This window comes from Verrucomicrobium sp. BvORR034 (genome assembly GCF_000739635.1).
Classification (GTDB): domain Bacteria; phylum Verrucomicrobiota; class Verrucomicrobiia; order Verrucomicrobiales; family Verrucomicrobiaceae; genus Verrucomicrobium.
The window spans coordinates 1-46,251 of record NZ_BATQ01000131.1 but is presented as its reverse complement, the minus strand read 5'-3'; the positions used below and the strand labels follow the sequence as shown (position 1 = coordinate 46,251).

Below are 46,251 nucleotides of genomic sequence, written 5' to 3'. Positions count from 1 at the left end.
CGACTCTGTCCTCGGGGCCCAGGTGCCTTCAGCGACAAGGCTTGGGAACAGATCGGACGTCGAGGTTCCCCAGCAGGCACCGAGCCCATTAGACAAGTGGAGAAGAACCGCGTGCCCAGGGGATACTGTGGTGGTGAGATTGGGGGAAACATCAAACGCCTTGCCACACCCGGCCAAGACCTCAAAGAGACACAAAAAAGCCGACCCTCTCGCGAAGGCCGGCTTTCAGACTCAATCACCTTTCAGCGAGCATCAGGCGCCGCGACCGCAGCAAGCCTTGTACTTCTTCCCACTGCCGCAGGGGCAGAGGTCATTGCGACCTACTTTGGGAATGTCGCGCTTGAGCGGGATGGTGATCTTGGGGCCTTCGTCTTCCTGCTCGGAGGACTCGGGGGCGGCCGATTGGCGTGGGGCGTTCTCTGGCCCGATCTGACGGGCGTTGTTGAGCATGCTGTTGCGCAGATGCTCCATGAACGCCTGGAGACGCTGGTGGCTGCTGAAGAGGTTGGAGACGACCTTGTTGTAGATGTTGGTCATCAGCTCCTCGAACATGATGTACGCCTCGGACTTGTATTCCACGAGGGGGTCCTTCTGGCCGTAGGAGCGCAGGCGGACGCCTTCACGAAGGCCGTCAATGGCGTACAAGTGGTTCTGCCACTGCTCATCGATCGCTTCCAACAAGATGATGCGCTCGCTCTCTTGCAAGAGCTGAGGCAACACGCCGGTGGTCTTGAGGTCGTAGGCGCGGCGGACGCGTTCGATGACAAACTGGACGATTTCGTCGAAGCTCTTCGTCTCCAGCGCGGATTCCTTTTCAGTAAGGCCCAGCGGGAAGGAGGTGTTGAGCCAGTTGAGCAGGGCCTGATAGTTCGGCTGGGTGTCGCTGCTGGCGTCCTTGGGGATGAACTCCTCAAGGCGGGTGGGGATGACCTTGTCCAGCACTTCATCCAGGAGCAGGCGGGGATCCGGGCTCTCCAGAACTTCGTTGCGGTAGGTGTACACCACCTCGCGCTGCTGGTTCATGACATCGTCATATTCCAGCACGTGTTTGCGGGACAGGTAGTTGCGCTGTTCCACACGCTTCTGGGCGGTTTCGACGGAGCGGTTCAGCCAGGGGTGTTCCAGCTCCTGGCCTTCCTCCATGCCGAAGCGTTCCATGATCTTCGTCATGCGCTCGGCCGCACCGAAGTTGCGCATGAGATCGTCTTCGAAGCTGATGAAGAACTTGCTGTTCCCTGGGTCACCCTGACGGGCGCAACGACCGCGAAGCTGGCGGTCCACGCGACGGCTTTCATGGCGCTCTGTGCCAAGCACGAAGAGTCCACCGAGCTCGGCCACGCCTTCGCCCAGTTTGATGTCCGTACCACGACCGGCCATGTTGGTGGACACGGTGACGGAACCCTTCTGACCGGCGCGGGCCACGATCTCCGCTTCCTGGCGGTGATACTTGGCGTTGAGCACGGAGTGGGGGATCTTTTGCAGCTTGAGCAGACGGGAGAGGGTCTCGGAAGACTCCACGCTCGCCGTACCGATCAGCAGAGGCTGCCCTGTGGCGTGGGTCTCGACGATGAGTTTGAGCACCGACTGGTACTTCTCACGACGCGTCTTGAAGATGCTGTCGTTGTGATCCTTCCGCTTGATGACGCGGTTGGTCGGGATGCTGAGCACGTCCAGACGATAGATGTCGTGGAACTCAGCGGCATCCGTTTCAGCGGTACCGGTCATGCCGCCCAGCTTTTGGTAGAGGCGGAAGTAGTTCTGAATGGTGATGGTCGCCAGCGTCTGGGTCTCGTGGTCGATGTGGACGCTTTCCTTGGCTTCCACGGCCTGGTGCAAACCATCGCTCCAGCGGCGGCCGGGCATCTTGCGGCCCGTCTGCTCATCCACGATGATGACCTTGTTTTCCTCGACGACATACTCCTTGTCCTTCTCGTAGAGGCAGTAGGCGCGCAGGAGCTGGTTGATGTTGTGAATGCGCTGGCCCTGGGTGTCCAACTTGGCCTGCATTTCTTCCTTCCTGGCCAGACGCTGGGCATCATTCAGCGCGGCGTCGGCATCGATGTCTGCATAGGCAGAGGCGATGTCGGGCAGCACGAACGCATCAGGTTCGTCTGGGTTCAGGAAGGTGCGGCCCATTTCGCTGAGATCCGCATCATGCGTCTTCTCATCGATGGTGTAGTAAAGTTCTTCCTTGAGTTCGAAGAGGGCGGTCTTCTGTGTGTCCTGGTAGAAGCTCAGTTCGGCCTTCTCCATGGCACGACGCTTGTCTGCGTCTTCCTGGGCGCGAAGCAACCCGCGGTTCTTGGGCTGACCCAGGCGGACCTGGAAGAGCTTGCGGCCGGCCTGCTCGTTTTCCTTCTTCTCGAAGTGCTCGTTGGCCTCCTGGATGAGGCGGTTGCACAGCGTGTTCTGGCGGCGTACGAGCTGCTCCACGAGCGGCTTGTAGCGATCGAACTGGTGCGTGCTGGTGGCCACCGGGCCACTGATGATCAGCGGCGTACGAGCTTCATCGATGAGGACGGAGTCCACTTCGTCAATGATGGCGAAGTAGTGACCGCGCTGCACCTGATGGTCCTTGCTCCGGGCCATGCCGTTGTCGCGCAGGTAGTCGAAGCCGAATTCACTGTTGGTCCCGTAGGTGATGTCGGCCACATACTGGTCGCGACGCACATCGGGAGCCTGGTCGTTCTGAATGCAACCCACCGTCAGTCCCAGGAACTTGTAGAGGGTGCCCATCCACTCGGAGTCACGACGGGCGAGGTAGTCGTTTACGGTGATGACGTGCACACCGCGGCCGGTCAGGGCGTTGAGGAAGACGGGCAGGGTGCCCACGAGCGTTTTCCCTTCACCCGTGGCCATTTCCGCGATCATACCGCGATGCAGGGCGACGCCGCCGATCAGCTGAACGTCGAAGTGCACCATTTCCCACCGCAGGGGCTGGTCACACACGAGCACTTCGCGACCGCACAGACGGCGGGCGGCATTCTTCACCACGGCGTACACTTCGGGAAGGATCTCCTCGAGGATGCTGGCTTCGATCTGGCCAAATCTGGGGGCGATTGCGGTGTAGGCTTCGCGGGCTCTGGTGATGCGATCTTTGCGGGCTTCCAGCGGCTCCTTGGCCCAGGCATCTTCGTTCACCAGGTTCACGTCCAGGCTGGAGAAGTGCGGCTTCAAACGGTTGAAGCGGTCCGCAACCATGCGGAGGCAGTGATCCACCTCCTCCTCACCTGCCACGCGCAGCCAGACGCCAGCAAGGAACTGGGGTTCATGGAAGGCACGGAAACGTTCCTGCCAGCCCGCAGTTTTTTCGCGGAGCACGTCTTCAGGTTCATTCTGAAGTTTGGCTTCAATCTGGTTGATCTGATGCACCAGAGGCCAGAGCCGCTTCACGGCGCGCTGGTTCTTTGAGCCTATAATTTTTCGAACGATCCAATCAAACATGGCAAGGGGAGGGAAAAGGGACGGTAGGATGGCTGAGGATTGACTTTGCGCAAGGTAAGTGTTGAGCAGGCCCCCGCAGGCAATCCTGAGGGGGCCCGGGTGGTGCGCTAGATCAATTTCTCGATTAAGGGATGGGCAAAATGCAGAGGCTGCGCAAAGGCAGGATCTGCCGGAAAACTGCGCCGTCCGTCACCCAGTCTAGGGTGAAGGTCAGGGAAGAGTACATTGTCTTCCCCAAGGGAGGGGCAGGGCTCCCAGGGTGCGTAGGAGGCTCAGGCCTCGATCCCGTCTGGTGCCCGGAGGCACCCCCTCATGAATTCCCAATTGTCGGTGAACCGGTATTGCTGATGGTCTGGGTACTGGGCCCGTCGCGAAGCCAGCTCCGTTTTCGCCTGCCGTTGAAGGTCTATCTGGGTGGCGAAAGGGGCCGCTGCAGGGTCGAAAGGCAGCGGCCGGTGGGTGACTTGGTCAGACTCGGACAGGGCAGGAACCGCACTCTGCCACGGCAGCGCCACTTGGACGGCGGCACGGGGGCGTTCCTGATTGCCGGTCAGAATGGCGACGAGCGCAGGCGGGGTCACCCTCAGGGGGGACGCAGGGCTGGAGGGATCCAGCGGAGTGCGCTTTTGTCTGTGAGGCTCACCGGTAGAGGGCCTGACAGACGTGGAGCGAAGTGGCAGCTTGATGGCCACCACGCCAGCCTGATCCTCCCCACCGTCACGCGCCACGCGTGGCTCGGCTGGAGACAGTCCCACCAAGCCCGCTCCCAGAAACAGGAAGGCACAGGTGGAAAGTCGGCTGGAGGTCATGGCAGAAAGAAAGGGAAAGGACACAAAGGTCGCAACGGGAGGTACGCGGCTCCCAAGGCAAAGGGAGCGGTGACCCGGCTGAAAACCGAGATGTCTGGAACGCGCAACTTCTCACAGTCTGGCCGCAGGTAAAGCAATTGCGTCTGGGCGCAGTGTAAAAGCCAGGAAGAGGGGCTGCCACGGCATCATCGTGACGGAATGGTTTCAATCACGGTCATGGCCAGCCACGGCCCTGTTTCAGGATTCCAGAACGCGGACCAGTACCAGCTGGAAACGTCGGTGTGGCACTGCGACTGCGATGAGTTGGTGATGCGTTCCCTCACTCGGTAGGACTGCCCCCGGTGTCGGGCTTCGTAGCAGCCCCACACCCGGCCATCGATGTCCTGCCAGGCGAGTTGCGACCGTATTTCATAGCCGGAGGCGCGCAGGCAGTCCGCGCTGCTGTGCAGGAGACGGGTGGCCTGGGTGACGTGACGGAGTATCACCTCGGCCTCGCCACAATGAAACCGGCCGACCTGACCCGGAAAGGACTGGGCGAATCGGGACTCGCGCTCCGATAGCGGTACGGAATGGAGGGGAACTCCGTCCCATGTGGCAGGCCAGACGAATGTGTTCGATTGGGAGCGCTCAGAGGGAAGGAAGTGCCACAGCAGGCCAAGTGCGACAAGGAAGGGTGCCGTTGCGGCCATCCAGGTGAAGCTGCGATGTGTAGGGGGCACCCGGTTTGCGCCGCTTGCCTGCCCGGCGACCAGATACACCCCTGCCAACACCAGCGCCTGACAGGCAAGGCCCACCCCTTCATGGGCCAAATGAGGCCAATGGGCGCGACCAGACTCCGGGAAGTACAATACGGTGGCTCGCAAACCATTGCCTGCGGTGACAAGGAAGGTGGCGATTCCGAGCAGGGTCAGCGTTCCTGGCAGGTGAAGGCGTCGGAGACTCGCTAGGGTGGCCCCGACAAACCAAGTGGTCCAAAGCATGCGCACGCCAGAGCAGGGTGGGTCTACCCCCACGATGCGGTCGCCATCCATCAAAAGCGTGCCCGCCCGAGTGACGGTGAGGCCGATGGTAGAAAGCGTTACGCGCGCCATCTCTGCGGCCGCCAGACGCATGGGACTGCCCGCATAAAAGTCAAGCGAGGCCATGAGCGGCAGTGAGAGGAGCAGAAGAGCAGCCAGGCCCGACTTTCCCTCACGGAGCTGCATGGATGAAAGGAGCACCGCCAGCACACCCGCAGTCATGACCATGGGGTAGGCGGAGTTGTCGGCCCAAGTCCAGGCGAGCAGCAAGCCGCTGCCCCGGATCAAAAGCGTGGGCCTCCACTCGATTTCCTGGCGTCGTGTCCAGACCAGTCCGGTGAAGACGAGAAGAGCCAAAAGTCCAAGCGGTTCATCAGACTGGTCCGAGATCCGATGGAAGTACCATCGACAGGATGGGAAGGCCGCCAGGAGAAAGAGACCCCAGCCCGCCAAGGGCCAGAGTCGAACTGGCAGCGGCAGGGCATCCCGGGTGACCAGATCCGTGGGGGACGCAGGATTCACCGGGGGCGTTGGCGGTTCATGAGCAGACTGGCGGCGGCCAGCAGGATCAAACCTGTCACCCCGGGTTCTGGTACGGCTCCTGGCGTGGCGCCCTTGGAGGATGAACTCACGACCACCACAGGCTGGCCCGCGCCTGTAGGCGGGTTGGAGGTCTGAGCCTGGGCGAGGACTTCTTTAGGAGACTCATCGACGCCAACGAAGGAGGTGTAAGGCGTCAGCAAGGCGTAGCCCACCCCCAGGTCGGTGACTGTCTTGATGGTCTTCACATCGGGCGTGATCTGGAGCTCGTAGTTGAGAGTCCGAACCCGGTCCTTGGCCCATAGGGGGCGCAGGGCAGGATTCGACAGCCCTTTGGCAGACTCCTGGGCGACATTGAAGCTGGCCTCATAGGGCGAGCCACCGGTTTTTCCGCGAACGATGATGCGTCCCTGTGGCTGGCCACGCCATTTGCCAATCAGTTCGATGGGACGGTCCGCGAACACATCCGGGATACTGGCAGGTTCGGCATCATAGGCATCAAAGCCCTCGTAGGCCACTTGTACATCCGTGAGCACCGGCCGGCTGATGTATTCCCTGAACCGTTCCGCAGCGGCTGTCGCATCCTTTTCCGAGAGCACGACGAAGGGATCTCCCTGGCCGGCATGGGCAAGACCTTCTATGAGCCAGCGGTTCACGGCGGTGCCAATCCCGAAGGTGAAGACGTTGGCATTCTGCAGTTCCTTCCTCACGAGGCGGAACGCTTCCTTTTCAATGGTCACATACCCGTCAGTGAGGATGACGATGCTTCGCGACACGCCTTCCTCTTGGGGCATGGCCAGGGCTCGCTTGAGGGCGGGCAGCAGTTCAGTGCCGCCATTGCCACGATGCCCAGAGAGGTCTTTCGTGGCGAGTTGAATGTTCTCAGGAGTCGCAGCCAGCGGCTTGGGCGAAAGCACGGCACTGTCGGATGCGAAATGCAGGATGTTAAACGTGTCTCCTTGATTCAAACCTTTGAGCAGGTCGGTCATCAGCCGTTTGGAAGTCTCTATTGGGAAGCCATTCATTGAACCGCTTACATCCAGGACGAAGAGATAGTCCCGGGGAGGGATCTGCCCGGCTTCTATCTTGGCGGGAGGCTGCACGTTGAGGAGAAAGAAGTTCTCCGCGTCAGGTCCGGCTCCGGCCGGAGCCTGATGCAACAGAAGCCCGGTGGCCACCTCGCGGCCGGAGAGCTGGTAGCGCAGGACAAAGTCGCGATTGGCGTGGTCCGCCGATGGGGAGAGCGTGAAGGAGGCGCTGCTCTTGCCGCTGAACTGCATCAGTCCCTGATGGCTTGGGGAGGCGATGGACTGCAGGGGCATGCCAGCCTGAAGTTCCAGATTCATGGCAAAGGTCGCCGCGCCGGCCGTGCCCGTGGCCACGTAGGGGTTCTCCGCCCACGCTTCGCCGCTGTCATTTCCTGAACCGCTTTGGTAGCGGGGACCTACGACCGTAGGGAAGACGAACTCGTAAACGCGGTTCGAGGGAAGCAGCTTCTCACTGTAGTGGAGGGAGACTTTCACCACCTCTCCAGGCAGGATGTTGGCCACGCTCATCTCAAACACGTTTGGCCGGTGCTCCTCCAGCAGGGAGGCGGATTTGTTCTGGCTTTTGGCCTTTTCGTAGGTGGCCTTGGCCTGGGCTTTCTCTTGAATGACGGACTTGATGACGCGTTGGCCCAGACGCATCTCCACCCCGTGTACCGCTGCTCGGGTGGAGGCTGGAAAGACATACTTGGCCTCAATGGAGGCGTCGCCGGTGTTCTGGTAAACCTGCTCCACCGTGACATCCGCGATCACTCCAGAGATCTTGGCCTGGATCTGGGTGGATCTCAGGGGCAGCACGTCTGTCTGCCTGGAGTTCGTGCTGCTGACTTGAAAGGTTGGTGCAAGCGTCTTGTCCGGCGGGCCGTCGCCGTAGGGGTGAGCTTGGGTGATGGCCAGTGCCATGGGGGTGGCACAGAGTGCCAGCAGGGCGGCTGCGAGCGGGATGAATCGCTTGTTCATAGGGGAGGGAAGGTTCCGGGTTTGCGTTCCCGAATCCTGCCCGCCCTAGATGAAGGCTTTGTGAACCGCTGGTGAAACCGGCGTGAATTGCCTGTGAAACCCACTGGCGAAAAATGCCGTCACGGGCCCAGCCTAATGACTCCGCTGGAGGGATTTCACCAGGAAGTCCCAGATATCGGCATAGCCGCTGGTCTCCTGGCCGGGATACTTCACATGGCAGGTCGCTCCTGCCTGTGTCGCGAGCTTCTGGAAGCCCAGAGCCCAGGCGGGAGAATGGACCTTGTAGTCCATCTCGGTCACGGTTGCCGGTTGGGTGAGGTCCCAGTTGTTTTCAAAGTACATGGGGGCGGCGCCCGAATGTAGCAGGTGTTCTGGAGACCACTGGCGGATCACTGGCAGAAGTTCCTCGCGGCGTTTGAGGGACTCCTCAAACCCGATGCCAAAGGCCGGGGCTCCCCACATCACTCCCGGGACCCACTCCTGCATGCGTACGGGATCGATGGAAGGCTGGCTGCGGTAGGCCGCCACGCAGGTGACCCGGCTGGACTGTCGCTCGACAGGATCGACCGAATCTGGCCGAGCCCGGTCAGCGGAGCAGCCTGCATACAGGGCAGGCAGGGCACCCTGAGAGCCGCCACCCACCGCGATGCGCGTGGGATCTAGGCCCCACTTTGAAGCTTGGGCCCGCACAAACTGCACCGCACGGCAGGCATCCTCCATGGGGTAGGCAACGGGCGGGTTGGTTTTGTCTTCAACACCATCAGTGAGTGTCCGTGACTCCACTGCCACCACGGCGATTTGGTGGGGGAGGAAACGATTGAGATCGGGTGGGTTCTTGAGCGGTTTCCAGAGCCCGCCGTACCACAGCAGAACCGGAAAGGGGGCGCCAGATGGGTTCGAGGAAGGAAGATACACATCCAGCAACTGGTGTGGATGAGGGCCATATGAGACGTCCGCATGAGAGGGGGCGGGTTTCGATGTCTTGGCGGGTGTCGGGCTGGCAGGGCTGCTGGCGACTCGATTGAGAAACTCCACCATTACCTTTGTCCGAGCCTCATCATAGAACTCCCGTCCGCCGTGCTTGCCGCCTGCCACAGGGACGAACTCCACGCTGAGTCCTGCTTTCTGGTAGGCGCGTTGAAATTCTTCGGACTGGGCAAAGGGCATCTGCGGATCAGCGTCCCCATGAATCAGCAAGAGAGGAGTATCCTGGGAGTCGAGCTGGGCGACCGGGCTCGCCAACCGCGCGAGGTCGGGTTGTCCGCCCAGCAGAAGCTCGAGAGCAGGCACCCGGACCTTCAATCCATGAGGGGTGCTTTGGGAGAGAATGGTCTGCAGGTTCGACGCCCCAAAGTGGCTGATGATGCCCTGCACATCGCTTGATGCAGACTGGGCAGAGCCCACGGTGCCTTCAAGGGCTTTGTTCCCGTTGGTCACCCCGACAATGGCGGCGAGATGCCCGCCAGCGGAGCCTCCTGCGATCACGATCTTGGAGGTGTCACTGAGACCCAGCTCTTTTCCTTTTGCACGAAGGAAACGAATCGCCGCCTTGATGTCATGGGCCTGAGCGGGGAATGGGGCGACGGTGGAAAGGCGGTAGTCCACACTGGCGACTGGGAATCCCTGCGCCACAAGGTTGCCCAGCGGCATGTCCGAGCGGGAGCCAGATCGCCAGCCACCGCCGTGCACGTACACGATGAGAGGGGACTTTGCTTTTCCTTCGGGCAGGTAGAGATCGAGTTGGAGGGGCTGTTCCCCCACCTTGGCGAACTCGATGCCTTCTTTGAGCACGGGTTCCGCATGCAAGGACCCCGTGGGGTTGATGAGCCCAGTGACCAGTGAGAGTAGCAGGGCAGTGCGATGCCAGAAGGAGGGAGGAGTCATGAGAGGAGCCGTTCGGGTTCTCTATACGTGCCGGGACGGACTCCTCTTTGATCGGGCTTTCCTTGGCGAGGGGGAGGCTATCTCGCAAGGCTCCGGTACTGCAGCACTGCGAAGGCTCCGACAATGGCAGCCTGACCCAGGATAAATGCGATGCCAAGAGTTGTGGGTTGAAACCACCGTGTGGCGACGAGCACGAGGCTGTCCACTGTCCACAGCAGGTTGATACCCACGATGGCCCAGGCCAGCCCCTGCGAGAAACGAGGGTGAAGCGACATCCAGGCGACGACGGCGGTGAAGGGGATCAAGATGTAGCTGACCCAGCGGAGCAGCCCGGTTGGGAGACCCAGCAGGGGCGAGAGCATATCAGCAAAGAAGAGCAAGCCCAGCGCCATACCTCCCGTGGCGATGGCATCGAGGAGGAAGATGGCTGGGGCTTTCTGGTTGGCGGCAGGGTGGGGGATCGTGTTCATCGATTTATAGGTTGGATTTGATCCCGGTGTGGCCGGGAGTCGCATTCGTTGGCGACAGGGGGATTCTATTGCGGCCACGCCCCTTCACGATTACCTGCGAGGTAATAAGATGAGCGTTTCCGCACTTTCTTCTGCGCCACCTTTCATGGCGTCGGGTGGCTCCTTCGGGGCCATGCTGCGTGGCTGGCGTGAGCATCGCCGCTACCGACAGATGGAACTGGCGCTGGAGGTGGAGATTTCCGCCCGACACCTGAGCTTCATCGAAAACGACCGCTCCCGTGCCAGTCGGGAGATGATCCTGCGGCTGGCAGAGTTTCTGGACATTCCGTTCCGGGAGCGGAACGATCTGCTAATAGCGGCAGGCCATGCGCCTGAGTATGGCACGCGTTCTTTGACGGATTCCTCACTCAGTGAGGTGCGGCGGGCGGTAGGGCTCATGCTCTCCAGCCTGGAGCCCTGTCCCGCCCTGGCGGTGGACCGGAGATGGAATCTCGTGGAAGCGAACCGCCCTGCCAAGGCGCTGCTGGCTGGAGTGCCTGCGGAACTTCTGCGAGGGGATGTAAACGTCCTGAGGGTGAGTCTGCATCCCCGAGGGCTGGCCTCGCAGATCCTGAACCTCTCTGAGTGGCATGCCTATGTCTTGGGCCGGCTGCGCCGTGATATCGCCATGACGGGTGACCGCGAGCTTCAGAAGCTGCTGACAGAGCTGGAATCCTACGTCTCTCCCAACTCCAAGGCCCGTGCCCCGAGCGAGCGAAAACGGAGTGGTGAATCCAATGGGGAACTGCCTGTGCTCGTGCCATTCCGTCTCCGGACCCCGGTGGGGGATTTGTCATTCGTCAGTACCACCACCGTCTTCGGCTCCGCTTTGGATGTGACGGTGTCTGAGATGGCCATCGAGTCCTTCCTGCCGGCGGACGATGCCACGGCTGAGGCTCTCAAGCACTTGATGCCTCCAGACTCCTGAGGGGCGCTCTTCTGGGAAATCTCCGCAGAGGAAGCTGGAGTTTTGGCCCGGATCGGGCTAGAGCAGGCATCATCTCATGCTTCAAATCAGCCAGTTCCGCCTGCCCATCGATCACACTGACGACGACCTGAAAAAGTCTGTCTGCAAGGCGTTGGAGACGCGTCCTGACCGGCTGGGCAGGATCAAGATCAAGCAGCGGGCGGTGGATGCCCGAAAGAAGAATGAGGTCCTGTTCTGCTACACACTGCTCGTCGAGGTACCGGAGGAAGAGCGCGTTCTCCGGCGGGTGGGCAAGCCGGGGCGCATTGAGAAGGCCCCGGACGAACGCTATTTGGAACTGGATCGACTGACGTCCGAGGCCGCCAGCGACACGGCTCCCAAGCCCAAGATCGTGGTGGTGGGCACGGGCCCATGCGGACTCTTCTGTGGCTTGCTGCTCGCACGACAGGGGTACAAGCCCATCTTGCTGGAGAGGGGCAAGGCGGCGGGACCCCGCGCAAGAGATGTGACCGGCTTCTGGCGGCGTGGGTGGGCGTTCGATCCCAACTCGAATGTGCAGTTCGGGGAGGGGGGCGCAGGCACCTTTTCCGATGGCAAGCTCTACACGCAGATCCGCGACCGGGAGAACCGCATCCCCTGGATCTTGAAGGAACTCGCCAAGGCGGGAGCTCCTGAGGACATCCTGGTGAAGAGCCGGCCACACGTCGGCACTGACCGTTTGATCAAGGTGGTGCGTACCATTCGCGAGGAGATCATCAGTCTGGGAGGTGACGTCCGATTTGAAACCCGGGTGACGGATGTGGTGCTGGAAAACGGGGTGATGCGCGCCGTCAAAACCGACTCAGGCGAGATCATCGAGGCGGAGCGGTTTGTCTTTGCCGTGGGGCACAGCTCCCGCGACACCTTTGAGGCGCTTCACAAGAGCGGGATCCCCTTTGAAGCCAAACCCTTCTCTGTGGGGGTGCGTATTGAGCATCCCCAGGATCTTTTGGACCATTCCCAGTTTGGGAAGTCGGCTGGGGACCCCAAGTTGGGTGCTGCGGCTTACAAATTTGTGGCGCATGCGCCGACCGGGCGGGCGGCCTACAGCTTCTGCATGTGTCCCGGTGGGCTGGTGGTAGCTGCCAACTCAGAGCCCGACATGGTGGTGACCAACGGGATGAGCAGCTACGCCCGTGCAGAGTCCAATGCCAATTCAGGGTTCATGGTGGATGTCCGACCAGAGGATTTCGCGGCCAAGAATGTGCTGGGTGGGATCGACTTTCAGCGGAGCCTGGAGCGTCGGGCCTTCGAAGTCGGGGGACGGAACTACCATGCTCCGGCCCAATTGCTCGGTGACTTCATGCGTGGTAAAACCAGCACGGGTCCGGGGAAGGTCAAGCCATCCTATGAGCCGGGCGTGTTCTGGACGGATCTCCGGGAAGTGTTGCCGGACTTTGTGTGTGACACGCTGAAGGAAGCGGTGCCCATGATTGAAAAAGGGCTCAAGGGATTCACGCTGGATGACGCGGTGATGACGGGTGTGGAGACCCGCAGTTCCTCGCCGGTGAGGATTCCCCGTGATTCGGAGACCTGCGAGTGCGTGGGAGTGAAGCATTTTTATCCGGCGGGTGAAGGCGCGGGGTATGCAGGTGGGATCATCTCTGCGGCCGTGGATGGCATGCGCGTGGCGGAGAAGATCATTGCGGGGATACAGGGGTAGGTTTGGGGGCTCCAGGTTGTTTGTGTACGTCAAGTGCGCGAACCCATTGACCGCTTGGCCTGACCCTCGATTTGTGTTTGTGTTTCACGACGGCGACTGAGCCGACGGGGACCGTCGGACTACTCCCGAAGCGTCGACTTGAGGGAGGAGACAAAAAAGGCGTCTCGCGCATTCACGCGGGACGCCCAGAAGAGCATTGCTGAGGCGGCGGCTTAGGGAACCACTTCGCCGGAACCCGTGTAGATCCACTTCTCGACCTTGCCGCCGAAGACACGGGCTTGGGCCTGGGTGTCGAAGTCGCCGAACATCGTCTTGGTCGTGTAGTCCACGATGATGGTCCAGTATTCCTTCTCGTCGATCTTCTCGAGCGCGGCATCGCCCCACTTCTTGATGTTGGTGGGAGTGATTTCCGTCACCTGACCGGCCTTCATGCTGGCGAGGAGGATGTCGTAGGTGCCTTCGGCGTTCTTCGCGGGCTTGTCACCACGGGTGGCGACGGCAGGGCTGGAGGCGGCCGTGGCCTTGGCGTTGCTGGCGGAGTTCTGGGCGAAGAGGAACTGGCGCTTCAGCATGGCGGTGCGGTCCACCTTCCAGCGCTCGTACACATCCGTCAGCACGGCCTTGAGGTCCGTGTCATCCATGGACACCGTGGCGCGGGCCGGCGAGGTCGGGGTGGGGGCGACGGTGAGGTGTTCACCGTTCTGGCCGATGGCGGTGGCGATGCCGCCGGCGGTCATCTTGGAGCCGAACTTGTTGCCATTGATCTCCGCCATGAACTCGACGTTCTTCATCAGCTTGATGGGACGGGGGAAGGCTGACTTCGGAATTTCCGCCCAGTTTTTCACCACCTGTTCGATCGGCGGGAAGTCAGGGGCGAGGAAGCCGTCAGCGTCGGGCTTCTTCACTTCAGCGCCCAGGCCTGCCGTCATTGGGGGCGGGGTGGGCATGGGTTCTGGCTTGGGCGGCTCCGGTTTGGGCGGCTCAGGCTTGGGTTCAACCTTCATCGGCTTGGGTGGTTCCACCGCCACCAGTTCAGGTTGCTTGACCTCCACGGTCTGGGGTTTGGGCTTTTCCAGACCAAAGTAGTCCGCCACGGGCGGATAGGCATACTGGAAGCCGACAAAGCCGACGCCGAGGAGGAGGATTAGAATGCCAAGGGCTTTCATGGGTGGGTTAGATCAGCGCACTGAGCGGATGTTGGGGGAGGGAAAAGGTACGGCTTGCTGGGAGGTTTTCAATATTCAGCCGTTGAAAAAATAGCGGAGGATATGGTAGTACAACGGGGCGGAAAAGCAGAGGGAATCGATCCGGTCCATCATGCCGCCGTGTCCCTCGATCAAAGTTCCCCAGTCTTTGATGCCTCGTTCGCGCTTGATGGCAGACATCACCAGCCCGCCAAAGAAGGCGACGAGGCAGAGCAGGAGGGAGACTCCAAACGCCTGAAGCGGAGAGAAAGGAGTGAGGCGATGCATCAGTGCCCCCAGCAGGCTAGCAGAGAGCACTCCACCAATCAGACCTTCCAGGGTCTTTTTCGGGCTCAGTGCTGACACCGGGGTCTTCCCGAGCAGCTTGCCCCACACATACTGGAGCACATCGCTGCCCTGAATGACGGCCACGAGGAAGATGATGAGTCCGGCGCTGCCCATCTTGAGAGGGGGCAGGTTGTCCAGATTCTCAAGCATGGGGATGTGGCTGATGAAGTACACGCAGACCATGAGGCCCCATTGCGTGCGCGCGTTGCGCTCCAGAAACTCCGTCACGTCCGGCGTGAGCACCGTGACGATGGGGATCAGGATGAACGCATAAACAGGGATCATGATGGCGAACATCCCGTACCACTGGGTGGCGACCAGCCAATACTGGTAGGGAAGGATGACAAAGAAGGCGGCAAACAGGCCCCAGTGGTCACCCCTGCGCGTGGGGGTGGCGGTGATGAACTCCCGCAATGCCAGAAACGAGATCAAGGCGAAGATGATAGTGGAGCCCGCTCGATTGAAGGACAGCGCGGTGAAAAGCACAATCACCATGACCCACCAGCTGTTCACGCGGGATTTCAGGTTGGCCACAGTCGCTTTACCCCCCTCGCTTTTCACCCTGAGCCCCAGGAGGAAGCTGATGGCACTGGCCAGAAAGAGCACCCCGAACACCGCAATGAAGAGATTGCGGGTGACGTCAGAGCTGTAGTTGATGGAACTGAGGAGGGGCACGGGAAGAGGCTGGAAAGGCGCTGGGTTCGAAACGGATGGGACGGGAATTCGTTAGACGGGTCCTCAGGCGGGGCTGGGGCTGCCCCCGTGGGCATGGGGCATCAAACTCAGCACCGCTTCACGAGTGCGACGAAGGAACTCGGGTTTCTTTTCCCCCTCCTCCAAACGAAGGGGGGCTCCGAATACCACCGTGCTGATGAGTGGGATGGGAAGGAGGTGGCCCTTGGGAAGGATGCGGTTGAGATTCTGCAGGTAAACTGGGATCAGTTCCGCTTCCGGCACCTTGTTCGCCAAGTGATACAGGCCAGGTTTAAACTCGGTGATGTTCCCGTCCAGGCAGCGGGTGCCTTCTGGGAAGATGATGAGAGACTGTCCGGCCCGCAGGGCATCCGCCATCTGGGAGATCGGATTCTCCGTGCGGGAAATGGCCTCCCGGGCGATGAGGAGGGAGTTGAAGATGCCGCAGGCGATCCCGCGGGTCAGGCGGGTCCGCCCCCAGTAGTCACGGGCCGCCACCGGGCGGGTGCGCTCCCGGGCGGCGGATGGCAGGGCCGCCCAGAGGGTGGCAAAGTCCAGGTGACTCCCGTGATTGGCGAAGTAGATGCGCAGTTTTTCGCACTTGGGGTCACAGCCTGCCCACACGGCGTTGGCGCCGGTGATCAGCTTGGTCAGGAAGATTGAGGCGGGTCTCAACATGGGCATCACGGGTTCGTTGGAGTATTCTTGTAAAGATCCCGCGAAATAATACACAGCCTCCTCCAGCAGGTGAAAACACAGCCCACCACGATGATGGTCAAGGCGGCGGTCATGACGATGTCCGCCTTGCCGTCAGGTCGGATCCATAGCTCTGCGATGCTGCCCAGGCAGGCAACGGTGATCACGGCCATGCGGTGTTGCTTGGCCATGGGGCCGGCAAAGGACTGATTCCCAGTGAGCGTTCCGCCCAGCACCCGGATGTAGGCTGTCATCACGGCCAGGACGGCGGCCACCCAGCCTAGAGGCATGCCCCAGAGCTTGATGATCCAGTCGCTGCTGTAGCCTGCGGCCATGAGGATCAGGGGATCAGCAATGCGGTCGGGCACCTCGTTGTAGAGTCCTCCGACCACGCTCTTTTTGCCCCCTTCGATTGCCACCATGCCGTCCAGAAGATTGCAGAGCAGACGCATCTGGATCCCCACGGCGGCACCGATCCAGAGCAACGTGGCGGCAATGGGGCAGCAGGCCTCGCTGGCAGTCATCATGCAGACCACGCTGATGAGGGCGAAGACCACGCTGAGTACGGAGATGGCGTTGGGCGTGAGGCCCCACGCGTCCACTTTGACGGCCAGACGTTGCGCCCATGGTTTCTCACGGGACTTCAAATAGCGCCGTGCTCCCATGCCTCCAGGGGTCTCTTCTTGCATGGCGCACTGTTGGCGGATTCGCCCTCCATGCAATGCGATTTGTTGAAGGTGGCAACTGGCAGCCATTGGGCATGACTTCCTGCTTCTCAGATCGCCCTTCCTGCCTATGCTGCCGGGATGCCCCAGTCTCAGCCCCAGCGCCTTTTCCTCCTGGACAGCATGGCCCTGCTGTACCGCGCCCATTTTGCCTTGATTCGGAAGCCGATTTTCACCAGCGATGGCGTGAACACCTCGGCCTTGTTCGGCTATGCCAATGCGCTGTTGGATATCCTGCAGAACCAGAAGCCGACCCATCTAGGTGCCGCCTTCGACACCAGTGCGCCCACTCCGCGCCATACGATGTTTCCCGCTTACAAGGCCCAACGGGAGGAGATGCCGGAGGATCTGAGCGTGGCCATTCCTGCTGCCAAACGCCTGCTTAAGGCCATGCGGATTCCCGTGCTGGAGGTGGATGGCTGGGAGGCGGACGACATCATCGGCACTCTGGCGCACCATGCTGAAGCCCGGGGCGGCTTTGAGACTTACATGGTGACCCCTGACAAGGATTTTGGCCAGCTCGTGACGGAGAACACGCTGATCTACAAGCCAGGCCGCCAGGGTTCGGACACGGAAATCTTGGGGGTCAAAGAGGTCTGTGAACGCTGGGGCGTGAGCAACCCTGGGCAGGTAATTGACCTCCTGGGCCTCATGGGAGATGCCAGTGACAACATTCCGGGCATTGCCGGGGTGGGTGAGAAGACGGCGGCCAAGCTCATCCAGCAGTTTGGGAGCGTGGAGGCCATGCTGGACCGGGCGGATGAAATCGAGGGGAAGCTCAAGGACAAGGTCAAAGCGGGCGCAGAGATGGCCAGGATCTCCAAACAACTGGCGACGATCATGGTGGATGCGCCGCTGACGGTGCAACTGGATGATCTGGCCGTGCAGGGATTTGATGACGAAGCTCTGAAGGCAATCTTGGTGGAGCATGAGTTCAATGCGCTGGGCCGCCGCCTCTTCGGAGACGATTTCAAGGCGGGAAGGGGGCGTCAGCTGGGAGGTGGGGCTGCACCTGCCTCTGCGCCTGCACCTTCGGTGAAGAAGTCCAAAGGCGGAGACCTGCAGGGCGATCTGTTTGGTGCGGGCACGGAGACGATTCCGGTGGCTGCGGCAGGGGATGAAGGTTCAGCGGAGGCGATGGCTGATGCCGCCGCCGCGTCTCATCTGCCTGGGTTGAAGATCATCCATGACGTGCCGCATCGCTATGAGCTGGTAAAGACGGCGGAAGAACGGAAGGCATGGCTGGAGAAACTCGCAGGCGTGGAGGCCTTCTGTTTTGACACCGAGACGGATGGACTGGATCCGCTCTCCGCCCGCATGCTGGGCATTGCCTTCAGCATCGCTCCTCATGAAGGTTGTTATTTCCATATTCCCGAGGAGCGGGATGAACATCTGGCGGTGCTGAAGGAGGTGAAGGCTTTCCTGTCCACCTCGAAGGCCGAGAAGATCGGTCACAACTTGAAGTTCGACCTGCGGGTGTTTTTGGCCCATGGCATTGAGGTGGCCGGACCCTTCTTCGACACCATGCTGGCGCATGCGCTGGTGGAGCCGGATCAGCGTCATGGCATGGACTACCTGAGTGAGCGTTATCTGGGCTACAGCCCGGTGTCGATCACGACGCTCATCGGGGAGAAAAAGGGCGCGACGCCGCAGAAGAGCATGGCGGAGGTGCCGCTGGAGCCACTGGGCGAGTACGCTGCGGAAGATGCGGATGTGACGTTGCAGCTATCCCAGAAACTGCGTCCTGAGCTGGAGCGGCTGGGATTGATGAAGGTGTTCTATGAGATCGAGGCGCCCTTGCTGCCGGTGCTTGCCCATATGGAACATGAGGGGGTGAAGGTGGATGTGCCTACGCTGGAAGACTTCGGCAAGGAGTTGCTCAACCAGGCCAATGTGCTGAAGGGACGCATCCAGGGCTATGTGGATTGGCCGTTCAACCTGAACTCGCCCAAGCAGCTCGGGGAGGTGCTCTTTGACCACCTCAAGCTGATGGAGAAGCCCAAGAAGACAGCCACAGGGCAGTACCAGACCAACGAGCAGACCCTGCTAACCTTGCAAGGGCGGCATCCCATCATCGATGACATTCTGGCTTACCGGGAATGCACGAAGCTCAAGAGCACGTATGTAGACGCCCTTCCTGCGGCGGTGAATCCTCTGACGCACCGAGTGCATACGACCTTCCACCAGCTCATGGCGGCGACCGGACGCATGGCCTCGACGGATCCCAACCTGCAAAACATCCCCATCCGCACGGATCAGGGCCGGGAGATCCGCAAAGCTTTCGTGCCCGAGAAGGAAGGCTGGGTGCTCATGAGCGCCGACTACTCCCAGATCGAGCTGCGGGTGATGGCGGAACTGAGCTCTGATCCAGCCATGCTGGAGGCGTTCCAGGAGGGGCATGACATTCACCAGGCCACGGCGGCCAAGGTGTATGGGGTGGCGCTGGATGAGGTGCTGCCGGAGATGCGGCGCACGGCCAAGATGGTGAACTTCGGCATCATCTATGGCATCAGCGCTTTTGGCCTGAGTCAGCGGTTGGGGAATACGTCCCGGTCGGACGCGGCGCAGATCATTGAGAACTACTTCAAGCAGTATCCCGGCGTGAAGCGGTACATGGAGGACATTGTCACCCAGGCCCGCACGCAAGGGTATGTGGAGACGCTCACGGGTCGGCGGCGGTATCTCCGTGATATCAACTCTTCGAATATGACGGTCCGCAGCGCCACGGAGCGGGTGGCAATGAATGCCCCCATTCAGGGGACGGCAGCGGACATGATCAAGCTGGCGATGGTGAATGTGGCGCGTTCATTGAGAGAAGGCGGATTCAAGACCCGGATGCTCCTCCAGGTGCATGATGAACTCCTCTTTGAGGTGCCGTCAGACGAGGTGGAGAAGGTGAAGCCGTTGATTGAGCAGGGGATGAGAGATGCGCTGCCGCTCAAAGTGCCTGTCCTGGTCGAGGCTGGCACCGGCAAGACCTGGCTGGAGGCGCATTGAGGAGTCGGGGTTATGAGTTATGGGGTTGAGGCTTGAAGTTTGAGTTTTGAACTTTCAAGTTTTCAGCCCCTTTTTCACAACGCCTTCGACTGTAGTTTTCGTGAGGTGATGAATGCGTAGCCAAGAGCCAGGGCGGACCAGCCGAGCAAGAGAGTCAGCAGCGTCCAGAAATAGGGGACGGCATCAAGACCGGAGAGCTTGATGACGATCAAGAGCACGCTGATGCCCATGAGGATACGGCCGGCGAAACGATGCGTCCGGTTCCAGACTTCGGGAGACTCCAGGGTCCATGGGCAACGGATGCCGATGGTATAGTTGGGGCGCAGCTTGCCGAAGTAGTTTCCCAGAAACAAGAAAAGCAGGGGAATGCCATAGAAGATGGTGCCTTTGATGACCTCCAGGTTGCCCCATGAGGCGTAAACGATGCCCACGGTGCACGAACCCAGAAAGGTGCACACGGCCAGCATTGACTTGCGCAGCACATTGCGAACCTGGGCGCGGGTGTCCGGTTCGTACTTGGCCATCTTGGGATCAAAACGGAACCAGACTAGCGTGGCCACGGTGACCAGAATGGAGGTGATCGGCAGCAGGAGCACGCCCGGCAGGCGGTTCATGAAACCATCTGGACGGAAGTGGATGTTGAAATGAACGGGCACCCGGTCAGGGATCTGTGGCCAGACGACGGCGAGATACACGAGAGGAGCGGCGAGCACCACGATCTCGGGCCAGTGTTGGATCAGTTGCTTTTTCATGGGATTTGGGTGACTCGGCAGGTTTGGATGCCGTGAGACTTAGCAGCCAGCGGACGGCGTCTTCCACCACGCTCGTGGCCAGGGAATAGATGACGAATTGCCCCTGTTTTTCGGAGGTCACGAGGCCCGCCCGTTTCAGCAGATCCAGGTGATGGGAGACGGTGGGGCGCCCCAGCTTGAAATGCTCTGCGATGGCTCCGGCGGGCAGGTCACCACCCCGCAACAGATCCAAAATAGCCCGTCGGGTGTCGTCATTCAGCGCTTGGAAGAGAGTCGTCACAGGATTGATTCGATATTTCGACAATCATCGAAATGATTGGCGATGTCAAGGAGGCCAAAAATATTTTGTCCAACGGGCAAAATATTCTGCCTTTTGTTCAACAGCCCCATCCCTTCGCACGTTAAGGTCCCGAGATTTAAGTTCGTACATACATGGTAACAACCACTTTTGACGCCCATGCCCGGTGCAGCCGACCCATCGGTTCGCAGGGAAATTCACTCCAGGGCCCGGGCAGATACGCCGGTTGGTGGAAGGGGTTCTGTGCGGCAATCTTCCTGTTGGCCACGAGCTCGGAACTTCCGGCGGCGAACATCTACTGGGGTGGCACGAGCGACGGAAACTTCCAGACTTTGGGAAACTGGTACACGAATGTGACGCAGACCACGGCGGCGTCGGCCCTCCCCGGGGCATCAGACATCGCCACCTTCAATGCCCAAGGGACGGTGACGAATGCCATCAGCACGCTCGGGCAGTCGCTTGCCCTCCAGGGGATGCTCTTTAATAGCAACGCGTCAGGCAACATCACCCTCGGTACGTTGAATGAATTCGTCGTGACGTTGGGCACGGCAGGGATCTCCGTGCAAGCTGGCAGCGGGAGCCATGCGATCAATTCGGGAGTGACGGTGGGGAGCACTCAGTCATGGACGAACAATGCGGGGAGCAACAAGGTGCTGACGGTGGCGGGAAACGTGACATTGAGTGCCAACCTGACCCTTGCGGGTGACACGGGGATCAATGTGACGGGTCCGATCACCGCCACGACCAACCGGACTCTCACGATCTCCAACACCAGCGGCGCAGTCAATTTGGGGGCGGTGAGCACGACGAACACCCAGACCTTCACTGTGCAATCAGGAGCGGTGGCGACGGTGAATGGAGTGGTGTCGGGGGCGAACTATCACAAGGATGGAGTGGGAACCCTGACCTTCGCAGCAGCGAATACCTTTACCGGCAACTTGCGCATCCTCGATGGCAAGGTGGTGGTCAAAGCCTCAAACACCGCCAATCATCAGCTAATCTTTGGCAACGCCTCAGGTGGGGCGGGCTCAAATGGATTTGGCACCTTCGAACTCGACAACACGGTGGCGGATGTGAACTACCGCATCTCCACGCTCTATGTGCATCCCACCAGCGACGGAGCGGTGATTCAATCCACGGGCGGCGCCTTCGCCGCCAACCTCTTCCTCAACGCAACTCGCGACTTCATCGTCAATGAAACGGCGTCGGACATCGATCTGCTGGTCAAGGTGGGGATTGCCAACGGTGACGGCACGGCACGCAGCCTCAACAAGCGGTCGATCGGCACCATGGTGATGCAAGGGGTGAACAGCTACACCGGCACCACCTCGATCGCACGTGGCAAACTGGTGCTGGACTACAGCGTGAACAACGGCAACAGCCGGCTGGCGGATGCCGCGGTCGTATCCATGAGCGGAGGAAATTTGGAACTGCTCGCGAATGGATCAGCCTCCTCGGCTGAGACCGTCGGTTCATTGACACTCGGTTCAGGAACCAACGGAGTCAAGCTGGTGGAGAATGGCGCCTTTGGTGTCACGCTGACAATTGCAGCGGGCATCAGCCGGGCCGCACCCAGCTCGTCCAGCGGCTCTGGCGTGGTGAACTTTGAGCTGGGTAGCGCAAGTCTGAACAAAGTGGTGTCCGTGGGGGGCTTGGGGAATGACGCCCGTGGCATTCTCGGTGCGTGGGCAACGGTGGGAGGAGATCGCTGGGCGACGAAGAACGGCAGCAATGAAATCGTGGCCCACGCGGGCACGGTACAGAGCAATCAGTCGGCCTGGGCGGCCCTGGATCATGTGGTGGTGGACTCGGTGCTGACGGGCACATTGCGGACAGCGGAGGTGTCCTCATTGGTGTTCGACGCGCCAGTCGCCAACAACCTGGTCATCAACAATGCGGCGGCAGCGCTCATGTTGGGATCTGCCGGGGTGCTCGTGAGCGACGATGTGGGGGCCAATGCCACGACGATCTCGGGAGGCCAGCTGCTGGTACGCAATGCCACTCAAGGCGCCAACGCTGAGCTGGTGCTCACCAACTATTCTACAGGCACTCTTTCAGTGACCTCGCATATCGGCGCCAGCAACACCACGCAATCGGCCACGCTCAATCTGACGCTGGCTGGCACGGGCCTGATTGAGATTGCCGGAAACAACTACTACAACGGCATAACCAACATCCAGGGCAACGTGCGGGTGAGTGGGGGCAATGCCTTCAACGACTACGCCGCACTGGTGATGGCGGCCAGCGGGCAGATGACGACCCTCGGGGCCACGTTGAACCTTAATGGCTCCACGGAAATCGTGGGGTCACTCCAAGGCGGAGCGGCCACGGATGACACCTATGCCGAGTTGGGGCGAGGTGAACTGTCGTTGGGCACCGGGGGCACATTGATTGTGAACCAGTCCTCGAGCAACTCGTTTCACGCCCGCATCAGCGGCAGTGGCACACTGGTCAAACGGGGCAGCGGTACTTTGACGCTTTCCACAAATGGCAACCACACCATGACGGGAGAGCTGCGAGTATTGGGAGGATTGTTGGATCTCACAGGAGGCAATGAAGGATTCATCAACATCAATACCATCCGCCTCCGGGGTGGCCAGCTTCGGGTGGAGCAGAATCAAGCCGCTCAAGTCAACAAGCTAAATAACAGTGCGACGCTCGTTCTGGAAGGCACGTCGGGCGACGGCTACCGCATCACGGGCAACCAGAATGCCACCCGTACGGAGACGGTGAACATCCTTGAACTCCAAGGTGGGGCGAACACCTTTACTTTGAGCCATTCTCTGACGGCGAGCGCAACGAACAACGCAGTGCTGACGACCTTCGCGTTTGGCAGTACGGCGACGGGCAACTTTGTGCGCAACAACGGGGCCACGCTCCTGGTACGAGGTGCCAACTTGGGTGGCACCGCCAGTGCCACCACCACCGCCACACGGGTGACCTTCGGCAGCTACACCAAGCTGGACAGCTTCTTGATCGGGGATGTGAGCAACAGTGGTACGAAACGCAAGATTCTGCCGTTCATCATCTCTGACAGCTCGGCCACTGGCGCTGGAAACACCTTTGTCACCCGGGACACGAATGGCCTAAGAGCACTGGATGTTGGCACCGAATACGTGGTCTCCTATGCGGGAGCAGTGGCGGGCGACAACGTATCGCTCAACAGCGCCGTGGCGACAGCGGGCACGGCGACAGTCAACGCTTTGAGATTGGATGCTAGCGCCGCAGGCTTCAGTGTGACGGGGGCAGGTGGAGGCACCAACGTCCTGACCCTGACGAGCGGCGCACTGTTGTTCACGGCAGGTGCCACCGACAATGACGTCACGATCAGCGGGTACGATCAAATTCTGGCGGGCACTGCAGACGCCGTGGGGGATGAACTGGTCGTCTTCACCACCAGCACGCATGCGACAAACCCAGCAGGGGCGACGCTCACGATTGCTTCCCAGATTGCCAACCAGGGCACGGCGGCGACCGCAATCACCAAGGCCGGGAATGGCACCCTGGTGCTGAGCCACGCAAACAATACTTACTCGGGCCCCACCACCATCAACCAGGGAGTGCTGGAGTTTGGAGCGGCGGGCAGCCTTGGCAGTGGCGGCGTTGTCATGGCGGGAGGAACGCTGCGCTGGGGTTCGGGAAACAATGCTGACATCAGCAGCGGCCGTTCGGTGGAGCTGCTGGGGACTTCCGTCTTCCTCACTCCAGCCGGTGGAGGCAACATTCTGAATGTGGGCAATGTGTTCGACGTAGGGGCAAACAACGTCAGTTTGAGTGGGGCGATTGGAAACAACGGCTACGGAGGACTGACCAAGATTGGTGCTGGAACCCTTTCACTTTCTGTGGCACCCACTTATAAGGGCGCGACGGTGGTGGCCCAGGGTGCAATGAATTTCCAGACCATCGCTGCGAACACGACGGAGGCTCTGTACCTGGTGGCGAGCAGTGGCACGGTCTCCTCCATCGTTGAGAGCGGCCTGAATGTGCAGTCGCTGATTGTGGGCGGAGTGTACGGCACGGCTCAAGGCATGACGGGGCAGCTGACCGTGAACGGTGGCACAGTGAACATCGGCGATGGCAGCAGTGATGATTTCCTCCTCATCGGCTATCGTGACGCCTCTGCATTGGGAGGCGTCGACACAACGAGCAGCACCCGAGGGGATGCGAATTTTTCGGCCGCCAGCTCGGTGAACATCAATGTGAGCCGGATTCTGATTGGGGCCTACCAAGGGATTGTGCCCACTACCAACTCCTACACGGCTACTGGGGGCCTTGTGCTGTCCAACACAGCCAACACCATCACCGCGGGCACTTTCATCATCGGCTTCGCTCCCACTGCGGTGGTCAATACAAATACCGCCTCCGCGGTGAATTTGGGAACAGGCTCCACCACCATCAACGTGGATTCCTGGGTGATAGGGGGGGAGCGGTCCAAGGCCACGGTATGGATCGGTGGCGGTGGAAGCCTGACGGTGAGAGGACAGGCTGGTGGGGAAACCGGTGCCAATCTTTTCATTGGCGACAACGATATGGTGGCGACGGGAACACCTAACATCTCATCTTTGGATCTGACAGGCGCTTCATCCGTGGACATGAAGCTGAACCTCCTGGTGCTTGGGCGCATCGGCAGTGCCAACGGGGCCAACGGCTATGGGCAGGGCAGTCTGATCTTCGGCACAGGCATCATCGAAGCCACCAGCATTCGCATGGCGGATCACGACTACTCACAAGCTGGCACCGGGGCCACCACCCCGGCCAACACCAAAGGAACGATCACGCAAAGGGGTGCCTCCACGTTCAGGTTTGGGGAAATGAGCCAGGGTACTGGTGCCGCCACCTACAACTGGGAAGCGGGCACCATTGAGAACCTACAAGGGCGGGATCAACTCAACCAGAATGTCACCATCATGCTCAATGGAAGCGGGGCTGCCACCGATGTAGGGCTGCGTACATTCTCGGTAGGCGAGAACCAGCAATCCACGTTTGAAGCTGCGGCGGAATTTGCTGGAACCGGCTCGTTCACCAAGGCCGGTCTTGGAGAGCTCATTCTGAATGGAATCAACCTGAACTCAGGTAACCTGCGCATTGTCGCGGGTCGCGTTTCCCTGTGCTCCACTGCCACCATGGATGATGTGGCCTGGGTGAATCTGGATTCGGGTGCCGCGTTCGACGTGAAGAACCGAACTGCTTCGAGCTACACCACGGACGCTGTCATTTCAGGCACGGGCGTGATCGATGCCACAGGAGGTACTTTCACTGTCGGAACGGGAGTGGGGGGAACTTCCCGGGTGGGCGTGCTGCGACCTGGGGCCTCCACTGTGGCAAACAGTGCCGCCTCCGCGAGCACCGTCGGAGATGCCACCGGTACTCTCACGGTTCTAGGAGGCCTGAATCTGGCTGGCGACGCAAGCCGGGTGGATCGGGCCATTCTGCAGGTGGGAGGCACCACTCGCAACATCGCCTCTACGTTCAGTTCCTTTGCCACGGTTGGGGAATGGGTGGATTCCATTCCCACCGCTCATGCCAGCTTCTTGGAGGACAGCGGTGGCAACCACGATTTCATCGACGTGCAGGGGGCCTTAACCCTGAATGCCAATGGTGGGATCACGGTGCAGACCACCAACGGATATACGGGAGTCTTCGGGGATGTGTTCAACCTCATCGACTGGACGGGATTCGCCAACAATGGGTTCACGGTTCCGAACCGTTATGACGACGGGACGGTGGCAGGGTTGATGCTGGATCTTCCCACGCTGAGTGCGGGCCTGACTTGGGACACATCCTTGTTCCTGAATCACGGGACGCTGGTGGTGACGCCCGAGCCGTCTCGCATGTTGTTGTTGTTGGCAGGATTGAGCGCGGCGATTTTTCGGCGTCGGAGAATCTCACGGCTTTGAGCGCTACAGGTGTGTGGTTAGTGATCGCCAACTGGGAGTGTATAGCTCTTTACTCGCCACCCGCCTTTCGACCGGGTTGGCCGGAAATCGATCAAAACCGAATGCGAATGGGGCTGCCGTGATGCATCGCGACTGGCAAGCTAAAGCTCCTTGCCAGGAATGCCTTCAGGGTAGCTTGGACGGTTTGTAGAACTCCCTTGGAGTTCCAACCTCTCTGCCAGGAACCCGGGGTGGCGACCGCTTCGCGGTCTGACCCCGGGCTCTTTTGTATCACGCCGTTGGCATGGAGCTTCTGATCTCTGAATGACTCCGGGCCTACAGCCCTCAGTCAGGCGGCATATGGACGTCGCTTGCGTGGGAACTTCTTTTCCAAGATGGCTTTGCCCTAGAGGCCCAAGTCAAGGTTGGAGCAGCCGAAGAAGAACACCGCGACGCTGAGGAACATCCCTCCGAAGAAAAGGCCGAGAGAAAGCAGAACCGGGGATTTGGTTTCAGAATCCAGTTGCAGTGCCCTGGCCAGCACGACACTGGAAATGAGTGTCAGCAGGCAGCCAACGGGCAAGACTCCCAAGACGAGTCCTTGGTCTAGATCAAGCTTGTCGATGAGGGCCTGCGCGATCAATGGATAGGCCACGACTGCTCCAAACCAGACAGTGCAGCCCATGCCAGAGCTGGTAGAGGGGCGCGATTCGAGATCTGACATAACGGCGTGACGAGTTTACGTCATGGAGTGTCAGAGTGGCAATGGGCATGAGGAGGATTTTGCCGAAAGATCGTCCCTGCACCGAAGCGTTTCCCTTGGCCTGTCTTTCCGACCAATGGGGAGACAGTGAACTCACCTGATATTCCCAATACACACACATGAAGAAACTGCTTCCTGCCCTCTTTCTGGCCGCCCTCATGACGGCCCAAGCTGAAGATAAAAAACCGGCCGCCGCCGAAGGCAAACCTTGGAAACAGTGGTTCTCAGACGGCAAGCTGGACGGCTTCACGATTGTCAGTGGAACCGCGAGCTACAAGATCGAAGACGGCGTGCTGGTGGGAACGACGACGGAAGGAAGCCCCAACTCATTCCTCATGAGCCCCAGCTTCAAGGACTTCGAGCTGGAGTTCGAAGTGAAGGTGGACGACGCCCTCAACTCTGGTGTGCAGGTGCGCAGCCATCTGGCCAAGGAAGGTGATCCAGCTCCTGAAGGGGCCAAGAAGCCTCTCCCGGCTGGTCGACTCTATGGCCCGCAGTGTGAGATTGCCGTCAACGGCACCGCCGGTGACTTCTACGACGAAGCGCGCCGCGGCACCTGGTGGAGCGAACTGACCCAGACCAAGGACGCCGTGCGCACCGAGGCGGCCAAGGCCGCCTTCAAGAAGGGCGAGTGGAACCAGTATCGCATCGTGGTGAAGGGTGACCACTACCAGAGCTTCGTGAACGGCGTGAAGGCGGCCGACTTTAAGCAGGCCAATGATCCTGAGGGCCACATCGGCTTTCAGGTCCACGGCATCAAGAAGGGCACCGGGCCGTTCAGCGTGCGCTGGAAGAATGTGAAGATCAAAGAACTGTAGTCGGATCGCTGGATCTTTGGGGGATGAGGTTTCGCTGCAGGCAATTCTGCAATAGGCGAACAACCTCATCCCCTTTTTGCGTTTGAATCCCGATGAAGCGCGAGAACTACAATCGACGTCAGGTGATGGGGACACTCTTGGGTGCGACCACCGCTACCTTGATGACACCCGCTTTTGCGCAGGAGGCGGGTCCATCAGGTGAGATAGAGATCGTGGACACCCACACGCATTTCTATGACCCCACCCGGCCGGAAGGGGTGCCCTGGCCCCAACCGGGAACGTCGCTCTACCGCAAAGTGATGCCTTCCGACTGGAAGGCTCTGGCCAATCCTCTGGGCATTCACAAGACGGTGGTCGTTGAGGCCAGCAAGAGGGTGGAGGACAATCAGTGGATCCTCGAACTTGCGGAGCGGGAGAAATGCATCGTTGGGTTTGTGGGCAACCTGGACCCGGGAACGCCGGAGTTTGGGGACCAGTTGAAGCGGTTTGCGGCCAATCCGGTGTTCCGGGGCATTCGTGTGGGCGGGTCGAGGTTGATCAAAGGGGTGGAGGAGCCGGAGTTTCTCGCGGGCATCAAGCGTCTGGTGGATCGGGATCTCTCGCTGGATGTCAACGGTGGTCCTGACCTGCTGATGGCAGTGGACAAACTTGCGGTGAAGGTCCCCGAACTGCGGATCGTTGTGGATCATGTGGGTGGGGCCGGTGATGCCGCCAATCCCAGCAGCGCCTGGAAAGAAGGGATCAAGGCTTCGGCGCGACATCCCAAAGTGTGGTGCAAGGTAAGCGGCCTGGTGGAAGGTGCGAGTGGCGGGAAGGGGAGTGCCCCCAAGGATGCTGGCTACTACGCACCGGTGCTGGACATGGTCTGGCACGCCTTTGGCGAGGACCGGCTGGTGTTCGGCAGCAACTGGCCCGTCAGCGATCGCGGGGCGCCCTTTCACGTAGTGGTGGAATTGGTCCGGCAGTACATCGAGGGCAAGGGCAAGACGGCGGCGAGGAAGTACTTCTCTGACAACGGGAAGGCAGTTTACAAGTGGATTGACCGTTCCTGATCGCCCCCTCAAACGCAAAAAGGCCGCCAGCAGAGCTGACGGCCTTTTGGTCTCGGGGGTTAAAGCGGCTCAGGAAGTTATTTCTTGGTCCACTTCACCGCATTGATGAGGATCTGTTGATAGCCTGGCAGTTCGTGGGTGCGTCCATCGTGACCGATAGTGATGCCGACGATGCGGGCCTTGTCATTCTGGGTGACCCAGACGGCAGGGTGGGGCTTCTTGTACTTGTCGCTGGGGGAGGTTTCCGCCAGGACTTCGATCGGCAGCGTGCCTTCCGGCACGGCTTCCGCATTCATGTAGTAGAGTTCGTCCTCAACTTTGAAGCTAGCCGGTACGCCCGCCATGACGGGGTGATCCTTCTTGAGCGTGTTCACATCGTACGGGTGGATCTTGTCATGGCCTCGGGAGCCACCGCCCACGATCTTCGCGTTGACCTCTGGCCAACGGGGGAAACCATACCAGGTGCCCGGATGGAGCATGATCACGCCCTTGCCTGCCTCCACGTGGTCGAAGAGGGCCTTGCGCCAGGCGGGGGTGTCAAAGAACGTGCGGTTGGTGCTGCTGATCACGACATCCGCGTTCTTGATCTCTGCCGTGGCCTGGGGGCTGTTCTCCGTGTAGTTCACGGAGAAGCCTGCGGCCTTGAGGAACTGGCTGTCATACTCCTCGAACCACTTCCGGAAGTCGTGGGAGGATCCGCCCGCGACGATGAGGACTTTGATTTTGCCGTCCTCCCACTGGATGGGGAGGGGGGCTGGCATCTCGTCTTCGGGCTTCTTGGCAGGAGCAGGGGCTGGGGCGGCTGCGGCAGCAGGCTGGCGCGGGGCGGCATTCAGCTTGGCTCCAGCCTTGCCTTCGACATCGGCGGTGATGGCCACAATCACAGGGGTGACCCCGTTGTTGTAGCTTTCCAGCTCGACCTTCGAGATCACGGAGGCCTTGGAGATGTTCAGGCTGATCAGGCGAAGCTGGCCACGGGACACGACACCCTCCGCGAAAGCGGACTTGGGCACGTCGATTTCACGATTGTAGTCGGCGAATTCCACGCCGTTTTTCATTTCATGAACCTCCGTCTGGCCGTCTGCAAAGGTCACGGTCAGCTTCAGCACTGGCCGCTCATCTTTGATGGCGGGGAAGCCCCAGCCGGCGATGCCGCTCAAGAGGTGCAGCTTCTTGGCCGCCACTCCGACCGGTGCCGCGACCTTCTGGGGGAAGGTGTGGGCGAAGGTCTTGTCACCGCCGCCCTTAAGGGTGACGACGTTCATCCCGGAGGAGGACTTGGCGGGATCCATGATGTAGAAGGGGATGCCGTCCACGGTCACGTTGCCGAACTTGGAAAGGAACACCGTGTCGCCCGTGGCTTCTTCTTTGTTGAAGAGACCGCGACGGGTGTCGGCGGTGTAAGCCTTGGCCAGGTCCACAATGCGGAATTTGGCATCGCTGCCACCGCAGATGAAGGCGAGGAGGTCGCGCATGACTTCCGGTCCGAGCGCCTCAAAGCCTTCTGGCATGAGGGAGCGGCGGGTGTTTTCGCGGTTGGCGATGTTCGCCTTAGGGATCTCCACATCGCCTGTCTGGCTGCGCAAGGTGACGCTGGCGGCGTTTTCACTGGTGATCACGCCGACCAGGGTTTCGCCCTTGGTGGTGGTGATGTTCCACTGCCAGAAGCTGGGGTCCACCTCGCGGTTGGGGTCCACAATGTGCACGAGCAGTTCCGCAGGGCCATGAGCGCCCATGCCGGTGAGCGGTGGGCCGACGTCGCGTGTCCCCACATCACCCAACTTGTGGCAGATGGCGCAGGCGGCTGTGAACATCAGCTTGCCGTTGGCCACGTTGCCGGGCTTCAGCACCTCGGGGGTGAGAGCGGCGATGGCTTCGTTCTTCTGCTTGGTCTGCGGGCTCAGGGTGTCCATCAGGGCGGCAGCCTGCTTGGCCACGGCCTTGTTCGGGTGAGTGCGCAGTCGGGCGACATTGCCGGGACCGAGGTCGGTCACCGTGATCTTGCCATCCTTCACGGAACCGAGGAAGGCGAGCGTGGCTTCCGGACGTTGCAGGATCTGGTCGAAGGCCTGAGTGCGAACGGCACCTTGCAGGGAACTGAAGGTGGACACCAAGGCAGACACATCACCGCTGTTGCCCAGCGCCTCAATGATGGCGGACAGTAGCGGTGCTGGACTGTCACTGGCCGTGAGCACGGGGACGACGGCCTTCCGGCCTTCACCACCGACGCCGATCAACGCTTTGGCGGCATTGATGCGGGACTCCACGGACTGGGCCTTGTCGGCGAGTTGGGTGGAGAACTGGCTGACCAGGGACTTCACGTCATTGGCCAGAGTGCCGGCCTGATCCCACTTCACCACGAGGGGAAGGGTGGAGGAGGCGAGGGCTGGCTGGCTGATCAGCTTCTTCAGTGTGGCGGCCAGTTCAGGAGTAAGGTTGACCTTGAGGTCGCTGGCGGAGCCGATGGATCGAAGTACGACGATCTTGAGGGCGTCGGAGGTCGCCGGGGCCTCAGCGCAGGCGCTTAGAAGTTGGGTGGCGTTCTGCGAGGGCGTGAGCGTGATGCTCTTGCCGTTGAGCTCCACTTTGACTTCGTCTCCCGTCAGTGCCTTGGCCACGAGGGGCTCCACCAGAACTGTGAGCCCTGCGGCGCGTGGATGTTGAAGGGCATCGGCAACGGCGGCCACAGGGTACGAGGAAAGGGCCGCGATCATGGCGGACCGGGTCCAGTCATCGGACGCAGCGAGGAAGTCGGCGATCCCCTTGTCGCAGATGGCCTTGGCGCCACCTTGTTGCGCCAGGAGCTGTTCATACTGCCGCAGGACCTTGCTGCCCATTTGGGGAATGTGGGCCACCTTTTCCAGCGTCTTTGCCTCGGCGCCAGCCGGGGTGCCTTCGGAAATGAGACGCCAGGCGTTCTGCTTCACCTTGGCATTGGGACTGGTATCAAGGACGGTCGTCAAACTCTTGAGATTGGTCGAATCCAGCACGGGTACCTTCAGCTTTTTGGCCTGCTTGTGCTGCACTTTCCAGATGCGGCCGAAGTAGTGGTCGCGGTCCGGACGGACGGCGGCATTGGCTGGGCCATGGAGAGGGCCGCGGGTGTCATTGTGAATGACGGCCTGGTTGTAGAAGTCCACGACATAGAGGGCACCATCGGGGCCCACGCGGTTCTCAATGGGGCGGAACCAGAGGTCCTTGCTGCGGATGAACTCGGTTTCCTCACGGCCCTTTTCCTTCTCAACGGTGTAGCTCACGCCGTCGGGCTTCACGAATTGCTGGTGCACGATGTTGAGCGTGGCCTCGGTGGTGAAGTAGCTGTAGTTCCACTTCTCAGGCCAGGCCCCACCTTCATAGACGGCACAGCCAGCGGCGGCGGTAAAGGAGCCCACCTGGTCGATCTGCACATAGGCCTGCTCCGGCCAGCTCATGAGCGGGAAGGTTTTCTGTCCGGTGATCATGCCTTTCCAAGAGTTGGTTCCAGGAACCTTGCCCTTTGCCAGCACATACTCCGGCAGCACGGTGTGGAAGAAGACGGTGCCGCTGGTGGGCTGGGTCCAGAAGACCTGACCATCCCAGGTGATGTCGAGCCCCCAGGTGTTGCCACCGCGGGAGGAGAACATCTCGATCTCAGAGCCATCCGGCTTGAAGCGCACGACGCCGGAGGCGATGCGCACGGGAGGTTTGGGTGACTTGGCTCCGAGAGAGGTCACGTCGCCGGCGGAGTAGCCATGAGTGGCATAGACCCAGCCATCGAGTCCCCAGCGGAGGTTGTTCATCACGGCATGGGTGTCGCCGTTGCCGAGACCGCTGTAGAGCTTGGTGCGCTTGTCAGCCACGTCGTCGCCGTCGGTGTCCTCAAAATACCAGATGTCCGGGGCGGCGCAGACGATGACGCCCTTCTTGTAGAAGCAGAAGCTAGTGGCCAGCTCGAGCTTGTCGGCAAAGATCTTCTTCTTGTCCATCACGCCGTCGCCATTGGTGTCGGTGAGGATGGAGATCACATCGCGGGGCTCGCGCTGGTCATAACCTTCTTTGGAGATCGAGCCGGACTCTTTCCAGGCATCGGTGTTGGGCACGCGACGACCGTTGGGATATTCTGGGGTTTCGCAGACCCAGAGACGGCCTTTCTCATCCCAGTCGACATTCATCGCCTTGTTGATGAGTGGCTCGGCAGCGACCAGGGAGATCTCAAACTCCGGGTGCACCTCGATGAGGGCTGCGGCCTTGTCTGGCCGGGTGGGGCCGCCTTCCACGTAGCGGAGGCCGTCGCCCAGTTCCTCGGGCTTGCAGAACTCATCTGCATTCTGCCTCTTCCCGGCCCAGGCGATGCCACGCAGCAGGATGGCGCGGTAGTTGGGACGGTTGAAGTTGATGTAGAGGTGGCCGGGAATGCTCACAAAGGAGCGGTAGGCGGTGCGGCCTTCCGGTGCCGTGGTTTCATAGGTCCACATCTGCGGCTGGATGTCGTAGATGGAGACCTTTTTTCCGCCACCTGTTATCTCCTCAGCCCGTTTGGCCGCCTGCGCATTTCGGGCCCCGGCTGGCTTGGGCGTGTAAGCACCGGCAAGGATGCGGGCCTCCGGCAGGATGTCCATGTCATAGTAGATCTCATCGTCCATCGCGAAGTTGGAGCAGTCCTTCGTGATCGGGTTTTCACGATCCGTGAAGTAGAGGTGCATCGGCCCCTCCAGCCACTTCGTGGTGCCCTGACGCCAGGAGCCGCCGATGATGCTCTTGAACCAGTCCGCATCCTGCGAGACCGCCCCTGCGTGCAGGGTCACCAGACCGCCGCCGCGCTTCAGAAACTCCAGGAGATTCTTGCGTTCTTCACCGATCTTGATGTTCCCCGCCTCTTGAGAGTGGAGGATCAGGACGTCGGTGTTGTCGAGCTGTTCCTTGGTCGGGAAGTCCAGCGCGCCATCGGCCTGGATGCCGCGCTCCTTGAGCAGCGGCACCCAGTCCTTCAAGAACTGGGGATAGTCATGGGCCCCCGGGGCGTGGGATTTCTGTCCCGCCCGGATGAAGACCCGCAAAGGGGCTTCCGCCGCGGCGAGCATGCTGCACGGCAGCACGGCGCATAGGGTGAGGAGGATGAGTGCTTTCATAATAAACAATGAGAATGAGAGAAAACCGCTAACTGACGCTAACAGGCGCTGACAATTTCCAACACGGGCTTTAGAGGGGCTCAAGAGTTGCCGCTGATCCGTGGACGAGCGCGAGATGCGAAATCTGTGATGACCATCCGCTTCCATTCGACTCCCTCGACTGGAGCAAAGTTCAGGAGATAGCCCACGGATTTGCGGGCAATACGCATGTAGTTGATCAACTGGGCTTCGTGCTCTGGGATGATCTCGCTGGTGGCCTTGAGTTCCACGACGATGCCATCGTGAACATAAAGATCAGGAATGTACCGCTTGCGCAGTTCACTGCCTTTGTAGAAGACGGCCAGTTCAGGTCGGCGAGCAAAAGGAATGCCGCGACGGCTCAGCTCCAACTCCAGGCATTCCTGGTAAACTTCCTCCAGAAGACCTCCACCGATGGTTCGATGAACCTCGATGGCTGCACCTACCAAGGCGTACCCTTCCTGTGAGAAGGGTTTGTCCGGGTTTGGATGTAGATCCGGGAAGCTGTTAGCGTTCATGAGCGTCCGTTAGCGGTTGCCTTTCGGGGAGCGTCTTTTTACTGGTTGAACGGCACCTTTTTGAACTCTTTGGTCAGGTTCGTCAGGCTTTCTTCCACGCCCATGCGCTCCAGGCTGCTGGCACCGACGAAGCCGTGGGCGGTGGTTTTGCCGAGGATGAACTCCACGTCCTTGGGTGTGTTGATGGGGCCGCCATGGGTCAGGAAGAAGATGTCCTTCCGCACCTGGCTGGCGGCATCGATGATTTCCTGGGTGCGGGCCACGGTGTGGTCCCAGGAGACAACGGCGCTGGTGACTCCGATGCTGCCACCAACAGTGGTGCCGACGTGGGCGATGATGCAATCCGCCCCCTGCTTGGCCATCTCCACGGCTTCCTCCGGGGTGGCCACGTAGACGATGCTGAAGAGGTCCATGCGACGGGCGAGACCGATCATCTCGAACTCCTTCTTCACACTCATGCCGGTCTCTTCCAGCACCTGGCGGAAGTGACCGTCCACGATGGTGTGGGTGGGGAAGTTGTTCACGCCGGAGAAGCCCATGTCCTTGACCTTGCCCAGCCAGTGCCACATACGGCGGCGGGGATCGCTGGCATGCACCCCGCAGACCACGGGGATCTCATTCACCACGGGGAGCACTTCGTACTCGCCGATCTCCATGGCGATCTCGTTGGCATCACCGTAGGCCATGAGACCGCAGGTGGAGCCATGCCCCATCATGCGGAAGCGGCCGCTGTTGTAGATGATGATCATGTCCGCCCCGCCGCGCTCAATGAACTTGGCGCTGATCCCGGTGCCGGCACCGGCGACGATGAGAGGCTCGCCGCGCTTCAGAGTGGCATTGAAGCGATCGACGACTTCTTGGCGGGTGTAGGGATTACCGATTCCGGTCCAGGGATTGGGCATGAGTTTGGAATTGCTGATTTTTGGTTTTGGTTTGCGGATTGGCGTTGCGACGGAACCCATTCACGCGCTTCATGTCTTTTGGACCGAATCGCAGGCGTGGATCGACGCGGATTTAGCATCTCAGAAACCAACGCCTCCTGCCCGCTTTTTTCACTTACCGTCGCATGAGCAAGACGCACCAAGACCTATCCGAAACCCACATCCTGGGGGAGGCGACCACGCAAAAGGTGGTGCGGGTGGACGTGCGAGACCGGCGGGAATGGCTGGCTAAAGCCCCTGCCTGTAGCGCCTTGGCCCAGCATCGGATCGCTCACCTCGGCATCTGCGAAGCCCAGTCTCCCTACAACATCGTGCGGATGAAGCAGAGCGGCACCTACTTCATGGCCTGCTACGGTGGGGAGGGGCGGATCCTCGTGGACGGACGCTGGCAGAGATGCCGGGCGGGCATGGCCTGCCTCCTGCCTCCCCATCTGCTCAACGCCTTTCATGCGGTGCCCAGCAAGCCCTGGAACTTTGTCTGGGTGCGCTACCAGGCGGTGCCGGAGCAGAGGCCCCTGGTTTCGGCCAGTTCGCCGGTGTTGGCCAAATTTGACCCCGAGCCCTTGCGGCTGGCGATGCTGGGGCTGCATGCGGAGTGCGTGCGCTCACAGGCTGAGTCCACCGGCGACAAGGTTCCTTCTTCCGCTCCGCCGACCCCGGCCCCGGTGGCCATGCACCACTGGGTGGAGCTCGTACAGACCTATGTGCTGAGATTTGCCCAACCCTGGCAGATGGATGACCGCCTCTCCCGACTCTGGGAGAAGATCGCCCACCGGCTGGGAGAACCGTGGACGCTGAGCCAACTGGCCCAAGAGGTGCACATGAGCGAAGAGCATCTCCGGAGACTCACCACGCAGCAACTGGGCCGGTCGCCCATGCGCCAGCTCACCTATCTGCGCATGCGGCATGCCGCAGAGCTGCTGTCCAGCACGGAGGACAAGATTGAGTCCATCGCCCTTGCGGTGGGCTATCACAATGCGTTTGTGTTTTCCACCACCTTCAAGAAATGGACGGGGTGGCGGCCCAGCGAGCATCGGGCCCGCACTCACCGTGCGTAGTCTCTGTTTTATTCCTGCTTATTCTATTCATTGAGTTCATGTCCACGCCCAAGACGATTTTCACCTGGATCATGTGGTTGCTGCTGGCCGCGCTGGTGGCATTGGCAGGATGGATCTTCTGGGCGGTGGGGAAGGTGGAGAATGCCAAGCGGGAAGGGCTGAAACCTGGGGTGGCACCCGCGACACCAGCCGCTGCTGGGCAGGCCGCAAACGCGCCCCCCTAGCCGGGGTGCTGTGTCCCTCGATCGATTTCTTGTCCAAAAGAGGGAGTCGTGGCCTTACCCTGTCATGACGTTCCAACGTTCCCTCCTCACACTTACCCTAACGGCGCTTTGCGGCGTGCCTCTGGCGGCGCAGGCGGAAAAGGAAAAGCCCAAGGTAAAAACCAAGGGCGAAGCGAAAGCTGAAGCCAAGACCGAGACTTACGACATCGTCGTCTATGGCGGCACCTCCGGTGGCATCACGGCTGGCATCCAGGCGGTCCACATGGGGAAGACTGTGGTGATCATCGAGCCAACCAAGTTCCTTGGTGGCCTGACCACTGGCGGACTGGGGGCTACGGACATCGGGAACAAGAAGGCCATCGGCGGCATGTCCCGGGAGTTCTACCACCGTGTGTGGCAGCACTATCAGCGTGACCAGTCCTGGGTGCAGCAGAAACGTGAGGAGTATGCTGCCAAGCGTCACGGCGGGAACACGCCCAACGAAGAGACGATGTGGACCTTCGAGCCGCACGTGGCTACGAAGATCTACGACGAGATGATTGCCGAAGCCAAGGTGCCGGTGGTCTATGGCGAGCGCCTGGACCTCAAGAACGGGGTCAAGAAAGATGGAACTCGTATCACGGAAATCGTCATGGAGTCGGGCCGCACGTTCGCAGGCAAGATGTTCATCGACGCCACCTATGAAGGTGACCTCTTCGCGAAGGCAGGTGTCTCGTACCATGTGGGACGCGAGGCCAACGCCAAGTACGATGAAAAACTCAACGGCGTGCAGACCGGCCATGCCCGCAGCCACCAGTTCATCAAGGACGTGGATCCCTACGTGATACCAGGCGATCCGAAGAGCGGGGTGCTGCCCGGCGTCCAGAAGGAAGCTCCTGGCGAAGAATTCGCCGGCGACCACCGGGTTCAGGCCTACAACTTCCGCATGTGCACCACCGATGTGCCGGAGAACCGTCTTCCCTGGCCCAAACCGGCCAACTACGATGAGAAAAACTTTGAACTGGCTCTGCGCAACGTGGAGGCCGGGGATGGGCGTCTTTCCTGGAATCCGGTCTGGATGCCCAATCGCAAGACGGACACGAACAACAACTTCGCCATCAGCACGGACAACATCGGCATGAACTACGACTATCCGGATGGTGACTATGCCACCCGGGATCGGATCATTCAGCAGCATCGTGACTACCAACTGGGCCTCATGTGGACCTATGCCAACCACCCGCGTGTGCCGGAGAAGATTCGTGAGCACTTCACCAAGCTAGGGCTGGCCAAGGATGAGTTCGCCGACAGCGGCCACTTTCCACGCCAGATGTATGTGCGTGAGGCCCGCCGTCTGGTGTCCGACTACGTGATGACGGAGAAGAACTGCCGCCGTCTTGAGATCGTGCCAGACTCCGTGGGCATGGGGGCCTACAACATGGACTCCCACCATGTGCAGCGCTATATCACGAAGGAAGGTTTCGTCCGCAATGAAGGCGACGTGCAGGTGGGCAGCCGCCCTTATCCGATCAGCTACCGCTCCATCGTGCCCAAGGCATCGGAGTGCACGAACGTGCTCGTGCCGGTGTGCCTGAGCTCCTCCCACATTGCCTTTGGTTCCATCCGCATGGAGCCGGTGTTCATGGTGCTGGGGCAGAGCGCCGCCACGGCCGCTTCCCTGGCCATCGATGCCAAGGTGGATCTGCAGAAGCTGGATTATGCGACACTGAAGGCCAAGCTGGATGCCGACAAGCAGGTGCTGGACTTTGAATCGCCAGCCAAGCCGATGATTGAGGCTCTCGACAAGGCCAAGCTCGGTGGCGTGGTGGTGGACGATGTTGACGCGGTGCTGACCGGCTTTGAGTCGCATGGTGCCAGTGCTGCCCCGTTCATCGGTGCTGGCTACGCCCACGATGGCAATGCAGAAAAAGGCCATCAGAAGGCGGTGTTCCGTACCCAGCTCAAGGAAGCGGGCCAGTATGAAGTGCGTCTGGCTTACCAGGCCCTGGCCAACCGTGCCAGCAATGTTCCTGTTACCATCCGCAGCGCGGAAGGTGTCAAGACCGTGAAGGTGAACCAGAAGGAGAAGGCCCCCATCGACGGCGTGCTCTATCCTCTGGGAACCTTCAAGTTTGAAGCGGGTCAGGACGCAGTCGTGGAAGTGTCCAACGAAGGCACGGATGGCCACGTGATCGTGGACGCAGTGCAGTGGATCAAGAAGTAACAGGGAGATCAGCTTTTCCCAGCTTTGATGGCCGCTTGGTGATCCCAAGCGGCCTTTTCTTTTGGCCGCATGTCCTTGTCGACTCGGGGTGGCCCATTTTCAAATGAACGAAGACGGTGAAAGCTACACATCACATGTTGATCGTGACTATGCCCAATGGCATAGGAGTACCTACCACCTTGTTCAGGTTATCCGGCAGGTGGTCAAGCCCCCTCCTTGCCAATGAACGCTCATTTTGCCACGACACGGTGGTCTCTCGTGCGTAGCGCTTCGCTTTCCCCGGAACCCCGCCGGGAAGCATTAAGCGAGCTCTACACGCTCTACTGGCGGCCTATATGCGATTATTTGCGACGGATGGGTATTTCTGAATCCGAGGTGGAAGATGTGGCCCAGGATTTTTTTATTGGTTTCTTCGAGAGCCAGTCGCTGGATCGCGCAGACAGCGAGCATGGCCGCTTTCGTGCCTATCTTGTGGGGGCGCTGCGTCATCATGTGCAAAAGCTGCGGCGCAAGGCCAGCGCGCAAAAGCGTGGGGGTGGCAATGTGGCGCTGCCTCTCGATGCGCTGGATCAGTCGGCCCCGCATGAGGCAGATCATGCAAGGTTGTTTGATCTGGAATGGGCTCAAACCATGATGGCACACAGCATGGCCCGGCTGGAAAGTGAGACGAGTGAGCAAGGCATGGATGCAGCGCAGACTTCCGCATTGATTCATGGCGATGCGACCATTCCTCAGCGGGAAATTGCGGCGCGACTCGGCATCAGCGTTACGGCCATGAAGACCCGTGTGTTTCGCTTGCGGCGGCGCTTCCGGGAGATCCTGCGCGAGGAAGTGAGCCGGACTGTGGCCAATGCTGTCGAACTTGAGGGCGAGATGGCCTATCTGTCGGAGATACTCGGGGGGCCGGTTGCATGAGCGGGGCGCCGCCGATGTCCGGGCAGGTTTGTGAGCACTGTGGGGTGCCCCTTGTTTCCGCGGAAGGTCATGCCTTTTGTGCGGCCTGCATTCTCAGATCCACCAGTTTGGCTGGCCTCGACCGTATCGGCCCCTACATCATCGATTCGCCATTGGGGGAGGGCGGCATGGGCGAAGTGTTTCTGGCCTTTCACGAAGCCACGGGCCGTGCCGTGGCTCTGAAGGTGCCAGCGGTCGGGGGAGGCTCTCAACGCGCGTCGCTGCTGAAGCGTTTTGCCCAGGAAGCGCGGATGTTGTCGTTACTGGACCACCCCGGCATCCTGCCCATCTATGAGGTGGGTGAGTTCCAAGACCGGCCGTGGTTTGCCATGAAACTGGCCGAAGGAGGCACTCTGGCCGACCGCCTGCAGGAGACAGGGGCTCAACCGCCACGCAAGGCGGCGGAGATGCTCGCCACCGTTGCCTCGGCCGTGCAGTACGCGCACGATCACGGCATCCTGCATCGTGACCTGAAGCCGCACAACATTCTGCTCGATGAGAAAGGCCAACCGATGCTGGGGGACTTTGGCCTGGCCAGGCCCGCCAGAGCCAGTGCGGAGCTAAGCCACACCCTTGCCGTTCTGGGAACACCGGGCTACGCGGCTCCGGAGGTGTCACAAGGTCGGACTCCCTCCCCGGCGGCTGATATTTTCTCCTTGGGTGCCATTCTCTATCACCTGCTAGCCGGGCGCCCGCCGTTCAAGGGAGACAGTGTCACCCAGGTACTTGAACTCGTTGCCCATGGCAGGGCCGTGCCGCTCACGCACTACGGTGTGCCGCTGGATCTATGGCGCATCTGCCGCAAGTCCCTGGAGCCTGAGTTGGAGGATCGCTATGCGTCCGCCGCCGCGCTGGAACGAGACCTCCGGGCTTGGCTGGATGGGCGTGGTGTGAGCGTGCGTCCTTTATCACCCCTGGTCCGCCTCAGCCGGCTCATCCGGCGCAACCCTCTGGTGACAGCGCTCATTCTCACCACTGCTTTTGCCATCATTGCATCGCTGGGCTCCATGCTCATCTCAATGAAGCGCGTTCAACAGGCTGACACGGTTCAACTTCAGGCGGACCAGCAAGTGAGCGCTGAACACCGCCATCTGGAGCGGCTTGGCCATGTGCGGCTTTTGCTCGACTCTCATCGGGCAGGCCACCGCCGCGAAGCGTTGGACCTGTTGCAAGCGGAATGGACATTTCGTCCCAGTGAGTTGCTGCGCAGCCTCGCAATCCGCGCCCTGGCGCATGGCGATTTTGTCACTGAGGGACCCCTTAACGAAAAGACTGGCATCTTTGCCAAGCCTCAGCGCCACAGGCGTGCATTCGCACCCGCAAGCGGGCGCAGCGCCACTGTCGGTGGTTCTCATGATCGCGAACTGCGCATTATGGATCGATCTGGCGGGACTGAAGCTGTGTTCCAACTCGAAGACAGCGTTACGGCTTTGCAGTGGAATCAGGCTGGCAACGAGCTCGCCGTGGGTTGCCTGGCTAAGAACACCTATCTCTGGAAGGTTGGCGATGCTAGTGCGGTGTCGCATGTTCACGGACGGGAGAGCGCAGCGATCGCTTTCGCCTGGCATTCTGACCAACGACTCATTGCCTGTCAGACGGAGGAGGGAGCCTTGCATCTTTGGGATCTGGAGCGCCGCGAGGATCTTGTCATGCAGCGCTGCGGTGTTCCTGTGAACCATCCTCCGCGGTGGGATGCTGCCGGCGCCCAGATCCTTTGGTCTGATGTGGACAACAATCCCTGCCGTATCGCGGTCATCCTTCCAGCCGGCGTCCGCATGCTTCGACCCGTTGGTGCTGAGGGGCATCGCGAGTCCTTCTGCACACTGGATCTGGATGCCAGGCTCGGGCGTGTTACATGGGTGACCGACGAAGGGGCGCGGTTGTGGGACCTTAAGACCGGCGCTCATCGGCTGGTCATTGCGAAGTACGGCACGGAATGGATGGGAGCCCGCTTTCTCTCCGACGGCCTCCAGTCGTGTGGCTGGTCCTCTGGTTTAAGAAGTCTTGATGGCGTGGCATTGAGTGCCGGACGACATCTGGCAGCGGAAGGTGGGCAGGCACCTTATGTGGGTGCCGTGCTTCTGGATGCGGCGGCGGAGCCTCCAGGTTGGCTCGCATTGCTGGAGCGTCCTGCCAACCGCTTCTTGCTCACCCATCCCAACACCACACGGCCAGTGAAGGTCCTGGCGCAAAAAGATCCCTTTTCCATTGCTCTCACACCGGATGCCCGGCTCGCCGCGACCAGCAGTTTTCAAGAGCGGAGCATACAGCTGTGGTCTCTGTCATCCACTTCTCCACCACGTCATCTGCCTGTTCAGGAGGCCGGGTGCAACCTGGCCTTCGCACCTGATGGCCTCACACTCGCCGTCGTCGGTCGTCATCTTGTCACCTTGTGGAATACGTCCAGTGGGCAATGTGTTCTTACTCTTGCAGCCACTGACCCCTTCCACATGGCCACCTGGTCGCCTGATGGCAGGTTGCTTGCCGTGCAAACGGCCACTCGTACACGCTTGCATCGTGTTCACGATGGGGCGGTGATCGCCGAGCTTCCCAACCCGTCCCTGGAGCCGGGCAGCCGTCCTGTTGCGCTCGCTTTTGACAAACAGGAATCGTTGCTGGGTGAGCAACGTGAAGATGGTTCCGTTATCCTCTGGAACCTCAACACGATCCAACGCGAGCTCCTCCTGCTTGGCATGGACTGGCCGGTGAATGAAGGCAGGTAACGGAGGGGGCGCTGGCTCCAGCCATGCTTTCCGCAGTACTTCATCTCACATCTTCTTCGGCAGCTTCATGAAGGAACGAGTGATGGCATCCCGCAGACGGTCACCGCCAGCGAGCTTGCCAATCCCAATCATCACCTTCGCCGCAAGAGGTGCGAGGTAACCACTCTTCGGACGGCGCGCCGTGATCGCTTCCTCAATCACATCGGCGATCACAGAAGGATCGGCGGCCATCTTCTCAAGACTCGGTCCGGTGAACAGGGAGTGCATCACACGCACAGCGCGGGCGTAGGGACCGTTGCCAGAAACAGCCAGCAGGCTGTCGGCGGCGATGCCGCTCCACTCGGTCTTGATGGCACCCGGACGAATGAGAATGGCGTCCACATCGAAAGGGGCCAGTTCCTGTCGCAAAGAAGAGGTGAGGCCTTCCACGGCAAACTTTGTGGCATGGTACCAACCACCGTAGGGGGCTGCCTGCAGACCGCCAATGGAGGTGACGTTGAGAATCTTTCCCCACCGTTGCCCGCGCATGTGGGGAATGACCAGTTGCGTAAGCCTTGCGAGGCCAAACAGGTTCACCTCGACCTGACGACGTGCGTCGGCCAGTGGCACCTCCTCAATGGAGCCATAGGAGCCGTAGCCTGCGTTGTTGACCAGGATGTCAATACCGCCGGCTTCTGCGGCAATCTGCTCCACACAGCTCTTGATGGAGGTTTCATCGGTGACATCCAGATTGATCACGCGGATGCCGTGTTGTTTGAGCGGCTCCATCTTCTCCACCCGCCGCGCCGCCGCGTAAGTGGTGATCCCCAGGGATGCCAGGCGCAGGGCCGTGGCCTCGCCGATGCCGGACGATGCGCCAGTGACGAGCGCGGTGCGTTGATTGAGTGGTTTGTTCATGGATTTAGATTATATCTTGTGATGGTTTAGAGTGTCTAGTCAGTCAGTTCTTGGAACCGACTTGGAGTAAGAAGGATAGGGGCGATCAGCGGGCGACGCCCCGCCAGTAGACCTCAAATCCCGTGGTGATGTGGGTTTCGAGCGCCTTGCCCTTGAGACTGCGAGCCAGGGCATCGGCAATGCAAACGGTGATCAGCGCCCCCTTCATCTGCTGGATGGAATCGATGCCGAGTCCCGACATGAATTCGCCGCGCTTGACGCCCGCTTCCAGCTGCTTTCTGACCGGACGGAAGATACTCTCGGACTGCTTGAGTGCTTCTGGCGAGAGGGCGTTGGCATTCATCAGAAGGTTCATCACCTGCTGCTTGAGGGGATTGGCCAATGCCCACACCACAAAACTCTTCCAGATCAAAAAGGAAGCGTCCCGCAGGTTTGCCGCGCGCTGCGCTCCACTTTCGTTGAACAAGTCGATGATCTCGTTCTTGATGTCGAGATACAGTGAATCGACGAGATCCTGCTTGTTGGGGAAATAGTTGAAGAGAGTGCCGTTGGCCACACCCGCAACGGCGGCGATCTTCGCTGTCGGCACAGCGAGGCCATTGGCCGCGAAAAGTTCAAGGGCGGCTCGCATCAGTTGCGAGCGCTTCGGTTGGTCGGTTTTCTCTTTCACCGATGGAAGGTGTCATGAATTGACTAGTCAGTCAAGTTTTAGTTTCGACAGTCTTTTAGATGGCAGCGAGCGGGGGACACAGCTCTCTCCAGAACCAAGGTGCCATTTGGACACGCGCACTACGCTGACACAGGTGGCACATAGGCCTTGCGGGCCATTTTGATTGCTTGGTGGTGACTTTCTGCCCAACTGACCAAAGGTGCGAGATGCTCGATCAGCGAGTGGCCAAGAGGGGTAAGCGTGTATTCCACTTTCGGAGGTACGCTGGGATGCACCTGCCGGGTGACGAAGCCTTCCTGTTCTAGCGTGCGGAGGGTCTGAGCCAGCATGCGTTGCGAAATGTCGCCCACCGCCCGCTTCAGAACGGAGAAGCGCTGTGTTCCCTGGGTGAGATGGAGGAGCACCAGAAGACTCCACCGGTCGCCGATGCGGTCCAGCACATCGCGGATGGGGCAGAGCTCCGCCTGGTCGCTACCGCGTTGCACAGGGGGAAGAGACATTTTCATAGAACCAGATGCTGGGAGGCCTGGGCTGAACTGCGAAGGCGGTTACGCAGACGTAACCAGGTTACAAAAACAACCCCTCTTGCGGAAAATGGCATCTCAGTATTCATTCGTAACCAGGATTCGAAACAGAACCTAATCACAAATCAAACACTATGAAAATCGTATTTTTTGGCGCCGGCGGAACCCTCGGCAGCCGCATTCTGAATGAAGCCCTCTCCCGTGGTCACACGGTGACAGTGGTCGCCCGCAACCCCGAAAAATTCCTCCAGCAATCACGCAACACCGCCACTCCGGCCGAGGACTATGTTCCTGGGCAGCCTGTCGCGATCAACGGCAGCGTGACGGTGATCCAGGGTGATGCGCTCCATCCCGAAAGCATCGCCGCAGCAGCGGTCGGCCACGATGCGGCCATCAGTTCCATCGGTGGCGACCCGGCAGGCTTCAAGCCGACCACTGCCGCGTTGATTGAGGGCCTGACCCAGGCCGGTGTGAAGCGGCTCCTGTGCGTGGGAGGGGCCGGCTCGCTGGAGGTCGCTCCGGGCGTCCAGTTGGTGGATGCCCCCGGCTTCCCTGAAGCCTACAGAGCCACCGCAGAAGCGCATCGCGAAGTACTCGATGCCCTCAAGGCCAACACCTCGCTGGACTGGACTTACGTCAGCCCCGCCGCGGTCATTTTCCCGGGAGAACGGACGGGACAGTTCCGCCTTGGTGGCGACCAGTTGCTGACGGATGAGAAAGGTGAAAGCCGCATCTCTGCCGAGGACTATGCCATCGCCTTCATCAATGAGCTGGAGCAGCCGACGCACCTCCGCCAGAGATTTACTGTGGCCTATTGATCAGAGCGCGTCGGACTCAGGCGGGCCAAAAACAGTGGGCCTCTGCATGAGGAATACAGAGGCCCACGGCTTGGATTGCAGTTGTGAATGTTGCTGTTCCTAGAACCTCCACGTGGCACTGAGGCTCACTCTGTGGTTGGGATCTTCACGTCCCAGTTCTACATTGTAGTAGAGATTGGCATAGAACCGCGGACCCACCTGCAGACCGATCCCTGCTCCCAGGAACAGGGCATCCTTCTCATTGCGTTCCATGTCATAGAGGAAGGCCGGTCCCTGCCCGCCGTTCAGGCTGGCGTTCAACGAACCTCCATCCAGATACTCATGCTGCCAGAACGCGCGCATTTCGGGAATGAGCGTCACCCGATCATTCAGGGCGATGGTGTAGGCAACCCGGGCGCCCAGATAGCTGCGCAGGCTCTCTGAATCGGCATCCGCCAGCCGCAGGTCGAGGCTGTCCGCCCCTCGTTCGCGGAAACTATCCATGCTGACCCTGCTGTACTGCAGGCTGGCCTGGGGGCCAAAGGTCCAGTTGCCCCTGCGGAAGTCATAACC

Annotated in this window: 32 protein-coding genes; 12 read left to right on the top strand and 20 right to left on the bottom strand. The window is 60.3% G+C overall.

Features of this window, described 5'->3' with window-relative positions; all coding sequences use genetic code 11:
• Positions 1–252 precede the first annotated feature (252 nt).
• From secA to BV034_RS21970, 6 genes are all read right to left on the bottom strand, one after another.
• Entirely contained in the window at positions 253–3,444 is a 3,192-nt protein-coding gene (gene secA, locus BV034_RS21995; protein WP_050029128.1) for a preprotein translocase subunit SecA, read from the bottom strand.
• A 272-nt stretch (positions 3,445–3,716) separates the two neighbouring features.
• A complete protein-coding gene (locus BV034_RS21990) occupies positions 3,717–4,253 on the bottom strand; it encodes a hypothetical protein (RefSeq protein WP_050029127.1) in 537 nt (178 codons plus the stop codon).
• Positions 4,254–4,438: 185 nt separating this feature from the next.
• The gene (locus BV034_RS21985; RefSeq protein WP_050029126.1) at positions 4,439–5,794 is read right to left on the bottom strand and encodes an exosortase/archaeosortase family protein; all 1,356 of its coding nucleotides are present in this window, start codon (positions 5,792–5,794) and stop codon (positions 4,439–4,441) included.
• Positions 5,791–7,818: a VIT domain-containing protein gene (locus BV034_RS21980; RefSeq protein WP_050029125.1), complete on the bottom strand. Its 2,028-nt coding sequence runs from the start codon at positions 7,816–7,818 to the stop codon at positions 5,791–5,793. Before BV034_RS21980 ends, BV034_RS21985 begins: the two co-directional genes overlap by 4 nt.
• Before the next feature lie 132 nt (positions 7,819–7,950).
• Entirely contained in the window at positions 7,951–9,702 is a 1,752-nt protein-coding gene (locus tag BV034_RS34235; RefSeq protein WP_063768860.1) for an alpha/beta hydrolase fold domain-containing protein, read from the bottom strand.
• Between the two features lie 77 nt (positions 9,703–9,779).
• On the bottom strand, positions 9,780–10,172 hold the full coding sequence (locus BV034_RS21970; protein WP_050029124.1) for a hypothetical protein: 393 nt from the start codon (positions 10,170–10,172) through the stop codon (positions 9,780–9,782).
• 109 nt (positions 10,173–10,281) lie between these two features.
• Here BV034_RS21970 and BV034_RS21965 point away from each other — a divergent pair, with 109 nt between their 5' ends.
• Positions 10,282–11,139, top strand: a complete 858-nt coding sequence (locus BV034_RS21965; protein ID WP_081888020.1) for a helix-turn-helix transcriptional regulator — start codon at positions 10,282–10,284, stop codon at positions 11,137–11,139.
• 76 nt (positions 11,140–11,215) lie between these two features.
• Positions 11,216–12,841 carry an FAD-dependent protein gene (locus tag BV034_RS21960; protein ID WP_050029122.1) on the top strand — a complete coding sequence of 542 codons (1,626 nt, stop codon included), beginning with the start codon at positions 11,216–11,218 and terminating at the stop codon, positions 12,839–12,841.
• 212 nt (positions 12,842–13,053) lie between these two features.
• Here BV034_RS21960 and BV034_RS21955 read toward each other — a convergent pair whose 3' ends face one another.
• The 4 genes from BV034_RS21955 to BV034_RS21940 form a co-directional block, all read right to left on the bottom strand.
• The gene (locus BV034_RS21955) at positions 13,054–14,007 is read right to left on the bottom strand and encodes a hypothetical protein (protein WP_050029121.1); all 954 of its coding nucleotides are present in this window, start codon (positions 14,005–14,007) and stop codon (positions 13,054–13,056) included.
• Positions 14,008–14,082: 75 nt separating this feature from the next.
• Positions 14,083–15,048, bottom strand: a complete 966-nt coding sequence (locus BV034_RS21950) for a phosphatidate cytidylyltransferase (protein WP_050029120.1) — start codon at positions 15,046–15,048, stop codon at positions 14,083–14,085.
• Between the two features lie 63 nt (positions 15,049–15,111).
• Positions 15,112–15,750 (bottom strand): lysophospholipid acyltransferase family protein, encoded by a 639-nt coding sequence (locus BV034_RS21945; protein ID WP_081888019.1) that lies wholly within the window; start codon positions 15,748–15,750, stop codon positions 15,112–15,114.
• A complete protein-coding gene (locus BV034_RS21940) occupies positions 15,750–16,451 on the bottom strand; it encodes a CDP-alcohol phosphatidyltransferase family protein (protein ID WP_050029119.1) in 702 nt (233 codons plus the stop codon). Before BV034_RS21940 ends, BV034_RS21945 begins: the two co-directional genes overlap by 1 nt.
• Before the next feature lie 117 nt (positions 16,452–16,568).
• Between BV034_RS21940 and polA the strand changes: the two genes are divergently transcribed.
• Entirely contained in the window at positions 16,569–19,484 is a 2,916-nt protein-coding gene (gene polA / locus BV034_RS21935) for a DNA polymerase I (protein ID WP_050029118.1), read from the top strand.
• A gap of 74 nt (positions 19,485–19,558) precedes the next feature.
• On the opposite strand, the gene BV034_RS21930 is transcribed toward polA, so the two are convergent.
• Positions 19,559–20,236, bottom strand: a complete 678-nt coding sequence (locus tag BV034_RS21930; protein ID WP_050029117.1) for an SdpI family protein — start codon at positions 20,234–20,236, stop codon at positions 19,559–19,561.
• Positions 20,145–20,516, bottom strand: coding sequence for an autorepressor SdpR family transcription factor (locus BV034_RS35125; protein ID WP_081888018.1), 372 nt, complete (start codon positions 20,514–20,516; stop codon positions 20,145–20,147). Before BV034_RS35125 ends, BV034_RS21930 begins: the two co-directional genes overlap by 92 nt.
• 152 nt (positions 20,517–20,668) lie before the next feature.
• Between BV034_RS35125 and BV034_RS21920 the strand changes: the two genes are divergently transcribed.
• A complete protein-coding gene (locus tag BV034_RS21920; RefSeq protein WP_081888017.1) occupies positions 20,669–26,431 on the top strand; it encodes an autotransporter-associated beta strand repeat-containing protein in 5,763 nt (1,920 codons plus the stop codon).
• A gap of 385 nt (positions 26,432–26,816) precedes the next feature.
• Here BV034_RS21920 and BV034_RS21915 read toward each other — a convergent pair whose 3' ends face one another.
• A complete protein-coding gene (locus tag BV034_RS21915; protein WP_050029114.1) occupies positions 26,817–27,134 on the bottom strand; it encodes a hypothetical protein in 318 nt (105 codons plus the stop codon).
• Positions 27,135–27,292: 158 nt separating this feature from the next.
• Between BV034_RS21915 and BV034_RS21910 the strand changes: the two genes are divergently transcribed.
• Together BV034_RS21910 and BV034_RS21905 are read left to right on the top strand one after the other, a co-directional pair.
• Positions 27,293–27,991 (top strand): DUF1080 domain-containing protein, encoded by a 699-nt coding sequence (locus BV034_RS21910; protein ID WP_050029113.1) that lies wholly within the window; start codon positions 27,293–27,295, stop codon positions 27,989–27,991.
• Between the two features lie 92 nt (positions 27,992–28,083).
• Positions 28,084–29,043 carry an amidohydrolase family protein gene (locus tag BV034_RS21905; protein WP_050029112.1) on the top strand — a complete coding sequence of 320 codons (960 nt, stop codon included), beginning with the start codon at positions 28,084–28,086 and terminating at the stop codon, positions 29,041–29,043.
• 77 nt (positions 29,044–29,120) lie between these two features.
• Here BV034_RS21905 and BV034_RS21900 read toward each other — a convergent pair whose 3' ends face one another.
• The 3 genes from BV034_RS21900 to BV034_RS21890 all read right to left on the bottom strand — a co-directional run bounded on the left by BV034_RS21900 (position 29,121) and on the right by BV034_RS21890 (position 35,589).
• Positions 29,121–34,151: a PVC-type heme-binding CxxCH protein gene (locus BV034_RS21900; RefSeq protein WP_050029111.1), complete on the bottom strand. Its 5,031-nt coding sequence runs from the start codon at positions 34,149–34,151 to the stop codon at positions 29,121–29,123.
• Positions 34,152–34,231: 80 nt separating this feature from the next.
• On the bottom strand, positions 34,232–34,687 hold the full coding sequence (locus tag BV034_RS21895; RefSeq protein WP_050029110.1) for a GxxExxY protein: 456 nt from the start codon (positions 34,685–34,687) through the stop codon (positions 34,232–34,234).
• Positions 34,688–34,725: 38 nt separating this feature from the next.
• Positions 34,726–35,589: a phosphoenolpyruvate hydrolase family protein gene (locus tag BV034_RS21890; protein WP_050029109.1), complete on the bottom strand. Its 864-nt coding sequence runs from the start codon at positions 35,587–35,589 to the stop codon at positions 34,726–34,728.
• 164 nt (positions 35,590–35,753) lie between these two features.
• Between BV034_RS21890 and BV034_RS21885 the strand changes: the two genes are divergently transcribed.
• The 5 genes from BV034_RS21885 (at position 35,754) to BV034_RS21865 (ending at position 42,790) form a co-directional block, all read left to right on the top strand.
• Positions 35,754–36,686 carry an AraC family transcriptional regulator gene (locus tag BV034_RS21885; RefSeq protein ID WP_050029108.1) on the top strand — a complete coding sequence of 311 codons (933 nt, stop codon included), beginning with the start codon at positions 35,754–35,756 and terminating at the stop codon, positions 36,684–36,686.
• Between the two features lie 38 nt (positions 36,687–36,724).
• The gene (locus tag BV034_RS21880) at positions 36,725–36,910 is read left to right on the top strand and encodes a hypothetical protein (protein WP_050029107.1); all 186 of its coding nucleotides are present in this window, start codon (positions 36,725–36,727) and stop codon (positions 36,908–36,910) included.
• Between the two features lie 64 nt (positions 36,911–36,974).
• Positions 36,975–39,113 (top strand): FAD-dependent oxidoreductase, encoded by a 2,139-nt coding sequence (locus tag BV034_RS21875; RefSeq protein WP_050029106.1) that lies wholly within the window; start codon positions 36,975–36,977, stop codon positions 39,111–39,113.
• Between the two features lie 258 nt (positions 39,114–39,371).
• A complete protein-coding gene (locus BV034_RS21870; RefSeq protein ID WP_265593316.1) occupies positions 39,372–40,028 on the top strand; it encodes a sigma-70 family RNA polymerase sigma factor in 657 nt (218 codons plus the stop codon).
• Between the two features lie 107 nt (positions 40,029–40,135).
• Positions 40,136–42,790 (top strand): WD40 repeat domain-containing serine/threonine-protein kinase, encoded by a 2,655-nt coding sequence (locus BV034_RS21865; protein WP_265593315.1) that lies wholly within the window; start codon positions 40,136–40,138, stop codon positions 42,788–42,790.
• 45 nt (positions 42,791–42,835) lie between these two features.
• On the opposite strand, the gene BV034_RS21860 is transcribed toward BV034_RS21865, so the two are convergent.
• From BV034_RS21860 to BV034_RS21850, 3 genes are all read right to left on the bottom strand, one after another.
• Positions 42,836–43,687, bottom strand: a complete 852-nt coding sequence (locus BV034_RS21860) for an oxidoreductase (RefSeq protein ID WP_050029103.1) — start codon at positions 43,685–43,687, stop codon at positions 42,836–42,838.
• 85 nt (positions 43,688–43,772) lie between these two features.
• Positions 43,773–44,357, bottom strand: a complete 585-nt coding sequence (locus BV034_RS21855) for a TetR/AcrR family transcriptional regulator (protein WP_050029102.1) — start codon at positions 44,355–44,357, stop codon at positions 43,773–43,775.
• A 119-nt stretch (positions 44,358–44,476) separates the two neighbouring features.
• A complete protein-coding gene (locus BV034_RS21850) occupies positions 44,477–44,857 on the bottom strand; it encodes a helix-turn-helix domain-containing protein (RefSeq protein WP_050029101.1) in 381 nt (126 codons plus the stop codon).
• 158 nt (positions 44,858–45,015) lie between these two features.
• Between BV034_RS21850 and BV034_RS21845 the strand changes: the two genes are divergently transcribed.
• A complete protein-coding gene (locus tag BV034_RS21845) occupies positions 45,016–45,699 on the top strand; it encodes an NAD(P)-dependent oxidoreductase (protein ID WP_050029100.1) in 684 nt (227 codons plus the stop codon).
• A 99-nt stretch (positions 45,700–45,798) separates the two neighbouring features.
• On the opposite strand, the gene BV034_RS21840 is transcribed toward BV034_RS21845, so the two are convergent.
• On the bottom strand, positions 45,799–46,251 hold a 453-nt coding region (locus BV034_RS21840; protein ID WP_265593314.1), incomplete at its 5' end, for an autotransporter outer membrane beta-barrel domain-containing protein.

Bases quoted from the DNA above. Each gene is read 5' to 3' on its own strand.
- secA (WP_050029128.1), bottom strand. From the start codon at position 3,444: ATGTTTGATTGGATCGTTCGAAAAATTATAGGCTCAAAGAACCAGCGC.
- BV034_RS21990 (WP_050029127.1), bottom strand. From the start codon at position 4,253: ATGACCTCCAGCCGACTTTCCACCTGTGCCTTCCTGTTTCTGGGAGCG.
- BV034_RS21980 (WP_050029125.1), bottom strand. From the start codon at position 7,818: ATGAACAAGCGATTCATCCCGCTCGCAGCCGCCCTGCTGGCACTCTGT.
- BV034_RS34235 (WP_063768860.1), bottom strand. From the start codon at position 9,702: ATGACTCCTCCCTCCTTCTGGCATCGCACTGCCCTGCTACTCTCACTG.
- BV034_RS21970 (WP_050029124.1), bottom strand. From the start codon at position 10,172: ATGAACACGATCCCCCACCCTGCCGCCAACCAGAAAGCCCCAGCCATC.
- BV034_RS21965 (WP_081888020.1), top strand. From the start codon at position 10,282: ATGAGCGTTTCCGCACTTTCTTCTGCGCCACCTTTCATGGCGTCGGGT.
- BV034_RS21960 (WP_050029122.1), top strand. From the start codon at position 11,216: ATGCTTCAAATCAGCCAGTTCCGCCTGCCCATCGATCACACTGACGAC.
- BV034_RS21955 (WP_050029121.1), bottom strand. From the start codon at position 14,007: ATGAAAGCCCTTGGCATTCTAATCCTCCTCCTCGGCGTCGGCTTTGTC.
- BV034_RS21945 (WP_081888019.1), bottom strand. From the start codon at position 15,750: ATGCCCATGTTGAGACCCGCCTCAATCTTCCTGACCAAGCTGATCACC.
- BV034_RS21940 (WP_050029119.1), bottom strand. From the start codon at position 16,451: ATGCAAGAAGAGACCCCTGGAGGCATGGGAGCACGGCGCTATTTGAAG.
- polA (WP_050029118.1), top strand. From the start codon at position 16,569: ATGCCCCAGTCTCAGCCCCAGCGCCTTTTCCTCCTGGACAGCATGGCC.
- BV034_RS21930 (WP_050029117.1), bottom strand. From the start codon at position 20,236: ATGAAAAAGCAACTGATCCAACACTGGCCCGAGATCGTGGTGCTCGCC.
- BV034_RS21920 (WP_081888017.1), top strand. From the start codon at position 20,669: ATGGTAACAACCACTTTTGACGCCCATGCCCGGTGCAGCCGACCCATC.
- BV034_RS21915 (WP_050029114.1), bottom strand. From the start codon at position 27,134: ATGTCAGATCTCGAATCGCGCCCCTCTACCAGCTCTGGCATGGGCTGC.
- BV034_RS21910 (WP_050029113.1), top strand. From the start codon at position 27,293: ATGAAGAAACTGCTTCCTGCCCTCTTTCTGGCCGCCCTCATGACGGCC.
- BV034_RS21905 (WP_050029112.1), top strand. From the start codon at position 28,084: ATGAAGCGCGAGAACTACAATCGACGTCAGGTGATGGGGACACTCTTG.
- BV034_RS21900 (WP_050029111.1), bottom strand. From the start codon at position 34,151: ATGAAAGCACTCATCCTCCTCACCCTATGCGCCGTGCTGCCGTGCAGC.
- BV034_RS21895 (WP_050029110.1), bottom strand. From the start codon at position 34,687: ATGAACGCTAACAGCTTCCCGGATCTACATCCAAACCCGGACAAACCC.
- BV034_RS21890 (WP_050029109.1), bottom strand. From the start codon at position 35,589: ATGCCCAATCCCTGGACCGGAATCGGTAATCCCTACACCCGCCAAGAA.
- BV034_RS21885 (WP_050029108.1), top strand. From the start codon at position 35,754: ATGAGCAAGACGCACCAAGACCTATCCGAAACCCACATCCTGGGGGAG.
- BV034_RS21880 (WP_050029107.1), top strand. From the start codon at position 36,725: ATGTCCACGCCCAAGACGATTTTCACCTGGATCATGTGGTTGCTGCTG.
- BV034_RS21875 (WP_050029106.1), top strand. From the start codon at position 36,975: ATGACGTTCCAACGTTCCCTCCTCACACTTACCCTAACGGCGCTTTGC.
- BV034_RS21860 (WP_050029103.1), bottom strand. From the start codon at position 43,687: ATGAACAAACCACTCAATCAACGCACCGCGCTCGTCACTGGCGCATCG.
- BV034_RS21850 (WP_050029101.1), bottom strand. From the start codon at position 44,857: ATGTCTCTTCCCCCTGTGCAACGCGGTAGCGACCAGGCGGAGCTCTGC.
- BV034_RS21845 (WP_050029100.1), top strand. From the start codon at position 45,016: ATGAAAATCGTATTTTTTGGCGCCGGCGGAACCCTCGGCAGCCGCATT.